Consider the following 57,671-nt stretch of genomic DNA (forward strand, 5'->3'; position numbering starts at 1 on the left):
TCTGAACCTTGCCCGCGGCCATGTGGTGGAGGTACCTGCACTGGTAGAGGCCATTAAAGAAGGCAAAGTAGCAGGCGCAGGGGTAGATGTGTTTCCTTACGAGCCAAAAACCAATAATGAAGAGTTTATTAATGAGTTAAGAGGCTTGCCGAACGTGATTTTAACCCCACATATCGGCGGCAGTACCGAAGAGGCACAGGAGAGCATAGGGCATTATGTACCTGAACGCCTGCTGGAATTTATGAACAACGGCAGCACCACGGGCAGTGTCAACTTCCCGGAACTGCAATTGCCACTGCTGAAAGACTCGCACCGTTTGTTGCATATCCACAAAAATGTACCGGGTATTCTGGCTAAAATCAATAATATTTTTGCCAAACATGCCATCAATATCAATGGCCAGTACCTGAAAACCAACGAAAAAATAGGTTACGTAATTATGGATATAGACAAAGGCTATACCGACGCATTTTTGCAGGAGATTAAAGATATTGAAGAGACGATACGGTTCAGGATGTTGTATTGAAGTTTTTATTGTTTACAAACAACCAAAAAGCCCCGAAAGAATATCTCTCAGGGCTTTTTGGTTAATATATGGCTTATGATTATCAGTCTTGCTTATCATAAAGCGGGTCGTATTTCAGGCCGTATTTGTCTAATACATCCTGCGGTACGCCTTTCCATTCGTTAGGGGTGTTACCCATATAACCGAGGTCATCAAAGCCCATACGGGTGGTATAGAAGCCGGTTACAGTCAGGTTTCTGATTTGTGAGAAAAACGAGGCACCCTGGCTAAACTCCGGTTTTACATCGTCCGGATACGCTATATCTTCTATAATCTCAATGCGTTGTGCAGGCGTAATCAGGGCAAAAGTTTTGCCAAAGCGCTTGCCGCTCTGGTTGTCCAGCCATTTTAAACCACCTCTGATAGGTGTCTGGTATTGCGGCATATCTTTTACAATAAACTCTATAAAAGCAGGAACGCCGGCTTGTGTGGCACTACCTGATTTACTATCGGCCGGAATAATAATATCTACTAATATGGCAATAGTGGCTAATTCTGACGCCGTCAGGAATTTATCAGCCATTATTTTTTTATCTCTCTCTATTTCTTCCGGAATACGTGCCGGAGTAGTCTTAAACGGTTTTGGTTCCGGTGGAGCCGCTACGAGGTCGGTGGTTGGTAAAACGGCCATTCCCAACGAGCTCAATGAAAGTGCTTTTAGTGTATCTCTACGTTTCATGTCTTGAAAATGGTTTTAGATGTTCTTTGCTTTTCTCTGTTCAATGATATAATCAGAAGTGCGCCATGAGCTCGCCAGGATGGTCCAGGTAACGTTCTTATCACCTTGCGATACAAACGGAGCAGCATCTACCACAAACAGATTTTTTACATCGTGTGCTTGCTGCCAGCCATTCAGAGCCGATTTCTTAGGGTCGTTACCCATACGAACCGTACCTACTTCGTGAATAATCTCACCCGGCTGAGCCAAACCATAATTATTGCTGGCATCAGGTTTTTTACCCAACGGAATACCACCCATGGCATGGATAATCTGCTCGAAAGTATCCTGCATGTGTTTGGCTTGTTTGATTTCGTTTTCGCTCCATTTGTAATGGTAACGTAAGGTTGGGATACCGTATTTATCAACACCGTTCGGGTCAATCTCACAATAGTTTGATTCTAACGGAATAGGCTCTCCACGGCCTGCCATACCAATATAAGCCCCATAAGTAAGGCGGATATCTTCTTTCAGACGTGAGCCGTAGCCACCCGCTTTTCTTTTGTTACCGTTTTTATCAGGGAAAAGCCCGTTTACACGCTCAATGCCACCACCAAAGCCAAAGCCAGGCATACCCATGCCGCCACCATATTCAATATGGTAACCACGCGGAAAATCCAGTTTGCTGTTATCTTCCCACCAAGGCGTAAATACGTGCATACCACCAACACCGTCTTCGTTGTAACGTTTACGGTCCATCAAAGCCGGAATAAATGCAGAACGGCTGGCCCCTGTTGAGTCGTTCAGGTATTTACCGATGATGCCGCTGTCGTTGGCTATTCCTCTCTGAAATCTCGACGATTTTGAGTTAAGCATAATACGTGCGGTTTCGCAGGTACTGGCAGCCAGAATAACTATTTTACCTTTTACTGAATACTCTTTTAAATCAAGTTTATTTACATAAGAAACGCCGGTAGAAAGACCAGTGTTAGGGTCTGTCAGCACTTCTCTTACCATGGCATTGTTGATTAGTGTCAGATTACCTGTTTTAGCAGCAGGGATACATAATACTGACGACGACGAGAAGTCGGCATAAGCCTGGCAGGCTCTGCCACACTGTGCACAATAGAAACAGGCACCACGAGAATCGTTGATAGGCTTGGTAAGCATGGCCATACGCGAAGGAATAACCGGAATACCAATACCTGTGGCCGCTTTCTTCAACATCAGCTCGTGCAGACGTGGTTTGGGCGGTGGTAAAAATATACCATCGGGTTCGTTACGGATACCTTCTTTAGTACCAAACAAACCGATTAATCTATCTACTTTATCATAATATGGTGCATAATCTTCATAGCTGGTCGGCCAGTCGTCGCCGATACCTGTCATAGAGCCTCTGCGGAAATCGTCCGGACCGAAACGCATGGAGATACGTCCCCAGTGATTGGTTCTGCCACCCAGCATTCTTGAGCGGAACCAGCGGAATTGCGTACCCGGCATAGCCGAGTATGGCTCGCCTTCAATATCCCAACCACCCCAGGCGGCATCAAAATCGCCGAACGGGCGGGTACGTGTACTGGCACCACGACGAGGGGATTCCCACGGATTCTTTAATTGCGTAATGTATTTAGGGTCTGCGGGATCAAAGTATCCACCCGCTTCAAGCAAGCAAACCTTTGCTCCGGCCTTAGTAAGCTGGTATGCCGCCATACCACCACCTGCACCTGAGCCCACAATAACAACATCGTAGACTTTCGGTTGCTCTTTAATTTCAAACAGGTTCATGTTTAATTGGTCGTAAATAGATATTAAGAGATATAATTTCGAGCTTTAAATGTAGTAATTTTTTTGATAAAAAATTCATTAAATAGCAAAGTATCAAACGCTGCAGGTTACAAGGCATAAGCGGGCAGTTGTTACCTAATTTATGATTCCGGGGAATAAATTTTTTACCCTGCGCGGTTCTTGCTCATTCTTTTGAACCACTTAACGATTTCAAACCAGATAACAGAAATAAAGCCCGTTAGCATGGCGAGCATCAGCTGATAAGCGTTAAGACTCTGAAACCCGAAAAACACTGTAACTGGCTTTAAATAAAGCATAAGTATGACCATGAAACTGGTAACAGAGACAATAAACAAAACCAGATTGTTTTTGTATCGAAGGGTGGTAAGGATAGAATAATAAAACGAACGGTTGATTAATGTCAGAAAAATATTTGCGGTTATTAAAACCGTAAAAACCATGGTTCGGGTCAGGGCTTCGCTGTATCCGTTCTGCACGGCATATACATAGGCAGACAGCGTGCCTAGAGTAATAACTAATCCCTGCAAAATACTGGTGGATAACTCTTTCCAGTTAAAAAACGTAACAGACATTGGTTTTGGCCTTTGCGTCATTGTGTTTTTTTCCATTGGCTCGTTCTCATATATAATTGAGCAGGTGGGCCCCATGATGATTTCAAGGAAAATAATATGAACCGGCGAAAAAATATTAGGATATACCCACCCCAACGCCAGTGGTATAAACACGGTAAGAATTATTGGAATATGTATGGATATAATATACTGGATAGCCTTTTTAAGATTGGCGTAAATCTTTCTGCCCATGGCCACGGCATCTACCATTTTTGATAAATCATCTTCCAGCAAAATCAAAGACGCCGCCTGTTTAGCTATTTCGGTTCCTTTTTTCCCCATTGATATACCAATATGTGCCGCTTTCAGAGCCGGGCCGTCATTTACGCCGTCGCCTGTCATGGCCACTATCTGGTTATTGGCTTTCAAGGCATTGATAATTTTAAGTTTAGCCTCCGGGAACATACGCGTAAAAACCGTGTTTTTCATTACACTGTTGTTCAGTTCATTAGCCGGCAGGGCCATCAGTTCGTCGCCGGTAATACTGGTTTCATATCCTTTCAAGCCAATTTGCCTGGCAATTGATGTCGTGGTTGCCGAGTTGTCTCCGGTAATTACTTTTACATCAATGCCGGCCTTATAAAAACCTTCCAAAACCTCTTTTATGTTAGGTTTTGGTGGGTCATAAAACGCCACAATGCCCTTGAAACTAAATTTAAAGTCTTGCTGCGCAGCCGGGAAAACATCACCGGCGTGTTCGGTTACGGCTACCCCCAGCAAACGGTAACCATCGGCGGCCAAAAGATTTATGGCTTCATTAATCTGTTTCGTTTCAACGTCAGTTAAGCCTGAAATGCTCATCAGGGCTTCGGGGGCGCCTTTGGCCGCTATCTTTCTTTTACCGGCCTTGTTTTCAAAAACGTGTGTCATCATGGGTGGTTTACCACTCAGAGGGTACTCATGTACCAGCCGATAATCCGGGCGTTCATCAATGGCCGACACCTCACCATAGGCATTATGCAGGGCTATTTCCATAGGGTCGAAAGGAACAGGCTCACTTGCCCACATGGCCGCAGCCATGAGTTCTTTTTCCTGTTTGTTCAAAACATCGCCCGCTTCAAATATTCTGTTTGCCGACAAAAGGTATAATTTTGCCAGGCTCATTCTGTTTTCGGTAAGCGTACCCGTCTTGTCGGTACAGATAACCGTGGCACTGCCCAGGGTTTCAACGGTTTTCATTTGTTTTACCACAATGCCCTCTTTCATTAAGCGCCAGGCGCCCAAAGCCATAAAAGTGGTAAATGCAACGGGTATTTCTTCAGGCAGAATGCTCATGGCCAGCGTGAGCGACTGCAACAGGCTATGAAGCACCTGTTGCGTATTTATAAAATTAATGGCCCATACAATTACAAAAACTACTGCCCCAAGCATTGCCATTTTTTTTACAAAATTGGCAATCTGGTTTTCTAATGGTGTTTTTTCTTCTTTTATGCCCTCCAGGCTACTGCCAATTTTACCCAGCCTGGTTTCGTTACCAATAGCGGTAACAGTTGCTACAGCCAGGCCCCCTGCTACCGTTGTGCCACTGTAAACAAAGTGATCTTCTGAGGTTTTATCTTTAAGCACTGCCATCGACTCACCCGTCAGTATAGATTCATTGACTGAAAAATCATTTGAATGAACAATAACTCCATCAGCGGTAATCAGCGTGCCTTCTTCTACCACCAGACTATCACCAACTACCAGAGCTTCGCTTTTTATCTCAACCATTTCGCCGTTTCTGATAACCTTGCAGTTGGGTTGCGACAACGCCTTCAGTTTCTCAAGTGCATTTTTACTTCTTGAATCCTGATATAAAGAAATGGAAATCTGAAATATAATAGCGCAGGTCATAAAGATCGCATCACCCACGTTACCGCTTATGAGATAAATAGAGGCTGCTACCAGTAAAAGAATGAGCATAGGCTCTTTAAAAATGCCCAGCAGGTTTTCTAAGAATGTGTTTTCTTTCTTATAGCTTAACTGGTTAATGCCATAGGCCTCTCTGGCTTTTAGCACTTGCTCATCAGTTAACCCTTGAATATTAAAATTATTTGCAGGCATAATCAGGTTAGTTTTCAATAGTTGGCAGGGGCACAGGCTAAAGTTACAGCTAGATTAATCGGATACCAAAATGAGGCTTTCTGAATCTGCTATATGAGCTTTGCCAAAAAAATAACGCAAACCATAAATAGACAAGACCGGCCAATTGCAATTGATACCAAATAAAAGCCTAATGTAACTAAAGTTGCTGAAAAATACTTGAAAAGTATCAATTGTTGCAGTAACAGGGCGCGCTAAATAAGCCCAAACATTATTGAAGAGGCCCTACTTTTATAAATACTTGATTATAAGATTTAATTACCCTTTAAGAAGCAAATTTTCTTTTGCGAAGCACAAATAAAAGAACACCAAACAAGGCTAATACGCCCAAAGGCAAACCAATATTTATAACCTGCCATTGGGTGCGTTCGTCGCGGGTGCGTAGTTTGTCAAGGGGGCGCAGTTTTACTTCTTTGCCACGTGCCTGAATCACCCCGTTTTCGTCAATCAGGTAGTCAATGGCGTTCATTACAAAATCTTTGTTACCAAAAATATGCCGGGTGGTTTTATCAAACCCTAAGGGCAAAGGATTACCGGTTTTAGGATTAATGTCGTTCACAATTAAATCGCCATCAGAGCAAACCAGCACTTTAGTAGGTGCACTTTCGGCCTTAAATGTTTTATAGTTGGGGTCTGACGGCAGCAGCCTGTTCTTGTAGAGCGACTCAAACCTGCCTTCCAGCAAATAAGCAATAACTTTTATGCCGGCGTTATAATCTTCCTGTTGGGTTTCGGTATGCGCTTCGTTGTAGGTAACCAATGCAGGGGCATTGAGTACTTTTGTGTAGGGGGTTGTCATCAACAAGGGGGTTTTGTGAATACCCGGCGAGCTAACTGTATCAATAGAGGCTACATAGCGACAGAAAATCAAATCAAGATTATTGGTTATGAGGCTTTTGCCAAAATTGTTAATAACCGGAAAATAACGGTAGGGTATGGGCTGAATATTTGGCTTGTCGCCTATGTTACCTACTACCATCGGAATAGCAGCCGAACTGGCGCCGTCTTTCACAATGTTGCTGTTGATACGCACACCATATTTAAAAAACAGGTCGGTCAGGTTCAATTCCAGTGGCTGGGCGTATGTACTTTCCAGACTTACCGAATCTACTTTAAGGCCATCAACAAAAAATAAGGCGCGCCCACCGCTCATTACAAACTGGTCTATTTTATACTTGGTGCTGTCGTCAATCGGAGAGTCAGGTTTGGGTAAAATCAGCGCATCAAGGCCATCAAAAGTTGGAGATAGCCTGGCATCAACAATGTAAATTTCGTAACGCTCCTGCAGCGAGGTAATCAAATCAGTAAAATTAACGGGCTGTAGTTTGGTAAATTCGGTCAGCAAACCTATTTTCTTCTTCTCTTTAAGTGTCAGTTTTCTGATAGCCGTTGCCAGTTCATATTCGACATTTTCGTACGACTGATTCAGTTTCTCTTGTGCTGTTCTGCCTTCGGTACCTTTTAACAACAAAACCGGCACCTCTTTACCCTCAAAAGTAACTACTGCATAAGGAAATATGATGTTTTCTACCTGACGCCCGCCTTTGGTATCAACCACGCGTGTGGGCTGCATGCCCCGCTTCATCAGTTCGGCGTAAAACTCTTCACGTTTTTTGGTGTCATTTTCTGCGTTGGGGTCTATGGCCCTGAACTCAATGTTTTTACCGCCATACACCTTGAATTCATCCAGCGTAGTATTTACAGCTCGCTTCAATCTTTCAAATCCTCCGGGCAGCTCGGTTCCTTCCAGATAAACTTTTATCAGTACTTCCTTATCCAGGTTTTCAAGCAGGCTTTTAGTGGCGTCAGAAATAGAATATCGTTTTTCTTCGGTGAGGTCAAGACGAAAAAAAACGAACGACGCCAGCACATTTAGTACGATGATTCCGCCGACAATAGAAAGGATTTTTATAAATTTACTTTTCATTAAGATTTTCTGACGACTCCGGTTCTTTTTAATATTTGCCCAAAATTAAGATATTCGTTCATCTAATTCCACATTAATAATGAAAACCGCTCAATATTGGATTGAAAAATATCAGATGCAGGCACACCCTGAAGGCGGTTACTTTGCCGAGAATTACCGTGCAGCCGAAACCATTCGACAAGATGCTCTTCCAAAACGTTTTGAAGGCGACAGAAATTTCAGCACCGGAATTTATTTTTTGCTTGAAGGCCACCAGTTCTCGGCTCTCCATCGCATAAAGTCAGACGAAATCTGGCATTTTTATTACGGCTCACCTCTTTATGTTTTCTATATTGATAATCAGGGTTTTGTAAAAACACTGAAACTGGGCAATAACCCCGAAAACGGCGAGGTATTTCAGGCCCTGGTACCTACCGGCGTTTGGTTTGGCAGCAAACCTGCGCAAGCTGACGGTTTTTCGCTGGTTGGCTGTACAGTAGCGCCCGGATTTGATTTTGCAGATTTTGAGCTCGGCGCCAGAGAAAAACTGGTATCTGAATACCCTGAACACGGTGAAATTATCAAGATGCTGACCCATCAATAAAAAAAGACCGAGGAATCGGAAACGATTTGCCTGATTCTTTACCTTTGCAGAAGTTTTAAATTTTGAATTATTAACGTATTGTTGAAATGTTACAACGCCCCCAATCTTTGTTATTGCTTCTTACAGCTATTTGTATGATTTTGTTTATGGCTACCCCGATATGGCATAAGGCAGGTACAGGAGAAGAAGCCATATTAAGCCCTTATTATCTGGCACATATGAAAGGCACCCTGGCAGCCGTTGCCAAACCAGTATATTATCTGGCCATATTGGCTGTTGTTTCGGCCGGGGTATCTATATTTACCATTTTTCAGTATAAGAACCGTGTACGGCAGATGCTTTTTGTGGCACTAAATTCGCTGATTGGTGCCGCTTTGCTGGGAGCAACGGTGTATCTTATACAATTTGAAGGCACTAAGTATTTTGCCCCTGAACAACAAGGTGAGTTTGGGATAGGCTTCTGGGCTGCGTTTGCGGCGCTGGTATTCAACTGGATAGCTAACCGGCTGATTCGCCGCGATGAAAAAATAGTAAGAGATGCCGATAGAATGAGGTAATCATCATCTTAGTCTTTATCAACGAAAAAATCCTGGCCTTCACAGATCAGGATTTTTTCGTTTGATATCGTCTTAAACACGCTTGCTGATGTTGCCGAACATCTGGGTGAGTGTTTCTTTCAGGTCATACTTCCAGGTCCATTCCGGATAATGCGTCTTGAATTTGGTAAGGTCAGAAATATACCAGATATGGTCGCCGCTGCGGTTATCTTCTGCGTAGCTGTAATTCATTTTATTACCTGTTATTTCTTCACACAAGGCTATTCCCTCTGTCATTGAACAGTTAGCAAAACGGCCACCACCGGCATTATAAACCTCACCCGGGCGAGGCGCATTATAAAAATGCCAGAACATATTCACGAGGTCCCAGCTATGAATGTTATCTCTTACCTGCTTGCCTTTGTAACCAAAAATGGTGTAGTGGTTTCCGGTAATGGCACACTTCATAAGATAAGCAAGAAAACCATGCAACTGTGCTCCTGAGTGATTAGGCCCCGTTAGACAGCCACCACGAAAAACGGCGGTTTTCATACCGAAATAACGGCCGTATTCCTGCACCATTACATCTGCCGCCACTTTTGACGCCCCAAAAACAGAGTGCTTTGAGTGGTCAATTGACATCAGCTCATCTATACCATTTTTATAATAAGGGTGTGCCTGGTCTATTTCCCAACGGGTTTCAAGCTCTACCAATGGCAGGTAGTTTGGCGTATCGCCATATACTTTATTGGTAGATGTAAAAATAAACACAGCATCCGGACAGTGCCTGCGGGTCATTTCCAACATTACAAGCGTTCCATTGGCATTTACTGTAAAGTCAGTAAATGGTTCACGCGCTGCCCAGTCGTGGCTGGGTTGGGCGGCTGTATGCACAACCAGCTTGATATCATGACCGTATTCGTTGAAAATCTTGCCGATTTGTTCTTCCGAGCGGATATCGGCATTATAATGTTTGTAGTTACTGAACTGCTCTTCCAGCCGGTTACGGTTCCAGTCTGTTGAGGCCTCCGAACCAAAAAAATAAGAGCGAAGATTATTATCTATCCCAATTACCAAGTCAAATTTTTCAGCAAAAAAAGCTACAGATTCGCTTCCTATTAAACCCGCCGAGCCGGTTACTAGCGCTATATTCATTTCAGAATTTTTAGTGTGAAGTTCAAAAAACAAAAATAGGCATTTTACAAAAGTACGAATTGCCAGAAGCCCCATACCAATTGTAAATGCCTATACTGTGAGCTAATAATTAAGCTCCGGTTTTCCCGTACAACTTCTCGCGAATCTCGTTGGCACGTTTCTCGAGGTCAGGGTTAGCCGTATATTTATTCTTTAACTGTCTTGCGGCCGAATCGGGGCTTACACCATAAACCCACTCATCACCCTTGCGGACATCCTTTTGCTCAATTCTGTTAGTCTTTTGATAATTGCATGAAGCCAACGAAACAGCAACAATTGCAAATGATAACACGCTCAACTTTCTCATGTTAATAATGATGGTATTTAAATTTGCACAAATTTAAGTTCATCCGGCCAAACTGCCAAAATAAATTGTCTTTTTTAAATGCCTTCGTTTCTTTTATTAGAAGTAATTGATAAATTTACACATGGCACCATCACAAGAAGAAAAACTGCAAAAAAGCCTTACACCTACGCTATTGTGGGGGTTAGGCGTTGGATACGTAATCTCTGGCATGTACTTTGGCTGGAATCTCGGCCTTGAAAAAGGCGGAACATTAGGCATGGCAGTTGCCACCTTCATAGTAATTATACTATATATTACTTTTTCTTTGAGCTATGCCGAACTGGCTTGTGCCATTCCCAAGGCTGGTGGGGCCTTCGACTACGCCAACAGGGCCCTGGGCAAAAAATGGGGATTCCTGGCCGGGATGTCTCAAAACATTGAATTTCTTTTTGCACCCCCTGCCATTGCGGTGGGTATAGGTTCTTACTTCCATGTTATATTTCCGCAGTTTTCAGTTACAGGCATTGCCATAACCGCGTATATTCTATTTACGTTACTGAATATACTCGGCACTAAACTGGCGTCTGCATTTGAGCTGGTTATTACCATACTGGCCGTATTGGGGCTGATAATATTCTGGGTTGTGGTTTTTCCGGATTTTGAGTTTAAAAACCTGCAGGTAAATGCTTTACCCAACGGCTGGTCGGGCAGTTTTGCGGCCTTGCCGTTTGCTATCTGGTTTTTTCTGGGTATTGAAGGCCTGGCCAATGTAGCAGAAGAATCGGTGAATCCGCAAAAAGACATCACCTGGGGTTTCGGTTCGGCCATGACCACCCTGGTTGTGCTATGCCTGCTTACTTTTCTGGCTGCTGTGGGCGTAAACGGCTGGGAAACCATCGTTTATAATACTGACGGAAGCGCTTCTGACTCGCCACTGCCAATGGCTATGAGCAAAGTAATTGGTAGCAACAGCGGTATTTATCAATTAATTGTAGGTATTGGTACCTGCGGACTGATTGCGTCTTTCCATGGCTTGGTTTTGGCTGCCGGACGCTCAACTTTTGAGTTTGGCCGGGTCGGGAACGCCCCCGGTTTTCTGGGCAGAGTAAATAACCGGTTCAAAACCCCTGCCAATGCATTATTGGTTAATATGGTGTTGGGTGTACTGGCACTGCTTACCAACTCTACGGCCGACATCATCATTCTTTCGGCATTTGGGGCTTTAACCATGTATATTTTCTCGGTGGTTTCTCTGCTGGTGCTGCGTAAAAAAGAGCCAGAATTAGCCAGACCATTCCGCGTACCATTGTATCCGGTTTCACCTCTCATCGCTTTGGTTATTGCTTCTATTGCCTTAATGGCCATGATTATTTATAACCCGATGCTGGCGCTTGTGTTTTTTGCGATTTTGATTGGGAGTTTTGTTTTGGCAGAGATAATTAAGAAGGTATAAAACAGAAATTACTTCCGGTTTTTTTTAATAGATGCAGACAGCGGATTCAAAAAATTTCCGTAGGCAATAAACAATAAAAGCGACACAAGTTTAAGGCTTGTAGTCGCTTTTGTTTTAAGGTTCTGCCAGATGCTGAACTATACTCGCAGGAATATTTTGTTACGATACATAAACCAAAGGAAACCCCATTTAACTGCAATAATGCCCCCTGCCAACACTACCTCATAATAATGCTCACCGGCTAAATCGGCCATCCATTGAAAAACCCCTTTTGAGGTATAGTACCAGTCAATGAATTTTCCCGACATATAAATCAGGATAGAGTTTACACCTATTATCATAAAGAAAAAGGCCCATCGGCGATACCCCAACACATCAATTATAAAATAAAACACAGCCAGCAAAAGCAGGCTGCAACCACCAACATAGAGCACGAAAGAGCTTGTCCAGAGATTTTTGTTGATAGGAAAGAATAAATCCCAGAAACCACCCACAATGAGACAAACAACCCCGGCCAACGCCAACGATGGCGCTTTTCTTTTAATATCAATAGTACTGTTTTTCAAAAAATTACCTGCAAAAATACCCAGTAAACCTGTGCCAATGGCCGGGAAGGCCGATACAAGCCCCTCGGGGTCATGAATGCCCCTGTGCAATCGCCCGGGAAGAATGGTTCTATCTACCCAAGAGGCAAAGTTTCCTTCCATTGATAAATCACCCATCGGGAAGCCCGGCGCTGAGGTAAATTTCAGCAACAGCCAGTAGCCTATCAATATACCCACAAACCAGACATACTGAAACCGCTGGCTGGCATATATGTAAATAATACAGGCAAACATATAGGCTATGCCTATGCGCCCTAAAACGCTCGGGAAACGCACTTCGGCCAATGGCTTAATATGTAAGCCGTTATTATAGATGATACCCAATACAACCAGAATAAGCCCTCTTTTGATTATCCTTCGAAGGAGTTTAGATTTGTCGGTTCCTTTTTCCAGCTCACGGCCTACAGAGTAAGGTGTAGAAACGCCAGACATGAACAGAAACAGTGGAAAGATGAGGTCATAGAACCGGAAGCCGTTCCACTCTACATGCGAAAGCTGGGTGGCTATCCAGATAGCCGCAGGGTGTTTGGTGGCCACCATTAATTCATGGAAAAAATCTTCTGCACCCATTATCCAGAACATATCAAAACCACGCAGTGCATCCAGGGAATAAAGTCGTTGTGAAGGCGTACTTTCACTCATTTTTTTAGGGCTTAGGTTTATTGCTTAAAAGTAAACATTTTCTTATATTCTAATACATTAAAAACTATAATTTTGACTACTGATTTCGGGTATTTAAAATGGTAGTAAGTAAAACTAAATCTGAAATATAAACATCTGAACAGGGTTTACACATAAAACCTGATAGCGGAACGTAACCCAATACTTTTTCTTCTAATAAATGTTATTCAACTGTATGCTAATAAGACTTGCTGCCACAGCCGATGCACCACGTTTACGTGAACTTTCAGAAACTACTTTTCGTGATACTTATACGGAGTATAATACTCCTGAAAATATGGAAAAGCATGTGGCTAAGAACTTCACCATAGAGCAGATAGAAAAGGAATTAAAAGACCCTGCTAATCAGTATGTGGTTTGCGAGGATGGTGATACGCTGACCGCATTTGTAAAGCTGGTGAGTAACCATGCAGCCAAAGGTTTAGAAGGAGAAAATGACATAGAAATAGAAAGAATATATGTGCGGAAAGCTTTACATGGCCAACAGCTAGGCCGAAAACTAATTGACTTCTGCACCGACTGGGCTAAAGAAAACGGTTTTAGTGTTATATGGCTGGGTGTTTGGGAGCATAACCATAATGCCATGCGCTTCTATGAAAAGATGGGATATGAACGCTTTGGAGAACACTCATTTGTATTGGGGGATGATAACCAGACCGATTATCTGATGAAGAAGTATATTTGAAATAGAAGACCTAAACGGAGCAATCGCTTAGGTCTTCTATACCCTACTCAGGTATCTCCATCCTGATGCGCCATTCTTTAGGCAGATAATTATTCACTCTGTCACCGATTACCTTCATAAAGCCGAGATTCAAACCCTGGTATTGAGCCAAAAGCCAACCTTTGGGTTGGCCAGAGAAGTCGATAGTCAGGTTTTCTTTTTTCAAAAACTTCAAGGCTTCCTCTTTCGATAGCTCAATGGCTGGTAAATTTTTGGCAATGGCAGTACTAAGAGCTAAATCATGACTTGGTATGAAGTCGTTACCCTTAAACTGGCCTATCTCTAAACCGGAAGAACGTTTCTGCAAAGCCCTGAAAACAACAGCATAATTACTGATGAGTGCTCCAGGTATGGCTACTATTTGTCCGTCCGGCTTTTCAAAATATTCAAAGGCAGCCGGTTCCTGTAGCCATTCTTTCAAAACATCAATTTTTTTCTGAGGTACCCGGTTCAGCTTTACTTTCCCGCTGCCCTCCAGTTTTTTCCCTCTGGTTTTTCTGAACACAGCCAGATAGAATCCTTCGCCTTTCACTTTATGAGGGAAGAACTGATACCCGTATTTCTTTTCCGAAATGCCCCATTCTGCAGGTATTTTTAGCTTAACAGATTCAAAATCGGCCACTTGGGTTAACCAATGGGCATTCTGCTCGTTTTCTTTTTCATTATAGGTGCAGGTTGAATAACACAAGATGCCCCCCGGTGCTACCAGCATGGCTGCTGCCTGTAGAATCCGTTTTTGTCTGGCACTACAAATCTGCACACTATTCTCCGACCATTCGTTCATAGCCTTGGGGTCTTTTCTGAATAGCCCTTCACCTGAACATGGCGCATCGGTTAGCACCACATCAAAGAAACCTTCCAGATCAATCATTTCCTCAGGATCATGGTTGCTTACCACATAATTCGGGAAGCCCCATTTTTCAAGGTTCTCTTTCAAAACCCCTACTCTGCTTTTGATTACTTCATTAGCAACTAACAGACTTTTATCATTGATTAAAGAAGCCAGTAATGTACTTTTACCACCCGGTGCGGCACATAGATCCATTACACGCAACGAATGGTTTAAATCGGTTGTTTGCTTCACCGCCTCAGCTACAAACATAGACGAGGCCTCCTGCACGTAATAGGCACCGGCATGGAAGGCAGGGTCTAGCGTAAAAACAGGCCTTTCGGGCAAGTAAGCAGCATCAGTAAGCCACTGAACTTTATCAGCAGATGCCACAGGCTCTGCTGTTTTCTTTCTATCATTCAACCTGATAGTAACGGGCGTGGGTTCTGAGAGGCTCTTTACAAATGCCTCATATTCGTCGCCCAAAATGGTCTGCATTTGCAGCGCAAAAGCTTCAGGTAATTCCATTATTTATTATTTACTAAAGTCTTGTTTGGTAAATCGCGCGCATCAATTCCTGAAAGACTTTACACTATTATTTACAAATCTACAAAAACCGTTTATCTAAAACAGCCTGTATTTCAAAACTCCTGATTAACAGCCGTTCTGCGTTTATATATTCACTTACTCTCATAAAAAATAAAACCCCTATCCGAAGAAAGGGGTCAATTTCAAAAACAACGAATCTAAATCGTGCGACAAATTAGATTTGTACACGTTTGAACGCTGTCACTTTCAAACCTTTTTGTGTATTTTCAAGTAATTGAGCAATGGTAACAGAGCTGTCTTTAACGAACTCCTGGTTCAACAAAGTGTTTTCTTTGTAGAATTTGCCAAGTTTACCCATCGCAATTTTCTCAAGCATTGCTTCTGGTTTACCTTCCTGCCGAGCTACTTCCATACCGATTTCAATTTCTTTCTGAACAACAGCCGGATCTACATCATCTTTATCAAGACCTACGGGTTTCATAGCTGCAATCTGCATGGCAATATCTTTACCAACTTCAGTTACGTCAGTTCCCTGAGTATTATCAAAAGCTACCAATACACCCAGTTTACCTGTTGAGTGGTTGTATGAAACCACCTGAGCAGATTCAAGGGTAGCGTAATCAGTAATCACTAATTTTTCTCCGATTTTACCTATTAATTCGGTGATGTTTTCTTCTACCGAACGGCCATCTGCCAAAGTAGTGCTCAATAGCGTTTCTTTGTCTTTAATATTGTTGGTAACACCAGCCTGAAGAATTTCTTCTGCCAATGTACGGAAAGCCTCAACTTTAGAAACAGGCTCGGTTTCGCAGGCAAGCGCCATGATGGTTGCACTTGAACCGTCTGCGCTAACGCTTGTTAAAACAATACCTTCTTTAGTTTCGTTGTCAGCGCGTTTAGCTGCTACTTTCTGACCAGCTTTACGAAGAATCTCAACGGCTTTATCGAAATCGCCTTCAGCTTCTGTTAAAGCTTTTTTGCAGTCCATCATACCAGCTCCTGTCATCTGACGGAGTTTATTTACATCTGCTGCTGTAATATTCATGATTTTATATAATATAAAGAGTTTCTAAAAAAGATTTATCAACAGTAAGCTATTGATTTTGTAAGAAAAAAGCCATAGTAGCTACTTTCGGGGTGCAAAATTATAAGTTTTTTCAGTAAAAACCAAAAATGCAAGAAATTAGCAAGGGAATTTATGGTAAGATAATACTATGGAACCATAATGAGCATATTTGTTAATTCAACTTCAAAATAGACCGTTAAAAAAAAATGGATTCACAGCCCCCCCGCTGATTTGAGTTTACTTAAAATATCCAAATATATTGCATAAAAAACGCCCTTATTAAATCATAAAACCTTTAATTAAATGAAAACAAAATTATTTCTTATTTTCGTTACAGTAGCTTGCTTCCTTTTAGGAGCATGCCAGAAGAAGCAGTACGCTTCTTTTCAACAAGGGCAAGTCGAAACCTTTACTCATTCCAGGACTCTTGTTAGCCCCCCAAAATCAACTACTCAAGAAAACAAGGCTTTTGAAACAAATCTGGCTACCGGAGAGATTATTACCAGTAATGTTGATAATCCTGCAGAAGCCTTTGAAGCCTCAACCAATATAGCTTCACCCGGTTTAATAAAAACAGAACCGGTAGAAGAATTGACATACAACCAAAAAGCTATTGACACAGAGTTTGAAAAACTAAACAAATTTGAAGAGTATTTAAATGCAAATAACGGTAAAACGCCCGAAGAGTTAAAAGAATCGGCTTTGGCAAATGAAATAAAGTTAGATGCTAATATAAATAATACTTTTAAAGGTGGTGAGCTGCCCGGAGGGGTTCCTGCTTTCTGGTGGGGATGCGTTTTTACTGTAGTTGGGGTTCTGCTAGTGTATATAATATCAGATAATGATAAGGAACAAACCAAAAAAGCAATAAATGGATGTTTGGTAGCTGCTGGTGTGGTGGCTCTTTACTATTTAATAGCTCTTCTTGTGGGCTTTAGTACGCTTTTCTAACAATAGGCATCAAGAGCATCTATAAGAGTCAATCGATTAGCTGATGAAAATTTATCAGCTAATCGATTGACTCTTGTAAATGAAAAACAATTAAATAAATTCATTGTCATTTCTGATTCAGAATACACTATTTCTTGTACATTAAAAGTTTGAAGATGCATTTGTAAGTATTAATTTCACAAATTCTATACAATCAATCAGAGATTTCTTTTTTCAAATTTTTGTAATGTTATGATTATATGAAATGTATAAATAAAAAAGTGTGTGTTTCTGCGATTTGGGTAATTGTCTTAACATTCTCAACAACCTATCTTTACTCACAAAAATCTTATAGAATAAAGGCTGATATTTCAATAAAAGACAAACATACTGAAAATACCTACGGATTGACCATTGGTAAAGTATATTACAGTATTGTTTCTAAAAAATTGGTTTACAAGTTATCATTCCCTAGTCAAGAAACTATTGTAATTAAAGATACCATTTTATACAAAATTGACAATAATGGAACAATCAAAAATGAGCAGAGAACTTTGCTGGTAAATGAATTTACCATTTTTCATCTTTCACTTTCCGGCAAGTTATCAGATTATGGTCTAAGCCAGGGAAATACTTCAAAAATTTACAAAGTACAAAAAGTTGAAAAAGACGCAAATGGCAGAGTAATTACGACCTGGGAAGTTGCCGAAAAAAAACTAATAAAACTTATGGGTAAGATAAAAATGGCAAATGTTGATAAAAAATTAGATGCCATTGCGTTTTATGATTTACAAGGCAAACTATTAAGTCAACAGTTCTTTAAAGATTATGACAATATAAATGGTGTAATTTTCCCAAAACAAATTACTCAAATTTCATACAACGCCGATGGGACTCAAAAAATACAGCAGACAACCTTTAAAAATATTGAAATTGACGAAAGTGGTGAAGATAATATTTATGACTACCCTCTGCCTGTTCCTGCTTTGCCCGGGTCTGGTAAAAGCCCAAAGTAAAGATGAAATAAATCTGCTTAGAGGGGTTATGCAACAACCACCTAAAAAAACCTATAAAGAGGCTACTGGCAATAAAAACGAGGTACAATATCTATTTTCAGGGCTGTTTTTGTTTTATAAAACCTTTTTTTCTTCTCAGGACATGACCTCTTGCACATTCACGCCGTCTTGCTCTGAGTACGGAATTTTGTCTGTCAAAAAATATGGCCTGGTAATGGGAGGTGTCAGAACGATGGACAGACTTACCCGTTGCAACGGATTAAGCCCGACCAAGTATGAAGTTGACATGAAGGCAAAGTTATTGATTGATAAACCCTAACCTGATGAAAAGACTATTATTATTTTTTTGGTTCTCTCTAAGATTCATACATATTTCTGCCCAAGACCTTTATAACTACGATAATTCAAAAAAATTTGCTGAATATCTCTCTAAATCCGGTCAATATGAATTAGCTACAAGAGAGTTTGAACGCCTGACTTTTATGCAACCGCAGAATGACTCGCTCAAAACTTCACTTTTAACTATGTACAGGCGCTCAGGCAAACTTGATGACGCTGTGGCCCGCGGAAGACAATTATACCCTGACCTTTCATTGATGACCGCACCTTCTGCCATTGAATATAGCAGAATTTTACTACTCAGGAACGACTTTAAAACGGCCGGAAACTTCTGGGCAATTAACAAAAGGCTTTCTCAGCCAGATAAAGTGATTCTGCAAGCTACGGCTGAGATTTTGAAGGACGATTATAAAGAAGCCAATGAGATACTGGCAACATTGAAAGACAACGACCACCAACTGGCCTATGATTATAAAACACTGGCGGCGCAGGCTGTTAAAGTTAAAACCAAAAGCCCGGCTTTGGCAGGTATCATGTCGGCGGTGGTGCCGGGTACAGGCCGTTTTTATGCCAAAGACTGGAAAGACGGCATCGTTTCTATGTTATTTGTAGGCACTATGGCTTTTCAGTCCATCCGCGGATTTAATAAAAGCGGTGTAAACAGTACTCGCGGTTGGATATACGGCACCGTTGGCCTGGGCTTTTACCTGGGTAATATTCATGGCTCGGTGGTTTCTGCTAAAAATTACAACAAAAAAAGCCGGCAGACCTTCAGAAATCGTATTGACAATCTATTCAACAGTTATTTCTGATTATTCTTTACCCTATCAATTATGCCGGTTCCAAAACCACATCAATTTATAGTCAGGCTTCTGGCAACTGTTTGTCTGACAATCCCAAACCTGCTCTGGGCTCAAAATCTGAAAGAAACGTTTGATTTTGCTAATCATCTCTATGAAAAGAGAGATTTTGACGGTGCAGCCAATACTTATAGAAGAGTTATTTTCTTTGATAAAAAAGAGGAGTTCAGAAAGCAATGTTATAAAAACATTGCCGATTGCCTCTATGCCACCCAAAACTTTGAAGAAGCCGCCGATTACTATGAGCTGGCTTTTTATCAGCAAAAAACTGATAGCCTGAAAGCAGAGATTCTGTTCCGGAAACTTTCTTGTTTTTTACTGACCAATAACTTTGAATATGCCGAAATAGAACTCTTTAGCTTACCTGAAAACCTCAGCGAATCACAAAAAAGACGAAAAACCTTTTATGCGGCTGTTCTTCATTTTTCAACAGACCGATACAAAGAGGCAAAAAAGGAATTTATAAGCCTGATTGATTCAACAGACCTGGAAGCGAAGCAGAAGATACATGAGTTGTTTGCAAAAAATGAGAAAATCAGTCGGCTCAACCCTAAAACAGCTCAGACCCTGAGTATGATTCTACCCGGATTAGGGCAGTTTTATGCCGGAGATGTAAAAAACGGTTTTAATTCTTTTTTGCTCACCGGAGGCATTATCACCTGGGGAGTACTTACGGCTATTAATAGCGCTGCACGGTTTGATGTTTTCATTACCATGGTTCCGTGGTTTCAGCGATACTACATGGGTGGTTACAATAAAGCTGCCATTATTGCAGAGAATCAGAAGAAAAAACGAAGAGCAAAAGTTTATAATCAGCTGCTCGATGTAGTTTCAAAGTAAATCTGTTTACATATAAAGATTTTACTGCATAAAAAAGCCCCTGAAAAGCCTTTATTAGCAGTTTCAGGGGTGTATATAACAATACCGGCAGCGGGCATTGCATCAAATTACTTGCTCACAACATACAACTCAACCACGTTTTTCTTAGAGTCGATGTCAATCCTTGTTGGATTCAACATGGCAGTTTTGTTGTTTTTAGATAATGTAATGTCATATACCTTTCTGTCATATTTCAATACCGACCCAGACAATGCATCAATACCCCAACCCAATAAATTGCCAAGATTCAAGACACTAACCACATTAAATTCTTTATCAAGCGTAATCAATCTGGTTTCGTAGCCATCAAGTTTGTATTCAACATCTGTATCGTTCAGGCTTCTTTTCATATTAACTGTACATGGCGTTTTGCATAGTTCAATGCCATCTTTGTAGATTGTTGCACCAGACGGTGTACTGTTAAAGGTAATTCTGTCTTTTGTGCCGGTAAAGATAGTTGCGCAACTTGTCATCATCAGGCCAGTAATGGCCAGTAAAAAAAATCTTTTCATAGTAATACTTAATAATTAAAATTTAGCTCCTACTCATTAGGCTTTTCGGAAAACGCCCCGTTTTTTATGATGGTTTCTGGTCTCCATTTTTGTATGTTTATGTAATATGAGGCTTTGGCTACCTATTAATACATAATATATACAATTTACCTTTAATGCTCATTAAGGTTTATATCACTAAACCATTACCAATAAGCAACATACAAGGAAGTTTCAATCTGGCCTCTACTTCCAGACAACCAAGAAACACATTACCCCTACAAAAATTGAATAATTATTTTAAGCAGGGTACCTTTCAGATATTATCTATTGATTAAGAATTTATTTTACCGAAAAGCCTGAAACAACCCATAAACAAATTGTAGGCTTTATGCAGGCAGCAAAGGTTGTATTATGCTGGGGTTACTTAAACCTCATAAATTTATGCAAGTATGCAAAAAACAAAACAAATTGGCAAGCCGTTACCTATAAAAATGACAATTAATCCCAGCCGTTATCATCCACTTAAAAATCTGAGATTATGAAAAAAATAATTGCCACAGCTATGCTGTGTTTTCTTTACTTTTTATCATTACACAATTTACAGGCACAGGAATTTTACAACGGGCCAAAAACCCTTAATGCCGGATTGTTTTTCGGATATGGAACTGGCGTGGGTGCATCTTTTGATGCCAGAGTGCACGAATATCTGAGTGTGGGAGCCATGGGGGCTTTTACGTCACAGAATTATATTGGAGGCACCAGAAGTTCTGTAAGTTTAAGTGCCCGTGGCGCGTTTCATGCTGGCAAGCTCATTAATCAGGCTATGCAAACAAATAATGAAGATTTTGACCCTTATGCCGGGATACTGGTTGGTTTAAGAGCTGAAAGCTATTTACAAAACCAGACAAAGGGCCTTGTAGGAATATTTGTGGGGGGCAGGTATTATTTTCAGAGCAAGCTGGGCATATATATGGAACTGGGTGCCCCTTATTCGTCAGTGGGTATAACTTATAAACTCTGAATCAGCAAAACCGCTGTACAACAGAAGAGGCGAGCTTTTACCCACCTCTTCTGTTATTTTTATAGCTCTCTGATACGAATAGATTTAAATGAAATCATATCGCCATGGTCTTGCAGGGCAATTTTGCCTTTTGCATGGGGCTTGGCGTATTCTGCGTCAGCAAATTTACTTTTGGCTACCATTGCTATCCAGTCGGTACTGCCGTACTCGTACTCTACCAATTTTTTGCCATTCAGCCAGTGCTCAACGTGGTTATCTTTCACAATAATCTTACCGGTGTTCCACTCGCCTGCAGGTTTTACTACCGTAAAATCGTTGGCTGGCTGCATATCATAATTGGCAGCTGTTTTCTGGGTGTCTTTCAACTTGGCCGGATACCCGCTGTCGTCAATTATCTGGTACTCAGGGCCAGACATATATGAGGCACTTGATTCAGGTTTTTCAATTACTTTATAAATAATACCGCTGTTACCCTTAGGAGCCACTTTGTATTCAAATTCTAACTCAAAGTTTTCATATTCTTTGTCAGTCACCAGGTCTCCGCTTTTGCCGTGGGTCATCAGTGTGCCGTTCATTACATGCCAGCCTTTAACGCCGGTGCCATGCCAGTTATGCCAGCCGGTGGTTGTTTTGCCATCAAATAGTTTTACCCATTTCCCTTTCTGTGCAGTTGCATTCATTACACAAAGTGCGAAGGCCGCAATCAGTATTTTTTTCATGTTCAATAATTAGGTTGATTAATAGATAAATATACTTACTAAAAAACAAATTTAAACTTTAAAAATTAATTTTCTTCTGTAAAAATAAAGCAGAATAACATACCATATCAGCAGATAAATCAGCGCACCTGCCAGCGAGGCATTTTTGGGCTCGCTAAATAAAGGAGCAATGTTGTAATCATAAAGCCATGATATTAAACCCGGGTAGTCATTGGCAGCCTTACCGTTTAGCGGAATCTTGATGGCATCAAGCGCCCTTGGAACTATACCCGAAAAGAAGAAAACAACCATTGGGTTTACGCCAAAAATCACAAAGGGCTTTGTCCAGAAATTCACCGCCATTACATCAACCACATAATATAGTATGGCCAGTGTTATTAAAGCCCAACCACTTGTATAAAAAACAAAAGAACTTGTCCATAAAGCCTTGTTGATAGGAAAAACCATATTCCACAATAAGCCAATGCCCACACCGGATAATCCCGCTAATAACAGATATAATGCTTTTTTCTCGCTCGTAAAGCGCGCTGTTGTTAGCATTTTTCCGGTTAAAACACCTGCTAGCCCGGTTGCAATGGCTGGTATGGTACTCAAAATCCCTTCCGGGTCCCAGGTTTTGGAAACACTCCATAAGTGCCCCGGCAGCAAGACGTTATCCAGCCAGGCAGCCAGATTAGTTCCTTTTTCAAAATTGGCTTCACCTATACCCGGCACAGGTACCAAACTCATTAATGCCCAGTAACCCAACAAACAAACCAAAGCAACGGCTATATGCACGGGGGTTTCGGTGGTAGCATACAAAACCGATACTATCAGATACACCAGAGCAATGCGCTGCAATACACCTGGTATGCGAACAGTGCTGAAATCTTCTGCCACAAAAGCCAGTATAATCATCAGCAAGAATAAAGCAGTGGCTACCACAAATTGCCTTTGCCTGTTATACTCGCCCAAAAGCGCTATGGTAATAATGGCGGTTAAGCCTAAACGAAACAGCATAAGCGATACCCCGGCCAGTTCACCAATATGTATTTTAGAATAGAAGTTAAGAAACAAACCTAAAAGAAATATCCTGAGCGTGCGGGTAATTATCCGCCCGAAAACAACGCCATCAAAGCGCTTAACCGGCATTGACAAAACCGTAGACACCCCCACTATAAACAGGAAAAACGGAAACACCAGGTCGGTAGGTGTGCATCCGTGCCATTCGGCATGTTCCAGAGGTGGATAGATGTGCCCCCAGTCGCCCGGGTTGTTCACAATAGTCATCAGCATAATAGTCATGCCCCTGAAAACGTCTAGTGACGTCAAGCGTTGTTTCATCTGTATGTTAGTAGGTTATCTTTAGCAATTTAGCGATTAAACAATACATACACCAATGTATTATTACATAAAACATTACACTATTAATTACTCTACTGACATACAGCCTTTAAATACTACTATGTTTTTCAATTACGCTATTTCAGTTTAACTAACTATGTATCTCAAACATAAAATTTCGTAGCTTTGGGCATTATCATGGTCATCTGCCCTGATAATGCCTTTTCTCTGCAAAGCATTAATAAATCTGAAATTATTTTATCATTTAAACCAACCTGCAAGGGTATAAAATATATGCAAATCGGAATTGTCGGCCTGGGTAAAATGGGCTATAATCTGGCTCTTAACTTACGAAATCATAACTACGACGTAGTTGCGCAGGATGTAAACACAGAATCGGTTAAAAAAATAGGAGAAGAAGGCGGCATAACCATTGCCTATACGCTTAAAGAGGTATGTGAGAAGCTGACAGGCCGAAGAGTGATATGGCTAATGGTACCGGCAGGAAACATAGTAGACAGCGTTATTGAAGAGTTACTGAATTACCTATCTCCTAACGACATCGTGATTGACGGCGGTAACTCTCACTTCAAAGAGTCGGTTCGTCGATATAATTATTTAAAATCAAAAAGCATAGAGTACCTTGATTGCGGCACCAGCGGTGGCACCAGCGGTGCCTTAAATGGAGCCTGCACCATGATTGGTGGCGACAAACAAACTTTTGAATACGTTGAAGCCGTGTTTAAAGATATTTCACTGGAAAACGGATACCTCTACACAGGTGCTTCCGGTAGCGGGCATTTTGTAAAAATGGTACATAATGGTATTGAATACGGTATGATGCAGGCCATTGCCGAAGGCTTTGAGGTTTTTGAGCGGTCGGAATACGATATTAATTTTGAAGCTGTTGCCAAGTTGTTCAACCACGGTTCGGTAGTACGAAGCTGGTTGATGGAGCTTACTGAAAACGCGTTCAGAAAAGACCCGCACCTGGATGCGATCAAGGGAATTATGCACTCGTCAGGTGAAGGCAAATGGACACTGGAAACCGCGCTTGATTTAGGCGTGCCTACACCTGTTATTGCTTTATCCTTACTAATGCGCTATCGGTCGCAGATAGAAGATACGTTCTCCGGAAAAGTAGTGGCAGCTCTGAGAAATGAATTTGGCGGACACGCCGTAGAAAAAGCGAACGGGTAAGTACTGAAAATGGCAAACACAGTAACAGAATATTTTATTGGCATTGATGTAGGCACTACCACTACCAAAGCCGTTGTATTTGACAGAGCCGGTAATGTGCTGAACCAATACAGCAGTGGCTATGGTATGACCCACCCAAAAGCTAACTGGAGCGAGCAAAACCCTGACGAAATCTATGAGGCATTCAGGGAGGCACTCCATGCAGTTGTAACGCCTGCTATTGCCGAAAAATGCATCATTTCTTTTTCGTCAGCCATGCATGGGCTAATTGCTGTTGACGAATCGGGTAAGCCACTCACCAATCTGATTCTGTGGGCTGATAACCGCGCCACCGATTTGGCTGTGCAATTAAAACCTACTGAAACCGGGCAAGAAATTTATCATAGAACGGGCATCCCTATACACCCGTTCTCGGTTTTCAGCAAGATATTGTGGCTGAAAGAAAACGAACCGGATGTTTACAGGCGTGCGCATCAGTTCATTGGTATAAAAGAATACCTGTGGTTCCGGCTGTTCGGCGATTACACCATTGATTATTCGCTGGCATCGGGCAGTGGATTATTCAACTTTAAAGAAATGGCCTGGGACTCCCTGGCTTTGTCAATACTTGGTATTTCTGTGGCTCAGCTTCCTATGTTGGTACCTACCACTTATATGCGGGAAAATGACACAAATCCATCACTTCCGTTAGTCAGCTATGTAATTGGTGCAGGAGATGGCCCACTGGCCAATCTTGGTTCTGGCGCTATGAAACCCGGCCAGATGGCTTTTACAATGGGTACCAGCGGTGCCGTAAGAATGTGCGTGCCACTGCCTTACACCGACCCCAAAATGCGTACTTTTAATTTTTACCTTTCAGAAAACCAGTATATCATAGGCGGCGCAACCAACAACGGGGGCATTGTGCTGCAATGGCTGGAAGAACAAATACTGATATCAAAAAATACCAAAGCCCAGTTAATAGCAGAAGCGCAAAAGCTGGAAACGGGCAGCGGAGACCTGTTGTTTTTGCCATATATTTTAGGAGAAAGAGCCCCGGTATGGAATGCCGAAGCTAAGGGCGTTTTCTTCGGCCTGAGCATTACGCATACACAGGCACATCTGGTAAGAGCCGTAATGGAAGGCCTGATACTGAATGTGTATTCTATTGGTAAAATACTGATGGAGCAGCAGCCTGTTAATGAAATATTTGCCAGCGGTGGATTTGCTAAAAGCGACTTCTGGCTTCAGCTGGTGGCTGATATTTTTCAGAAAAAAGTAGTTGTATGCGAGACCGTGGAGGGGTCGGCCTGGGGAGCTGCTTTGCTGGCCATGCAGGCTTTGGGAATTACAGAAGAAGCAGGGAGAACGGCTGAAGGAAAAGTGTTTTTGCCTGATGCCGAGGCGGGCGAAAAATACCACCGTATTCATGAGAAGTTTGAACGCCTGTATGATAAACTGAAAGATGAATTTTAACGTATTGCGAAGCGATGCTTCGCATTAGTTCCGCGGAGTGATACTCCGCGAGTCATTGAAGAGCAATTTGAAACTAGAATAATAAAAACTAACCCAATCAGAAATCCACTTAATTTCCTTTAAAAAACAGCTTGAAATTGTGGTACAATCCGGTTGTTCTGAAAGTAAAGTGTTTGTGTGAAATAAAATTAACAACGAAGCTCATACCCATACCAAAGAAGTGAGAAATAAGCGCTCCAAAATCAATACTTTTACCAAAAACAAGCTGTTCTTTTTCAAAAATGGTATATTCTCTTAAAATGTGCAGGCAATAGTAAGCTCCTTTAACGGTTATAATACCCGAAATAAGAGAGACTAACAGAAACTTGATGCCCTCGCGAAAAGAGTTTTTAGAATGCCTTTGATTAAAAGCAAAAATTTTGGTGAGAAAAAAACCGATGATAAAAGCTATAACATAACCAAGGGCAATTGATAGCTGAAACGAAAACCCAAAGAAGTTCTGTGTAATAGAACTTACAATTAATTGTACCATTACACCAGAGCATGCAATAAAAAAATACGAAATCAGCTCTTTATATTTTGCCAGTTTGCCTTCTAACTTTACCACCTGAATTTATTTTACTATTCGATTAAATTATTGTAATAATAATAGAACGCCAAAAGTAATAAAAATTTATGAGGTAGGCATATTAAATATTGTAGGCGGTTGGCCCACAATATGAATATTAGTATCTCCAGCTTTTTAGGTCTGCACCTTTAGGCGCTGTTTTCTTTACTTCTTCTGCCCACTTGGGTATAAACATGCGGTGGTAACGTAATCTTGAAATATAATTGGGCTGTGTGTGGTCGCCATTCCAGCAATGCTCGGCTCTGTCGCCGTAATCCACTTCTCCGTCATAGGCGGGGTTAGATACCCCCTTCAACATTTCTTCGGCCAGATACACGGCATTGTTGAGATAGTAATTATCCATATCGCCACAATAAATATGGATTCTACCCTTCCATTTTTCACCGTTTTTTGCCCAGTCACGCTTCATAATATAAGCAAGGTCATAGTTTTCTTTCCAGTAATTGGCCACCTCTTTATCTATCACTCCGGTTTGTTTATCCCATATTCTTTTGGGGTAACCATCTTTGCCAATAGGAGAATACACGGCTTCCCAGATATCAAACTGCTGGCCGCTTCTGGTTTTGCTCCCTAATGCCAGCTCCCGCATGTTCATTTCGGCTACCGTGGCTGATATTTGCCCCAGATAATCACGGTGGCCGGGTCTGGGCAGTTTTTTAAACTGGCTGTCGTACCAATACGCATTCTTATCTTCATAAATATTTACGGTTGTAAAGGCTCTGAAATCAATCGGGTCCGGGCATGCCGCATAACAGCCATTGTACTGGTCAGGATACTTGACCTGTACTGCCAGGGCCTCCCAGCCACCCGTTGAGCCACCATAAGTGAATCTTGCCCAACCCTCACCAATACCTCTGAACCGTTTTTCAATTTCCGGAATCAACTCATAGGTAATAGCATCGCCATAAGGCCCGATGTTTTCTGAATTAACCGCGTACGAATCATCGTAAAACGGACAAGCGTGTTGTATCTCGATAGCTATTACCCGCGGAAAATCCTTTCCTGTCCACATTGTATAGAAATCGTAGGCTTCCTGCTGCACTATTTTATTGTAGCCGTATATCTTGAAACGGGCGTTATAATCATTCGGAAGATTGGCATCGGGAGGAGTGGTGCGGAAACCATCAAAATCTTCAGGAAAATGCCCATGAAAAATAGCCAGCGGATATTTCACGTCAGGGTGTTCATCAAAGCCTTCAGGCAACAAAATATGCGCGCCCAAATACATAGGCCTGCCCCAGAACTCGGTCAGCATTTTACTCTGTATCTTAATATGTTTGATGTACTTAGTATCTTTAGGCTCTTCAACCGGAGGTATTATCTGGTCCAGATTTAACTTCACAATGGTGGCTCCTTTAGGGTCAAATCTTACTTTAACGGGTTTTGAGTACAGGTTTCCCGGTGCCAGATTCCATTGCTGGCCTTCGCCCCTATCCATTGGCATTTTTACGGTATGGCCGTCTTTCCGGTGAAAGGTCTCGTACTTATGTAACAAAACCTGTACGTAATATTCACCTGCCGGCACCTCTTTCAGGTATCTTTTCGGATACCCGAAACTGTTATTGTTGTTTACTATTCTCGCCTGAGAGGCATTCCAGTTTTCTACATCAATGCCAAATACCAGTTGCGTATTCAGGGCATCGGTAATATCAAAACGGGGTTCCCGGTTCGGGTTTGTTGAGAGCATTACCAACAGTCTTCCGTCTAGCAGGCCTTGCTGGCCGAAGGCGGTTACAGAAAACTGCGTTTGCGCAAACCCTGCTACCGACAAAAGCAGAAGGGCGAACAATAGACTTTTTTTCATGAATGTTTAGTTTAGTAGTTTATGGGTTTATCAATGATGTTGCTTGCCATACTTCTTCAGGGCTGTTTCTACATCCAGTTTTGCAGCTCTTATTAATCCATTGCCTGCTTTTTCTCCGGCGGCTATGTCAATATTATGAATATCGTAGGCTTTGCCTCCCAGGTCAACCATTATTACATCAAAAGTAAAAGCAGTTTCAGTATTGGCTATAAACCAGTGAATGTTGTTCTTCTCGTCTGAAACAGACGAACTGCTGCCCACACCGGCCGTTTTTTCAATGGTAGGTTTTATAAGCAGGTATTTATCTTCTTCTGCTACTTTGTCATAGTGTTTCAGTGCAAATTCACCTTTTAAAACCAAATGCGCCGACGACATATTTGAATGCCCATGCGGAATAATAGCACGGCCTTTTTTCATACCAAAAATCTTCCTGATAAAAACTGTCTTTTCAGGCAGCCCATCCAGTTTCGGAAACTTAACCATTCTGGTATTTACACCCAGGTCGGGGTAATCAAACCCATGCGTCAGGGTTTCAAAATCAATAAACTTTAACAGCTCGGATAATTCTATCTGATTAAAGAGCTCTTCAACCTGCTGCTGCCACAAAACCGGTGGAATCTTTTGCAACTTCAGGTCATTACAAATCTCTGTCAATTGTTTTGCCCAGTGCGTGGCAACAGGCCTGACCGAACTTGCAAAAGCCTGAGAAGTAAATAAACTCTCTAATAAAAAATAATTAAGAGTTGTACCCAGCATTGTTTTTCCGAACTCCCGTCGGTTTTGCAATTCCATACTATTATTTAGGTTTTGGGGTATATTGGTTGGCCCTTTCGTTTCTTTCAGCCAGTGTTACGGTTTCCAGAATCCTCTTCTTTCTGGTTTCTTCCTGTTTTGCATTCAGCAGCCATTCAAGTATGCCTCTTTTTACCGACCGGGGAAAAGCCTCAAAATAGGCCTTTGCAGTAGGATTATTATCTAATGCCTGTTGTAAATCTGGCGGATTAATCAGGTTCTCCACATCATCAAGGGCTGTCCAGTAACCATTTTCCTTGGCGAAATCAATTATTTTTGTGCCAGGTGCTGCCATTAACCCATCGGCAATCAAATTTTCAACCTTTGCCTTGTTTACTCTGCTCCAGTTGCTTTTTGGATTTCGCCTGGCAAAAAACTGATAATAAAAATCATCATTACCACTTTTTATTGAACTATCTACCCACCCAAAGCACAGCGCTTCATCTACGGCTTCATCATAAATGACACTTGGCACACCGCTTTGCTTTTTGTATAGCTTTAGCCAGATGCTCGTGTGCTTATCGTGGTTATCTGAAAGCCATTGTCTCCAGGCCTTTCTGTTCTCAAATGCCATTGCATTAGCCAAATCATTACCAGCCATAATAAATTCAATACAATAATTAAAAACCGTAATTTAAGAGATTGCAAGCAGTAAGGGCGCACTTCAAGCAACAGCAAAACCACAGACGGCACGCATTTAACAAATATAATAGCAGGCCATGTAAATAGAAAGTATCGTGCAGGTAATTTAAACGGAAGATTTTAAGAGTGGCGAGTGTGCAAAAATTGATAAATGCCTGTTAAAAAATCAGAGGTACCTTTTCCGGGTACCTCTGGTAGTTTAAGCTGCTACTGTGGGCTCTTTTATGGCCAGTTGACCACAGGCTGCGTCAATATCTTTCCCGCGGCTTCGGCGTACATTTACTATTACGCCTTTATCTTCCAGAAATCTTGCAAATTTACCGAGTTTGTCTTCTGTAGTATTTACAAAGTCTGCTTCTGCAATGGGGTTATATTCTATGATATTCACTTTTGCAGGTACTTTCTTGGTAAACTCCCACAATTCTTTAGCATCCTGCAGGCTATCGTTGAAATCATTAAAAACGATGTACTCGAACGTTATCCGGTTACCTGTCTTTTTATAGAAATAATTCAAGGCAGTAGCCAGGTTTTTCAACGAATTGGTTTCGTTAATGGGCATAATCTCGTTACGCTTTACATCATTGGCGGCGTGCAACGACAAAGCCAGATTAAACTTCACGCCATCATCACCCAGTTTCTGAATCATCTTGGCTATACCTGCAGTACTGACGGTAATACGTTTCGGCGACCACCCCAAGCCATCAGGAGATGTAATTCTGTCTATCGATTCAATCATACTGGCATAATTCAACAAGGGTTCACCCATACCCATATATACTATATTGGTAAGCGGAGCCTGATAGTGTTCTTCTGCTTGTTGTTTTATTAATACTACCTGGTCATAAATCTCGGCGGCATCAAGATTACGCTTGCGGGGCATATAACCGGTTGCACAAAACTTACAGGTGAGCGAACACCCAACCTGCGACGACACACAGGCGGTCATACGGTCATCCGCCGGAATCAAGACCCCTTCAACCAGATTACCATCAAACAATCTGAAGCCCGACTTAATGGTTTTATCGTTCGAAACCTGTTTTCTTAAAACCGATACCGGTCTTATTTCAAAATTCTCTTTCAGTAAATCGCGGGTTTTTAATGAAAGGTTTGTCATTTCATCAAAACTTCTTGCCGATTTTTTCCAGAGCCATTCTAATATCTGCTTGGTCCGAAACCCCTGCTCTCCATGACCCGAAAGCCAGGTTTTCAGTTGGTCGGCAGAAAGCTTTCTTATATCTTGTTTTTCCATATTTTCTTCAACTATTTTGCAAAGTTCTGAAATTATCGGGGGTTTTACCAAAATATGCTGAATTATCATAATTCATACCCCGATTGAAGTAAACAATAATGTGCTAACAGAAGTTTGGTAATTGAAAGAATTAAACAAAAATGAAAAGATTTTCAAACAAGGTTGTCTGGATTACGGGGGCTTCTTCCGGCATCGGCGAAGCCACCGCTTATGAATTTGCCAAAGAAGGCGCAAGACTGGTTCTATCGGCAAGGCGCCTGGATGAGCTTCTCAGGGTTAAACAAAACACAGGCCTGCCTTATGCCGATGTGCTGGTTTTACCAATTGATGTGGAGCGCCAGGATGAGTTTCCGGAAAAAGTACAGGCTGTTATCAGGCATTTCGGCAGGATTGATGTGTTGTTCAACAATGCCGGGATATCACAACGAAGTTCAGTAGCTGAAAGCAGCATGGAAGTGTACCGTAAAATTATGGATATCAATTTCTTTGGTGTGGTAGCGCTAACGAAAGCGGTTTTGCCTGTAATGGTAGAACAGAAATCGGGCCATATTGCCGTAACAAGCAGTATATCTGGCAAGTTGGGTACGCCTATGCGCTCAGGCTATTGCGCTACCAAGCACGCCCTGCATGGATTTTTTGATTCTTTGCGTGCCGAGGTCTGGAAAGAGAAAATAAATGTAACCATTATTTGCCCGGGTTATATACATACAGATATATCAATCAATGCCATAGCAGGTGATGGTGGGAAACATGGTAAAATGGATAAAAATCAGGAAACGGGAGTATCGCCGGAAGCATGTGCAAGCGAGATTGTAAATGCCATTGCCAAAGGCAAAGAAGAGGTGTACATCGGGCGTAAAGAAGTAATGGGTGTGTACCTGAAAAGGTTCTTCCCGGGTATTCTTTCAAAAATTGTCAGAAACCAAATGCCCAAATAATATTCGGCAAAAATTACAATTGATAAAATTTTAAACAAAGGCTCCAAAACTGGAGCCTTTGTCTTTTCCAGGAATAATACAACACTATTTGGCCTATTGTCCATTTATTTGTAAAAAAAATTAAAAATTTACTTTTTTTTAATTTCACTTGACATTTTAACAAAAAAACTTACTAATTTAACGCCTCAATAGGTGGCCTAACCCATGTATTGCATTTACTAAACTAAAAAAACAAACTAAACAAACTGTATGAGGAAACTTCTACTTGCCAGCATAATGCTGGTATTGGGTAGCTATGCTTATGCCCAAAATGTCAATGTAACTGGAAAAGTTACGGCTGATGATGGCTCCGTTCTACCAGGAGTGAGTGTCGTAGTAAAAGGCACTAATCAAGGTGTTCAAACAGATGCAAGTGGTATCTACAAAATTTCTGCAAAGAAAGGCGCCTCTCTATTATTCAGTTTTATTGGCTTTGAATCGCAAACCATTGCAATTGGTAACTCATCTACTATTGATGTAACACTTAAAGCCGATGCGGCTCAGCTGAACGAAGTAGTTGTAACAGCTCAGGGTATTCGTAAAAACCTGAGAGAGGTTGGTTACGCTTATTCAAAAGTTAGTACAGAAGACGTAACGGTGGGTCGTTCTCCGCAGTTAGCTCAGGCACTTTCTGGTAAAGTAACCGGTTTGGCGGTCTACAACGTTAACAATAGCGTTGACCCACAGGTGAAAGTGGTATTACGTGGTTTCCGCTCATTGACGGGTAACAACGAAGCCCTTATTGTTCTTGATGGTATTCAGACCACCTCTACTGTGCTTGCGCTAATTAACCCTAATGATATCGAAAACATCTCGATTCTTAAAGGTGGCCAGGCCGCAACTCTTTATGGTTCTGCCGGTATCAACGGTGCTTTGGTAATTACCACTAAAAAAGGTACAAAAGGTAAACTTAAAGTAAATTACTCTAATAGTACAAACGTTGAGCAAATCAGCTTTTTACCTGAGTTTCAGGATAAATATGGTTCTGGTTCTCACTACTACCCTTCTTATGGCTCGGCAGGTTACAGCAGCGACCCCCTTGTGCGTATGAAAGGCAACTGGCGTTCTTTTGAAAACCAACAATTCGGTGACCCTTTTGATGGTTCACTTCGCCAGTTAGGCCGTTCGGCATCAGATGGTACCACAAACATTTTACCATACGCAGCTGTAAAAAATGCGCGTTACAAAGCATTTGACACTGGCGTATCAATGAACAACCAGATTGGTTTTACCGGTGGTGACGAAAACGGCACCTACTATATGTCGTTAGAAAATCAGAAAATTCAGGGCATTGTACCTGGCGATAAAAGTGAAAGAACAGGTGCCAGGGTTGCCTCATCAAGAGACTACAACAAACTAAATGTTGGTTTCAATGCAAGTTATACACAGGCAAAATATGACAGAACAAACTCAGACTTCTATAACGACGTAATCAACCAGCCTGCCAACCTTCCACTACAGGATTATCGCGACTGGCAAAACAACAAATTTGCTAATCCGAATGCCTTTTTTAACGATTACTACAACAACCCTTACTTTAACGCAGATAACCAACGTAGGGTTTATAAAGATGCAAACATTTCAGGAACGCTTAGCTTAACTTATAAAGTTACCCCTTGGGCAACATTAAGCAACCGCCTGGGTGCTATGAATAACTCACGTACACAGAAAAGTACTACAGGTAAGTTCTTGTATTCAGACTACGCTAAAACCAAGGCTTTTATTGCTGAACCTTTCTATCGTGATGGTGACGGTACTGGTGTTTATCGTGCCGTTACTGACATATTAGGTGGGGTTACAGATTACACCAAAACTGAAAACGTAATCAATAATGAATTTCAGTTGACGTTAGAAAAAGACTTCGGCCCGTTTGCTAATAAATTAATTTTAGGTAATAGTGTTTATCAAAAGTATATCAAAGAAGTACAGGTTGGTTCAAGCTCAATTGTGGTACCTGGTGTTTACAACGTTTCGAACCGTCAGGGTGAGTTAACAGGTTTTGAAAACACTTACATGAACCGTCGCGTAGGCTACTATGCTGACTTATCAAGCAACTTCAAAAACTGGCTGATTCTGAACGGTACTTTCAGGTATGATCAGACATCGCTATTCTATAAACCGGGTCGCCCTAAAAACCTTTGGTCGTACCCTTATTATGGCGTTGCGCTATCATTTATCCCTACCGATGCGTTCCCATCGCTTAAAAGCAATGTGTTGAACTACGCCAAATTACGTGTCAATTACAACAAAAACGCAAATGACAATATTGACGTTTATGGCCTTGACCTGACATATCCAAATGGCGCTAACTTCCCATTTGGTAATACGGTAGGTTTAACTGTAGGCAATACTTTGCCTGATGTAAACTTAAAGCCGGAATCGGTAACTTCAGGAGAGATCGGCGGTGAATTCCAGTTGTTCAACAACCGCGTTAATATTGACGTTTCAGCTTATACCCAGAAATCTGTTGGCCAGGTAATTACTGTAAAAGTACCAAACTCTACCGGCTTCCCGAACTTATTGATTAATGTGGGTGAAACTAAAAACTTCGGTTATGAAGGTGAGTTTAAATACCTTATCTCAAAAGGCACAAAATTCTCATGGGATGCCAGTGTAAGGTATTCTTACAATGATAACAAGGTATTGGAATTGTATCCTGGTATAAACGAGTTCGTTCTTGCTGATGGCTTCTCGTATGCAAATACAAACGTAATAAAAGGTTCTCGCTTCCCGATGCTGAAAACTGATGGGTATCAATATGCCCCTGATGGGTCTGGCTATCGTTTGGTTAGTGCAACTACCGGGTATCCGTTGCGTCAGACAACCCTTACCCCAAGAGGTGGCACATTGCCGCGTCATATTGTTGGTCTTGGCTCAAGATTGAATTATGGCAACTTTACATTTACGTTTAACTTCGAATATCGTGGAGGCAACTATATGTTTAGCGACCTAGGACGTCAGATGACCTTTACCGGTTCTGGTAAATGGACAGAAAACAGAACTGACCAGATTTTCCCGAACTCTGCTTACTTAGATGATAAAGGTAAAGTAGTACCTAACACTACCGTTAAGGTACGTGAACCTGAGTACGCTCTTTGGGTTGACCAATACCGGAATATTGCAGAGAACTTCGTAGCTCCGGCCTGGTTCATTAAACTGCGTGATATCAACCTTTCTTACAGCGTTCCGCAAAGTTTCCTTACCAAAACAAAAATATTCTCTGGTGCGAGCATAGCTCTGTACGGTCGTAACCTGTTTACTATAGTAGACAAATTGAACTACTACACAGACCCTGAGTATAGCAGAAGTACAGGAAACGGCTTAGGTCTTAACAGTACTGGCCAAACCCCTCCTGTGCGCCAGTACGGTGTAAACGTTAACCTTACATTTTAATCAACATTATCATTGACTAAACATGAAATTAAAATCATTTATTATATCAGCTCTGGTTGTTTTGGTTGGTAGTAGCTGTAAGGAGTCTTACTTCGACATTAACACTAACCCTAACTCCCTACCTACTGCTTCGCCAAACTACGTATTTACCAATGCCCTGAACGTTTCGGCCAATAACATTGCCGGCAATACAAACACAGGAGGTTCAAGCGAAATTGGCTTTTATTGGGCCGGACAATGGACACAAGGTAACGGGTACATCATTAATACCGCCCAGTTTGCCTATAACTTTACCAATGGAGATTTTAACTATTGGGATGGCTATTATGATAACCTTCAGGATTACGAATATGTAATTAAAAATGCTGATGCCAATAATCAAGCCTTCTTAAAAGGACCAGCTAAAGTAATGAAAGCTATGTTGTTTCAACAACTGGTTGATATGTATGGCAATGTGCCTTATACTGATGCATTGAAGGGAACGGCTTCTTTGGCTCCGAAATTTGATGATCAGAAAACAGTATATGAAAACCTGATTAAGTTGTTGGATGAAGCCATCGGAGACCTGAAAGCCAATGCTTTTGCAAGTGCATTTTCTGGTTCTGACATTGTATTCAAAGGAAACAATACTAAATGGATTCAGTTTGCTAACTCTTTGAAATTGCGTATACTGATTCGCCAAACAAAAATTTCGGGAAGAGATTCTTATATTAAACCTGAAATCAACAAAATTGTCAGCGAAGGTACAGGCTTTATTACCGGTGAAGATGTAGGCCTGGGTGGTTCATCGTTCTTCCTTGCCACTGCCGGAAAATTAAACCCTGTGTATGACCGTTGGGGATATGACGCAAATGGTGCTAAAAGAGCATTGAATAACTATCCTCGCCCAACACAATTCCTAATTAACAGCCTTAAAGCAGCGGGTGATACCCTTCGTATGAAGAGAATTGCTTATGCTAACAGTGGCGAAAACGGCAGCGCACCAGGTACAAGCATTTTGAAAGAAGTAGCGGCAAACTATTCAGGCACACCATTTGGTGTTAGTTCAGGTTACCTACCTGCCAATACTGTATCTTTAGGACCAAGCCTAATTGTAAAAGGTGAATACAACAGACCTTATATTTTGATGACTGCTTCTGAAGTTCAGTTTTTATTGGCAGAAGCAAAACAGCGATATGCCGATGTTACGCTTCCAAAAACCGCTAAAGAGTATTTTGAAGAAGGTATCAAACAATCTTTCCGTGTTTTGGGGGCTAGCACTTCAGGTGCCGAAGCTTACAAAGGAAGTGGCATTGTAAACTATGACTGGGATGCTTCAACAGATAAACTAGCGGCCATTGCTATTCAGAAATGGATTTCGTTTGTAAACTTTAACGGTCTTGAAGCGTGGGCTGAATACAGAAGAACTAATCTTCCGGTTACGCCTCAAACTATCCAATTACCCGGTGAAACCAAACGTCCGCTTCGTTTCTTCTATCCGGGCACTGAATTGGGTTCTAACGGTGAAAATGTAAAAGCACAAGGTACGATAGATGTATTCACGACCAGAATTTTCTGGGATGTAGACTAACAACCTGGTACCGATAAAAAAAAGACAACAGGCGTACCTGTTGTCTTTTTTTTATACCTCAACAAATACAAATTATTAAGAAAAGCGGTTTAGCATAGCAAAATATATCTGTTTGTCTGCTAAACTTCAGGTTGCCCTTCGTCGAAAAATAAATCAGAAAAATCGTTACAAGAAATTAATTCATCTAAAAAGATATTTAAATTTTTTTAAAAAGTATCTCAAATTTCAAAAAAACACTATACCTTAGTACCAAAGTACAAACGTATTGTATAATTAATTAGCTAAACAAACTAACGAACTGTATGAAGAAACTTCTACTGGCCTGCTTTATGCTGGCTTGGGCGAGTTTTACATTTGCCCAAGATGTGACCGTAACCGGAAAGGTTACCGCTGATGACGGCTCCGCACTACCCGGAGTAAGCGTTATTCTGAAAGGAACAACAAAAGGTACACAAACCAATGCCGACGGTAATTATTCAATTGCTGCAACAAAAGGCTCCTCTCTCCTATTTAGTTTTATAGGCTTTGAATCACAAACAATTGCAGTTGGCAATATGTCTGTTATCAATGTTACATTAAAGAGCGACGCCGCGCAATTGAATGAAGTTGTGGTAACTGCATTGGGTATCTCTCGTGAAAAAAAATCACTTACCTACACGGCTCAAAGCATTAGTTCAGACAAACTAACGGTTTCTCGTGATGCCAACGTGGGTAATGCCCTTGCCGGTAAAATTGCCGGTGTGCAGGTATTGGGTCAGTCGGGCGCCAAATTTGGTTCACCAAATATCCGTATACGTGGTGTAAACTCTCTTACAGGCGGAGACCCCCTTTATGTGGTAGATGGTACGCCGGTAGGTAGCATTGCCGATGTAAACATGGACGATGTTGAAAACCTGACTGTATTGAAAGGGCCATCGGCTACTGCTCTGTATGGTAACCGTGCATCTGGCGGGGTAATTGTAATTACAACCAAACGTGCCAAATCAGGTGAGACCACCTTTACTATCAACCATAGTACTACTATGGATCGGGTGGGTCTGCTACCAAAATATCAGAACGAATACGGTGGTGGTTACTCTCAGGATTGGGAAACATTTAACTATAACCCTGCTATTCACCCTGCTGCCTGGGCTTCTTACAACGGACAAAAAATCCTTGACTACTCGGCTGATGAAAGCTGGGGGCCACGCCTTGACGGCTCACCTCACCGCTCAGCGTTTTCTTGGCAGCCTGGCCCTGAATTTGGCAAGCTGACACCATTTGAGGCTTCTCCAAACAACGTAAGAGATTTCTTTGAGAAACCTTTCAGCCACAATACAAACCTTGCGTTTGCTAAAGGTGGCGATAATTTCCAAAGCCGCGTTTCATATACTCATCTTGACAACAACGGTATTATACCTAACAGCAAGCAGTTGAGAGATTATATCAGCGCCAAGAACACTTTTAACATTACAAAGAAATTTTCAGCAACGCTTGATATTACCTACTCTGCTACACGTGCCAAAAACGTACCTGCAGATAACTACGGTTCGTCAGGTGGTACAACAGGAAGCATGGGCTTGCCTACTGGTGTGCCGGTAGCAGCGGTTGGCTATAACCAGACTGTGGGTTCATTTAACCAGTGGTTCCAACGCCAGTTGAAAATAGAAGACCTCAGAAATTACAAAAATCCTGACGGAACTTACAGAAGCTGGAATATTGGTGGCCCGCTTGACCCAAAACCAAAATACTGGGACAGCCCTTATACGCAGATGTATGAAAGTACTAACCTGAACAATAACGACCGTATCTATGGTAGCTTTGGGTTGAGATATAAAATCTTCGATTTCCTTACTGCTTCTGTAACTACTCGCAGAGACTGGAGAAATTACTACGGAGAAGGCCGTATTGCAACAGGAACCCTGAACGCAGGTGGATTGGGTGCCTATGCTAACTATACAACTACCGGCTATGAAAACAACCATGAAGCCTTGTTGGCACTTGACAAAACACTAGGCAAGATATCATTGGTTGGAACTGCCGGTGGCAACATCAGATATTCAAGAACAACTGTGCTTTCGCAAGCTACCTCGGGTGGCCTTACGTCTCCGGGCTTCTATAACATAGCGGCTTCAAAAGACCGTCCTTCTGTTGGCAACAGTTTAATTGAAAGACAAGTAAACAGTTTGTTTGGTAGTGCAAGTATCGGTTATGACAATACCTACTTCTTAGAAGGAACTATTCGTAACGACTGGTCGTCAACGCTACCGGTTGCGCACAATTCTTACACCTATCCATCGGTAGGTGCCAGTGTTGTAGTTTCAGAGCTGATTCCGAAAAACAGCATTTTGTCATTTGCTAAAATCAGAGGTAGCTATGCACAGGTAGGTACCGACGTTGACCCGTACAGAATTTATCAGACCTATTCAATTGGTAATGCGTTCGGCTCAAACCCGACTTTGTATTTGCCAACACAACTACCAAATGCCGACCTTAAACCAGGCCTTTCATCAGCCTATGAGGGTGGTATTGACCTGAAATTCCTGAATAATCGTATCAGCGTTGAGTTTACAGCTTATAAAAACCAGAACAAAAATCAGATTCTTGCATTGTCTGTACCACCAGCCAGTGGTTACAGTTCAACACTTATCAATGCCGGTATGATTGAAACCAAAGGTTTTGAATTACACATAGGGGCTACTCCTATCAGAACCACCGGCGGATTTACCTGGGATGTGGATATTAACTTAGACCGCAGTACATCAAAAATTGTTGAATTGCAGGAAGGTCTTACTAATTATCAGTTAGGTGGCCCAACCTGGAGAACCTTAACTGTAAATGCCCGTGTAGGTGAACAATGGGGTATTTTACAAGGCAAAGGATATGTAACTAATGACAAAGGCGAAAAAGTGGTAGGAGCCGATGGCCATTACTTAGTGCAGGACAACAAATTGCTTGGTTCGGTACTGCCTAAGTTCAAAGGTGGTTTGTTGAACGTATTTACCTACAAAAATTTATCGCTAAGAGCTAATATCGACTTCATTGTGGGAGGAAAATTCTTCTCTACAACCCGTATGTTTAACGCTTATGCTGGTCTTGCTGCCGAAACGGCCGGCCTGAACGAATTGGGTAAACCAAAACGTGACCCGGTTTCAGCAGGTGGTGGTATTTTGTTGCCCGGCGTTACTGCTGACGGCAAACCTAATACTGTTCGTGTTGAAACGCAGGAGTTTTATGAAGACAAAATGTTTGGATTTAACGAAGCATGGATTTATGACCAGACTTACGTAAAACTAAGAGAGGTTTCGTTGGGATACAACATTCCTAAAGGATTTTTGAATGGTAAAGCATTTAAATCAGCCAGAGTTTCATTGATTGTTCGTAACCCTGTGTTGATTTACAGCGCCGCTGGTGGTGGTATTGATATCTCGGAAGCTGAACTTTACTGGACAGAAGGTGGACAGTTGCCTCCGGTACGTTCATACGGTATCAACCTTAATTTAGGATTCTAATCTCAGAAAATCAGTATAAAAGTCATATTTCATACTGTTAAAAAAATATTGACACATGAAAAAAACATTTGCATATAAATCATTAGCTGTTGCAGTTGCCTTGTCAATTGCCACTACTTCCTGCGATCCGGGTGATTTTGGCGATATGAATGTCAGCCCGAATAACCCTTCAACTCCTAATACTGCCGGTTTTTTTACTTCGGCATTACGCAATTTTGGTACCATGACTACCGAAATGGTTCCTTCATTGTATACCCAACATTTTGGTGATGTTACTTACATTGAGGATTCTCGTTATAAAACCATTAATTTTAACTTCAGTGGTTATTATACAGGCCCACTAATTGCGTATCAGACCATTATTGATTTGAACACCAACGCAGATACCAAAACTACGGCAGCTGCCAACGGCTCAAATAATAACCAGATTGCTATCGCTCGTATTGCAAAAGCCTATACTTACATGTGGATGACCGACCGTTGGGGAGATATTCCTTACTCACAGGCATTAAAGGGTAAAGCAAACTTCAGCCCTGCTTATGATACGCAGCAGTCAATCTACACTGATTTGTTTAACGAATTAAAACAAGCGCAGGCACAGTTTGATGGTGGAGCAACCGTAAAAGGTGATATTATCCTGAGTGGAAACGCTACTCGTTGGAAGAAATTTGCCAATACCTTGCGTATGATTATGGCATTGCGTCTTTCGAAAGTTGACCCAACTAAAGGTAAGGCCGAATTTGCCGCAGCCATGGCAGATGGCCCACTGGCATCAAATGCTGACAACGTGAAGTACGGGTATCTTTCAGAGGCAAACAATGAGCACCCATTGTATAATAACTATATCACAACAAACCGTAAAGATTTTGCTGTGAGCAATACTTTTATCAATTATCTGGTAAAAACTAAAGACCCGCGTATAACTGCTATGGCAGACCCCAACATTGAGCAAAAATACGTCGGTGTGCCTTATGGTGTGTTTCCTCCTACCTGGAAAGCACAGGATGTATCGCTGGCTGCCAGCGCCATTCGTCAGCAAAATTCAACTGCAAACATAGTAACTTATGCCCAGGTATTGTTCTCTCAGGCAGAAGCTGCCAAATTAGGATGGATATCTGGTGATCCTAAAGCGTATTATGAAAGTGCCATCAAGGCTTCAATGGAACAATGGTTAGGCGCTGCTGCTACAGCAACGGCTGTTAGTGATTTCTTGCAACAACCAGATGTAGCCTATGATGACAGCAAAGCTTTGCAACAGATAGCTACGCAAAAATGGGTTGCCTTGTTCTATCAGGGCAATGAGGCCTGGGCAGAATGGCGCCGTACAGGATACCCGGCACTGACACCACCGGCAAATGCTCTGAACCCAAGTAAACAGATACCTCACAGAATGGCGTACCCTGTAACAGAACAGACACTTAACAAGGTTAATTACGACAAAGCCATTGCCAGCCAGGGTGCTGACACCCAGGATACCCGTGTATGGTGGGACAAAAAATAAGCATAATTACCGAAACACATATATCGCAAAGAGGCAGTCATTCGGCTGCCTTTTTTGTTTTTTTTGGGGGTGATTTAGAAAAAATCAGGAGGAGGCACTTTATATAAAAAAACCAATTACCCATTAAGTAAGTTAAAAATTAACCCACAAATCTGAAGAGTTGGAGAAATTTATTAAAGATAACAAGACGAACTTCAAAGAAGATGCTTCTGTATCTGCATTGATTGAATACTACAATACTTTGTAACAAAAAAGGGCTCTAAAGCCCTTTTCGTTTTTTAAGCCAATATTTGCTTGGCATATATATCTGTTAGTACTTCTACTACTTTATCTATTTCTTCAGGGGTATTATATTTACCAAACGAAAACCGTACGTTCCCTCTATCGGGGTGTACATTTAATGCCCCCAGCACATGAGAGCCTACGTCTGTTCCACTTGAACAGGCACTCCCGCCTGAACATGAAATCTGGGCGATGTCCAGATTAAATAAAAGCATATCGTTATCCTCGCTCGGCGGGAAACTCACATTCAGAACCGTATAAAGGCTGTTTTCAACATCGGCAGAATTTCCATTAAATGTAACGCCTGGTATATTTGCTTTTAATTTATCAATCATACGGGCTTTAAGGCCTTTCAGATAAGTCTGGTGCTCTTCCATGTCACGGTATGCAATCTCTAATGCTTTAGCCATGCCAACAATGCCATAAACGTTTTCGGTTCCTCCTCTCATGTTACGCTCCTGAGAACCCCCATGAATAAACGGGTGTATCTTATTATTGACATTGATATACAAAAAGCCTACCCCTTTAGGACCATGAAACTTATGTGCTGCGCCTACAATAAAATCTACTGGCAGGTCTTGCAGGTCATGCTTATAATGGCCCATGGTCTGAACAGTATCTGAATGAAAGACCGCTTCATATTGTTTACAGATTTCGCCCACTTTTTTCAAATCTATCAGGTTACCGATTTCATTATTACCGTGCATTAACGAAACCAGCGACCGGGGTTTGGTTTGTAACAATTCTTGCAGATGCGCCAAATCAACCCTGCCTATGTCGTCTAATTTTACAAAGCTAAGCTCTATAACACCTTGCTTGGCCAGATACTCTAATGTATGTAAAACAGCATGATGTTCAGTTCTTGATGTAATTGCGTGCTTTAGCTGATACGTATCTATGCTGCAGGTAATGGCTGTATTGTCTGCTTCTGTGCCGCCAGAGGTAAAGAATATCTCAGATGGCGAAGCGTTTAACAACGAGGCAATAGTTTTACGTGCTTTTTCAATGGCCGAGCGCACCTGCCTGCCATGTGCATGTATAGATGAAGGATTCCCGAAGTTTTCGGTCATTAACGGAAGCATGGCTTGCAGAACGTCGTCATCTAGACGGGTGGTTGCTGCATTATCGAGATAGATGCGAGGCATAATTTATTTGGTTTCTGCAAAATTAATACTTGTTTTTATATTGTACAACCCACAGATATTATAGACTAAGCAAATTTTATTTGGCAAAGCCAGTTATCAGGCTACTACAACTCTACGCTGGCATTCCTTTTAAAGGCAGCTCCGAAGTCAATCATCGATTCGGTTTTTAATACACCGTCAATATTATCTATTTTATCATATAAAACAAGGCGCATGTGCTCGCTAGACTTAGCCACAATACGAATATATAAGGTGTACTGCCCGGTAATATAATAACACTCAGTAACTTCAGGTATCTTCCGTAACTCTTCAATAATTTGTTTAGAGTCTGAGTCTTCTTTCAGAATAATGCCTGTAAAGGCGCTCCACTCATAACCTAACTTGCGCTCGTCTAAAATAATTCCGGCGCCTTTCAGAATGCCTGCCTTTTTCATACGGGCAACGCGCTGATGCACCATTGTGTTAGAAATATTCAAATTTTTGGCTATTTCAGAATAGGGTTTCCTGCCATCTTTTTCAAGATGAATAAGAATCTGCTTATCAAAATCATCTAAAAAGTTCATATAATTAACAAGTCATATTTACTTAATATTTGCCATATTTAATATTTTTCACTTTCATATTATGTATAATTAGTAAATATAACTTATATATTGATTAAATAAAGTCATTTTAACATTTTTATGCGAGAATCCATAAAAAGGTCTTAAATATATATTACTATGATGACAGATACTTTCTTAAGCGACCAACTGATTGAACTGGAAGAGCGTTATGGCGCACATAACTACCACCCCCTACCGGTAGTGCTGGAAAAAGGTGAAGGAGTGTACTTGTGGGACATAGAAGGAAAACGTTACTATGATTTCCTGTCGGCCTATTCGGCAGTTAACCAGGGGCATTGTCATCCACGCATCATAAATGCATTAATTGAGCAATCGCAGAAACTGACGCTTACGTCGCGCGCATTTTATAATTCAATTTTGGGCCGTTTTGAAGAATACATAACCAATTATTTTGGTTATGACCGCGTACTACCTATGAATACCGGCGTAGAAGCTGTTGAAACAGCCATGAAGTTGTGCAGAAAATGGGGGTATCAGGTAAAGGGTATTCCAGAAAACAAAGCTAAAATAATATTTGCGGGTGGCAATTTTCATGGAAGAACGTTATCAGTAATTTCAGCATCTACTGACCCGACAGCACGTAAAGATTTCGGCCCCTATATGAGCGGCATTGAAATAGTGCCTTATAACAATATTGAAGCATTAGAGGAAGCGCTGATAAACGACCCCTACATAGCCGGTTTTATTGTAGAACCCATGCAGGGTGAGGCTGGCGTAGTAGTGCCGGATGACCAATATTTGCCGGAGGCCTTCAGGCTTTGCAAAGCAAGCCGGGTACTCTTTATTGCCGACGAAATTCAGACTGGTATTGCACGCACAGGCAAAATGCTGGCGACAGACCATTATCATATAAGGCCTGATATGGTAATTCTGGGTAAAGCGCTCTCTGGTGGTGTGCTGCCTGTTTCGGCTGTATTGGCTGATGATGAGATTATGCTGACATTGAAACCCGGAGAACATGGCTCTACCTATGGAGGGAATCCTTTGGCATGCGCCGTGGCCATGGAAGCATTAAAGGTTGTGAAAGAAGAAAACCTGGCAGGTAATGCCGATTACCTTGGACGGATTTTTCGCCATGAAATGCAAAAGCTGGTTGAAGAAACCGGTATTGTAACAGAAGTACGAGGAAAGGGTTTGCTGAATGCCATTCTGATAGACACCACTGAGGAGTCTGACCTTGCCTGGGACATATGTCTTGAGCTGAAAAACAACGGATTGCTAGCGAAACCTACGCATGGTAATAAGATAAGGCTTGCGCCGCCTTTGGTAATGACTGAATCTCAATTATGGGATTGCATAGAAATTATCTCAGACACCATCAGAAGGTTTGACTGATACCAGGTAATACAGGCGGGCGTACAATTATTAGTATTCCCACTTTTGAGGTAAGCCCATTTGCCTGGCATAGTAGGCCGGAGCATAAGTATGCACCCTTTGTAAAAGTTTATTTATTTCCTGCTCAAACTCTACGTAGTAATCTTCGTGAAGTTTGGGCATTTTTTTTAATATAAAATCAGTACGCCTGGCTATGTACAGCGCCAGGGTATCTGTTTTGGTACTATATTTCTCAAGCATTTTAAACTGATTCTCAAAAAAGGTATTCAGGAGATAAAGCGTAAGTTCTATTTCGCCATATTTATCTTTGGTAACCTTTACATGGGTTGTAATCTTACTATTGAGCTCTCTAATGTCTTTCAGCATCCAGCTTGCAATACTCTGACTCATTTTTGAGACCAGCTGAATAGCCTTTTTTATTTCCTCGCGCCGGTCGTCCAGAAACGATTCGTTTTCCAGTAATTGATACTGTAATTGCTGAGCCAGTAAATTGTTTTTGCCAATGAGCCTTAAAAGCATCTTATCTTTTTCTTTGGCGGGCAAGTCTAAAATAGCTTTTTCGAGCTCCTTATGTAATTTAGCCATAGAATAACAAACCGTATTACTGATATAAAACTTAAAGGCCCCTGAAAAGTTCAGAGGCCTTTGGTAAAGCAAGGTATTCAATAAGAATATTATCTTGTGCTTTTTATTTCAACCACAAAAATCAGCGGTGAGTATGGTGGTATTTTGTAACCACCGTTGGTATTATCAGCCACACCCTGGGTTCCATATCCTAGAGCAGAAGGGAAAACCAACACGGCTTTTTCACCAACCTTTAATTTTAGCAAACCTTCTTCAAAGCCTTTAACCACACTGTTACTACCTAAATACACGTCTATCTGGCCTTTGTCAAATTCTTTTATACTGCTTGCCAGATAGCCATTATAAACAACACCGGCTGTCTGGCCTGAAGCTAACTGTGTACCCGTTGTCTGAGACAACTTTAATACACGCAGGCCTGATTCTGTTTTCTCTCTTGAAACTACCGTAACATTTCCCATACCGGTTGCTATGTAGTCTTCAATCTGTTTGTCTTCAGAACGATTTTTTACAATCTCCAGATCTACCACAAGAACAGATTTGCCAGGTACATTATTATAATTCTGTGAACCATAAGCAAGATAAGAAGGTATCAGGAAAGTACCTCTTTCTCCTGATTTAAGTTTGCTGATAGCATCCGAAATTCCCTGCAATCCGATTGTACCCCCAAAAATGACAGTAGCGGGTTTATTTGTTGAGCGTAAAGAACTGTCAATCTTGGTACCATCTAACAAAGACATTACGTAATGAAGTACAACTTCATCGCCTACCTTAATAGAATCACCAGAAGCATTAGTCTTGGTAATCTGATAATACATTCCATTATCTGCCTTTTTCATGTTCAGATTTTTGGAATTGATATACGTCAACATTTCCTGTTCATTCTTCTTGACGGTTTCTTCCAAATCGTTCTTCAAAAAGTCTGAACAAGAGCTCACAAGAGCGGTACAACCAACAAGTAATCCGAGTACTATCTTTCTCATTACATTTAATTTATTTATTTCACATCGATAATTTCCATTTCAAAAATTAACGGACTGTACGGAGGAATAACACCCCCTGCACCCTGCTCGCCATAAGCCAGATTAGATGGGATAAAGAAAATGCTTTTTTCGCCTTTTTTCATCATCATCAGTGCTTGTTCCCAGCCTGGTATTACCATTCCCTGGCCTACAGTCAGTTCAAGAGGATCCTTACCCACAGAAGAATCGAACACTTTACCGGTAATAAGTTTACCTGTGTATTCTACCTTGACGGATTTACCTGCCGTAATGGTTGCACCAGTGCCCTCTTTCACAACGACCCTGTACATACCATATTGTGTTTTGGTGGCATTAGGAAAATTCTTTTTAGCGTATTCGTCCATGATTTTCACTTCATCATTCTTTTTGGCCTGTTGCGCTTTCTCAAAATCTTCCATGGTTTGTACCTTTTTCACCTTCACCAGAAACTGCATATCCGAACCTTTTGCTACACCGGCAGGCATAGGTTGTTGCGCTCTTATAAACAAGGAGTCTGAACTGACGAAAATGGTTGCACTGTCTCCCTCAGAAATATGAAAAAGACTGTTTTCGAACGATCCCTTAAAGGCGCCTTTCTGCAAACGCATCATTATAGGCTCGCCACGTTTATAAGTATTGGTAAACACTGTATCGTTTGGCGCTTTTACTATCAGGTCAAAAGTAACGATATCGCCCTCTTTGGCTTTTTTACCGTTGCCTAGTTCGTGTATCTGGTATTTAGAGCCGTCGGCATCCTGAGTTACTTTAAACTGGTCACAAGAAAAAAGCAAACTTGCCGCTAAAACCAGGCCAGAAGAAGTTTTCAAAAATTTTGTCATGAAATTTATTTATTAGTAAGATATTACAATTGTATTTGGCTAGCTATTGTTAAGCAGCTGGGTTTTATGTAAGGGCAACAAAAGCAGAAATTTTTCAAGCGTTTTTGAAAGGCTTTCATGAGAACGGCCACCAGCTGCATTTTTATGCCCGCCACCGCTGAAATAATTCCTGGCAAACTCGCTCACCGAGAAATCTTTCACCGACCGGAACGAAATACGAATCATGTCGTCGCGCTCTACAAACATGGCTGTCATCTGTACGTCTTTTATAGATAGTCCGTAATTAACAATACCCTCGGTGTCGCCATTTTTTGAACCAAATCTGGCAAGTTCTTCTTTAGAAATACTCATATATGAAACCCGGTATTCTGGCAGATGCACCAGCTTTTCGCTCAGCGCAAAGCCAAGAAACTGAATCCGTTCTAATGAGTTATTATCAAATATCTTCCGGTGGATATCATTGGTACGTACACCAATTTCGATTAGTTCTCCGGCTACCCTGTGCAAATCTTTTGTGGTACTGTCAAACCTGAAAGACCCCGTATCTGTTACCAGCCCGGCATATAAGCATTCAGCAGCAGGAATATCAATCAGGGCTTTATCGCCCAGCAACTCAATCAGCAGATAGATTAACTGGCAGGTAGCTGCGGCTTTTTCGTTCCAGAATATAAAATCGGCAAAGTTTTCAGGCTGTTGATGGTGGTCTATCAAAACCTTTTTGGCAGAGGCGCTTCTCACATACTCTTCCATAGCCTTGATACGCCCCAAAGCCGAAAAATCAAGACAGAAAATAACCTCTGCAGCAGCAATTAATGCCTTGGCGGTTTCCTGTTTTTCACTCTCAAAGTTAATAACTCCTTTCTCGCCCGGCATCCATTGTAAAAACTCGGGGTAATCGGTAGGGGTAATTACATTTACTGAATGATTTTTTTTCTTTAAATAGGAAGCCAAGCCCAACGATGACCCGAGTGCATCGGCATCGGGGTTCTGGTGAGTAGTAATAACGATTCTTTTGGGCGAAGCCAATAAAAGGTTAAAGTCCTGTAATTTCTGAACTGAATCTGTGAAAAACTCTTGCATAACGCAACAAAGGTACAAAGTAAAGCCGGGAAAACAAACACGCCTAAAACGAATACAAACCCCCTGTTAAATATATGTAAAGCCATAAATTTACAGTTTTTTAACATTTTAAAGGTTAAAAGTAACACGGGTTTGGCAATTGATATAAAAAAATGAAATAAACCCGGCAGGATTCATATTTTCTCTTATGTTTGCAGGTAGTTTATTTTAACCTGTTATATATGAAAAACCTACTGTTAATCCTGTGCCTGTCAGTATCTTATCTGTCTTTTAGCCAACAGGAATCTACTGAACAATGGCGCCCTGCTTTTCATTTTTCTCCGGCCAGAAACTGGACCAACGACCCTAATGGACTGGTATATCACGACGGCGAATGGCATATATTTTATCAGCATAACCCTTTTGAAAACAAATGGGGGCACATGAGCTGGGGGCACGCCGTAAGCAAAGACCTGATGCACTGGCAGCACCTGCCTGTGGCCATACCGGAAGATTCGGTCTGGATTTTTTCGGGCGGAGCCGTAGTAGACCCAAACAACACCAGTGGTTTTGGCGCCAATAGCATGGTAGCTATCTATACTGCCGACTATCACGGCAAAAAAGAGAACCAACACCTGGCCTACTCTACCGACAAAGGCAGAACCTGGACCAAATATCAGAAAAACCCCATTATTCCCGTACCGCTACCGAACGGAAAGGTAATGAAGGATTTCCGCGACCCGAATATGTTTTGGCACGAGCCAACCAAACAATGGATACTGGTAGTTGTGTTACCTACAGAGTTCAAGGCTCATATTTATGGTTCAAAAAACCTGACCGACTGGACTTTTCTGAGCGAATTTGGCGGACAGGGGGATGTTAGAAAAATATGGGAGTGCCCCTCATTAATTGAACTGCCCATTGAAGGAGAAAAAGCATCGCGATGGGTTCTAATGCTATCGTCAAGCAGCCCGCATCAGGATTTTGTGGGAATGCAGTATTTTGTGGGGGATTTTGACGGCAAAAAATTTACTAATGATAACCCGGCAGATACAAAGCTGTATGTTGAGTACGGAAAAGACTTTTATGCGGCTATTCCGTTTACTCATGCGCCTAAAAAAAGCATGCTGGGCTGGATGGCCAGTTGGCAATATACCGATGCCCTGCCTACTTTTCCGTGGAAAGGGCAAATGAGTTTGCCCAGAGAAATTTCACTGAAAAGAACCAAAGATGGTTTAAGGTTATTGCAAAAACCGACAGAAGAGGTTTTAAAAGCTAAAAACTGGAAAGGCACCGTACAAATGGAAGACTTAATTGTAGACGGTGACAAAAGCCAGATAAGAAAAAACATGACAGATTCTTACATGATTGAGATAGAGTTTGAACTGAATGGCGCCCGTGAAGTTGGTGTAAAAGTGCTGAAAAAACAGGGTACCAGCCAGGAAACAGTGGTGGGGTATCAGGCAGACAGCGAACAGCTTTATATTAACCGCATTAATTCGGGTAAAATCATTAGCCCGAACTTTGCTTCTCTGGATGCCAGCCCTATGAAAACTGAAAGAGGAATGGCGAAACTTCAGATATTTGTAGATAAAATGTCGGTAGAGGTATTTGGTAATGATGGTGAGGCGGCTGTAACAAGCCTGGTTTTTCCGGAGGCACAAAGTTTAGAGTGGCAGTTGTTCAGTAATGGCGGCAAGGCAAAAGTAACTAAACTAAAAGTTTGGGAATGGCAAAAATAACTACTGCCAATAGCCTTAGTTTAATTGATGCCGGAGGTTTATATTTGCAAATCCGGATACCAACCTAACGACACTAACCTGATTATGGACAGTTTTTCGCGACGAGACATTCTTAAAACCTTTGGCCTTACTGCCGGCGGTTTATCATTTTTAAATGCTGAATCATTTGCCGGAACAATTGAGGACGAACCCATCGTTATTCCTGATGACGACAGGTATATAACGCTCGACAAACCTGTAACAGCTATTGTACTGGGCGCCGGCAACCGTGGTAATGTTTATGGCCGGTTTGCGCTGGCTTTCCCGAACGAACTGGATATGGTTGGTGTGGCAGAGCCGATACCTTTCAGAAACGATAAATTTGCCAAAGCCCATAATATAGAAGACAAACACCGTTTTAATACCTGGGAAGACGTTTTCAAGGTGCCAAAATTTGCTGATGCCATTATCATTTCTACCCCCGACGACCTCCATTATGGCCCGGCCATGAAAGCACTGGAAATGGGCTACGATGTACTGCTGGAAAAGCCTATTTCTCCTTCATATCAGGAGTGCCTTGACATATTGGCAATGGCCAAAAAAACCAAAAGAACAATAGCCGTTTGCCATGTATTGCGATATACGCCGTATTTCAGAAAACTGAAAGAAATAGCACAGAGCGGCCAGTTTGGCAAACTGATTAGCGTGAACCATCTGGAGGGTATTGAATACCAGCACATGGCGCACTCTTATGTACGGGGTAACTGGCACGTAGCTAAAGACACTAACCCGATTATTCTGGCCAAGTCATGCCACGACCTCGATATTTTACGATGGGTAATCGGCAAACCTTGCAAAAGTGTTGCGGCACATGGTTCATTAACCTGGTTTAAAAAAGAAAATGCGCCTGAGGGCAGCACCGAACGCTGCACAGATGGCTGCAAAGTAGAAAAAGAATGTCCTTTTTCGGCTATTAATATTTATCATAAGCAACGCCTGCGTATCAGGGTGCTGGATGTAACCGATGATTTGACCAAACAGGGCGATGAGATTATGGAAAAACTGAAAACGTCTCCTTATGGCCGATGTGTATATAGAATGATCAACGACCAACCCGACCACTATACCACCACCATGGAGTTTGAAGGCGGCACCACCGTTAGTTTTGCTATGGAGGCTTTTACTTCGTTTGAGGCGCGTAAAACAAGGTTGATGTTCTCGCATGGAGAAGTATGGGGCGATATGGACGAGATTCAGACTTATGATTTCAGAACGAAACAGAACACAAAATGGCGGGCAAGCGAATTGCCCGAATATAAAAGCCAGGCATCTGGCCATGCCGGTGGAGACTATGGCCTGGCCCGGAACTTTGTGCAGGCAGTGGCCCAGAAAAAACCTGAGTTGCTGACCTCAACCATTGAGGCATCTATTGAAAGCCACGTGATGGGCTTTATGGCCGAGAAAAGCAGATTAAGTAAACAGATGGTAGATGTAAAAATTTAATTTATGATGCGTAAACTATTAATTATTGCTCTTTTGGCACTGGGTGCCTGCAAAAATAAAAAGGCAGATTTGGGAGATTTTGATTTACAGAGTTTCAAAACCGACCGCGGGGGTTGTGAAGACAAAAGAGTAAAACTGATTGAGCCTCTGAAAGACCTGCGGCCAAAAATTCTGGGACTGACAGAAAACCAGATTGTTGATAATTTTGGGCGGTATGATTACCAGATTCTGAGCCGCCGGAACGAGAAAGTATTTGTGTATTTTTTAGAAAAAGGCCCACAATGCGAACAAATCCAGAACCCGACCAACTCGCGCTCGATGCTATTGTATTTCAATGCAGCCAGTCTGGTAAAAGAGGTATCGTTTCAGAATGGAGGGGTTATTGATACGTATAAGTGATGTACATGAAGGATGTTTTCTAAGGATACAGGGCCGCGTTAAGTGTTCACATATTTTTTTTTGAAAACACTTTGTTTTTAAAAAATACTCAATACTTTTGTACCCAGAATTTAAACACGAACAATGACTCAACGCAATATTATAGCTAACATCTGGTGGTGGCGTTCTTCCGACAAAGGATGAACAGCGTAGCTATGTATTGACTCAACGATATAATACCCGGCGGCTTACAGTTCATCCTGTAAGCCGCCTTTTTTGTGTCATTATTGCACCGAAATTGTTCAGAAACATGCAGCAGAAATTTAATTCAGAAATAAGTTACTGGCTTTTTGTGCCGATATTCTGTTTGTTCTCAGCACTGATAACCACGGCTATAATTGATAAAGCCTGGCCGATGCTGATGATCATGGTATGCGTAACAGCATTCATGGTTAACCTTTTGGCTCGTACCTGTTATGTAATAGAAAACCGTAAGCTGACTATTATCTGCGGATTTCTTTTTAAGCAGGAAATTGACATAGAGAATATCCTGAAAATTGAAAAAACCAATAGCCCGATTAGCTCTCCGGCCTTATCAGTCAAACACCGGATTGAGATTACTTTCGGTAAATATGACACGGTTATTATTTCACCAGAAAGACGAGCCGAATTTATTGAAGCACTGACATTGATTAATAAAAATATTAGCACAAACCTCTGACTCTCATGCAAAAGTTTGGTATTACTACCCGATACAAACGCCTACTGGCCGATATGTTGACCCCGGTTGGGATTTTCCAAAGAATCCGTAATCACTTTCCGCATTCGGTTATTCTTGAAAGTGCCGACTACCACGCCATGCACAACAGTTTCAGCTACATAGCCTGCGACGAGGTGGCGAGTTTCCAACTGGATAACGATATAGTAACACAGGCATTTCCTGACGGAACCACGGCTCAGTTTCCGCTTCATAACAGAAAAGAAGCCGTTGGCGTATTGCAAGCCTTTGCGGCTCAGTTCGAAATGCCCAAAACCGATTTCTCATTTATCACTAACGGTTTATTCGGCCACATTACCTACGACTCGGTTGAATATTTTGAAGACATAGAAATACAGGCCAAAAGCCCTGAAAATGCCATTCCGCAGATTCTATATAGAGTTTACCGATATGTAATTGCCATCAATCATTTCAAAGATGAGCTCTATATATTTGAGCATACCTATACACCAGACGGCCAGGAACCCAAGCCGCTGTCAGACGGGCTTGAAACGCTTGAGTTTTTTGTAAAGAATCCTAAAGTAACTACTTCGCAATTCAAAGCCGATTCAGCAGAAGAAACCAATATCAATGATGATGACATGCGTGAAATCATCAAAAAATGTATTGGTCACTGTCTGCGTGGTGATGTTTTCCAGATTGTGCCTTCCAGACGTTTTTCGAGAAAATTTGAGGGCGATGATTTCAACGTTTACAGGGCGCTTCGTTCCATTAATCCTTCTCCTTACCTGTTCTATTTTGATGGTGGAGATTATCATATTTTCGGCAGCTCACCGGAGAAACAGATATTTATTAAGGACGGACAAGCCGAAATACACCCGATTGCGGGTACTTTCAGAAGAACAGGTGATGATGAAAGTGATGCCGAACTGGCGCGTCAATTGCACGCCGACCCCAAAGAATCAGCCGAACACGTGATGCTGGTTGATTTGGCCCGCAATGATTTATCGCGCAGTTCAGATTCTGTAAAAGTAGATATTTTTAAAGAAGTGCAGTTCTACAGCCATGTAATACACCTGGTATCTAAAGTAACCGGAAAAATGCACACAGGCACCAACCCGCTGCAGTTGGTAGCCGATACTTTCCCGGCCGGAACTTTGTCTGGTGCGCCTAAACACAACGCCATGACCATCATCAACCGTTTTGAGCCTACCAACCGCAGCATTTATGGAGGGGCCATCGGCTTCATGGATTTCAAAGGCAATTTTAACCATGCCATAGCCATCCGGACTTTCCTCAGCAAAAACAATACGCTTTTCTATCAGGCAGGTATGGGTGTAGTGGCTAAGTCAGACGTAGAACTGGAAATGAAAGAAATTCACCTGAAACTGGCCGCTTTAAGAAAAGCCATTGAAATGGCAGGGGAAATATGATTTTTTGAAAATTGGAGAAAGAATAGATTTGTTGAAAGTGAATTAAAAAATCATTCACTCAATCGCACAATCACTAAATCACTCATTAAAAATAGTATATAATGAAAATTCTGGTTCTTGATAATTACGATTCGTTTGTGTACAATCTGGTCTATATCCTGAAAGATTTAGGCGGAAATGTAGACGTTTTCAGAAACGACAAAATAGCTCTGGAAGAAGTAGCTCAATATGACAAGATTCTTCTTTCGCCAGGCCCCGGTATACCAGAAGAAGCCGGAATCATGATTGACCTCATTAAAGAATATGCGCCCAAGAAAAGCATTTTCGGGGTTTGCCTGGGGCATCAGGCAATTGGTGAGGCCTTTGGCGCCAAGCTACATAACATGGGCGATGTATTGCACGGAGTAACTACTCCGTGCCTGATAACCGACAAAGATGAACTGCTCTTTAGGGGTGTGCCTGAAAAAATAGAAGTTTGCCGTTATCACTCCTGGACAGTGGTACCCGAAACCATGCCTGCAGAACTGAAAGTAACTGCTATTGATGAAAAAGGATTTGTAATGGCTGAAGCCCATACAAAGTACGATGTGAGAGGGGTGCAGTTCCATCCGGAGGCATACCTGACACAGCACGGAGTGAAAATGGTTGAAAACTGGTTAAAAAATTAATTTGCCTCAGCATGAAACAATATTTACAGGTTTTGCTTCAAAACCATACACTTTCAAGCGAAGAAGCCAAAGAAGCACTATTGAGAATCGGTCGCGGAGAAAGCAACTCATCGCAAATTGCTGCTTTTCTGATGGGTATTCAGATGCGCGGGGTTACAGTTGAAGAGCTGGAGGGGTTTCAGCAGGCTATGCTGGAACTGGCTGTGCCCATTGACCTGACTGACTTTGACCCGATGGATGTTTGCGGCACCGGAGGTGACGGAAAAGACACTTTCAATATTTCTACTACCTCTGCCTTTGTAGTGGCCGGGGCAGGGCAGCCCATTGCCAAGCATGGAAATCATGGGGTTTCATCGGCCGTTGGTTCAAGCACCGTACTGGAATATCTGGGGGTAAAATTTACTAACGACGAAGGTTTCCTGAAACGCAAGCTGGAAACCGCAGGTATCTGCTATATGCATGCGCCGTTGTTTCATCCGGCTATGAAATACGTAGCGCCCATCCGTAAAGAATTAGGCCTGAAAACCTTCTTCAATATGCTGGGGCCATTGCTAAACCCCGCCAAAGTACAAAAGCAGCTGACGGGCGTATATGACATGAAAGTATTTGACCTCTACACGCAATTGTTTAACCGTTCAGCAGCACAATTTGGTATTATTTATGACCTGGGCGGCTACGATGAGATTTCGTTCACGAACGATTTCAACATTGGCACCAGGCATGGGGTGGTAGTGCATTCTCCTACCCATTTTAGTTTTGACCTGACCGAGCAATCTGCATTGCATGGTGGTAATACGCTGGAAGAATCCGCAGGTATTCTCATCAATATTCTTGAAAACAAAGGTACTGCTGCTCAAACCAATGTGGTTTTGGCTAACGCCGGTGTAGCTTTGAGCGTAGCCAGAGGTATATCTATTGCCGAAGGAATAGAGCAGGCCAAAGAATCGCTGGCCAGCAAAAAAGCCCTGAACGCCCTACGAAAACTAATAGAAGACTAACCAACAAAACCACAAGATGACCATCTTAGACAAAATAGTTGCACGCAAAGCCATTGAGGTAACAGAAGCCAAAGCCCGTATTTCAATAGAAGCATTAAGCAAAGAGACTTTATTTTCTCGTAAAACCAATTCTTTGAAAGCCGCACTTCTGGCCGATGGCTCATCTGGTATTATTGCCGAGCATAAACGAAAATCTCCATCCAAAGGCATTATTAACGACCAGCTTTCGGTTGCTTCTGTTACGCAGGGCTACGCAGCGGCCGGAGCCGCGGGACTGTCAGTACTTACCGACGCCGACTTTTTTGGTGGTGCAAAAGAAGATTTATTACAAGCACGAGAGGCCAATCTGTCTACCCCTATTCTAAGAAAGGATTTTATAATAGATACCTACCAGTTATACGAAGCTAAGGCCTGGGGAGCAGACGTAATTCTGCTGATTGCAGCCTGCCTGAGCCCTGAACAGATACAGCAGCTTAGCGCCACGGCACATGAACTGGGGCTGGAAGTATTGCTGGAAATACACGATGAAGAAGAACTGAACAGAAGCCCGCTTGGCAACGTTGATATTATAGGAGTTAATAACCGAAACCTGAAAAACTTTGCTGAAAACAATGTAAACGCTTCTTTGGGGCTGACAGATAAAATACCAGACGGAATTGTGAAAATTTCAGAAAGTTGTATCAGCCAGCCGGATACAATCCGTTTGTTACGGTCGGCCGGATATAAGGGATTTCTGATTGGTGAAACCTTCATGAAGGATGAAAATCCGGGAGCAAAACTCGCTGATTTTATTGCTGAAATCTAATAAAATGTGTTAATTTTGACATCTTTTACAGGTTTTACTGAGTTCATGCTTTTGTCCTGAGTATGAGTAAAATTAATTTTCCTTTAGGGCATGGAAATATCTTTATGAAACTGAAAGTATGTGGCATGCGCGATGCCGGA

At 41.8% G+C, this 57,671-nt stretch carries 51 protein-coding genes (2 of these 51 cut by a window edge); 28 read left to right on the forward strand and 23 right to left on the reverse strand.

From position 1 onward, the window contains the following. A protein-coding gene (gene serA, locus MB380_RS20520) for a phosphoglycerate dehydrogenase (protein WP_253531115.1) crosses the window boundary here: on the forward strand, positions 1–526 show its 3' portion. Its footprint begins 1,364 nt before the window's first position; the window shows 526 of its 1,890 coding nt (coding positions 1,365–1,890); its start codon lies beyond the left edge, outside the window; it ends in the stop codon at positions 524–526. 82 nt (positions 527–608) lie between these two features. On the opposite strand, the gene MB380_RS20525 is transcribed toward serA, so the two are convergent. The 4 genes from MB380_RS20525 to gldG all read right to left on the reverse strand — a co-directional run bounded on the left by MB380_RS20525 (position 609) and on the right by gldG (position 7,649). Beyond that, on the reverse strand, positions 609–1,244 hold the full coding sequence (locus MB380_RS20525) for a gluconate 2-dehydrogenase subunit 3 family protein (RefSeq protein WP_253531117.1): 636 nt from the start codon (positions 1,242–1,244) through the stop codon (positions 609–611). A gap of 15 nt (positions 1,245–1,259) precedes the next feature. Further along, positions 1,260–3,008, reverse strand: a complete 1,749-nt coding sequence (locus tag MB380_RS20530) for a GMC oxidoreductase (protein WP_253531125.1) — start codon at positions 3,006–3,008, stop codon at positions 1,260–1,262. A gap of 164 nt (positions 3,009–3,172) precedes the next feature. After that, entirely contained in the window at positions 3,173–5,683 is a 2,511-nt protein-coding gene (locus MB380_RS20535) for a cation-translocating P-type ATPase (RefSeq protein ID WP_253531139.1), read from the reverse strand. A 304-nt stretch (positions 5,684–5,987) separates the two neighbouring features. After that, entirely contained in the window at positions 5,988–7,649 is a 1,662-nt protein-coding gene (gldG, locus tag MB380_RS20540) for a gliding motility-associated ABC transporter substrate-binding protein GldG (protein ID WP_253531142.1), read from the reverse strand. Positions 7,650–7,728: 79 nt separating this feature from the next. Between gldG and MB380_RS20545 the strand changes: the two genes are divergently transcribed. Then, positions 7,729–8,232: a cupin domain-containing protein gene (locus tag MB380_RS20545; protein ID WP_253531145.1), complete on the forward strand. Its 504-nt coding sequence runs from the start codon at positions 7,729–7,731 to the stop codon at positions 8,230–8,232. A gap of 86 nt (positions 8,233–8,318) precedes the next feature. Then, the gene (locus MB380_RS20550; RefSeq protein WP_253531148.1) at positions 8,319–8,789 is read left to right on the forward strand and encodes a DUF4293 domain-containing protein; all 471 of its coding nucleotides are present in this window, start codon (positions 8,319–8,321) and stop codon (positions 8,787–8,789) included. Positions 8,790–8,861: 72 nt separating this feature from the next. Here MB380_RS20550 and MB380_RS20555 read toward each other — a convergent pair whose 3' ends face one another. Beyond that, positions 8,862–9,923 (reverse strand): NAD-dependent epimerase/dehydratase family protein, encoded by a 1,062-nt coding sequence (locus MB380_RS20555; protein WP_253531151.1) that lies wholly within the window; start codon positions 9,921–9,923, stop codon positions 8,862–8,864. 109 nt (positions 9,924–10,032) lie between these two features. Beyond that, positions 10,033–10,269, reverse strand: a complete 237-nt coding sequence (locus MB380_RS20560; RefSeq protein WP_101724673.1) for a hypothetical protein — start codon at positions 10,267–10,269, stop codon at positions 10,033–10,035. Between the two features lie 121 nt (positions 10,270–10,390). On the opposite strand from MB380_RS20560, the gene eat reads away from it, so the two are divergent. After that, positions 10,391–11,701 (forward strand): ethanolamine permease, encoded by a 1,311-nt coding sequence (gene eat / locus MB380_RS20565; RefSeq protein WP_253531153.1) that lies wholly within the window; start codon positions 10,391–10,393, stop codon positions 11,699–11,701. Between the two features lie 137 nt (positions 11,702–11,838). On the opposite strand, the gene MB380_RS20570 is transcribed toward eat, so the two are convergent. Further along, on the reverse strand, positions 11,839–12,948 hold the full coding sequence (locus MB380_RS20570) for an acyltransferase family protein (protein WP_253531156.1): 1,110 nt from the start codon (positions 12,946–12,948) through the stop codon (positions 11,839–11,841). Positions 12,949–13,162: 214 nt separating this feature from the next. Here MB380_RS20570 and MB380_RS20575 point away from each other — a divergent pair, with 214 nt between their 5' ends. Further along, positions 13,163–13,672: a GNAT family N-acetyltransferase gene (locus MB380_RS20575; protein WP_253531159.1), complete on the forward strand. Its 510-nt coding sequence runs from the start codon at positions 13,163–13,165 to the stop codon at positions 13,670–13,672. A gap of 43 nt (positions 13,673–13,715) precedes the next feature. On the opposite strand, the gene MB380_RS20580 is transcribed toward MB380_RS20575, so the two are convergent. Both MB380_RS20580 and tsf read right to left on the reverse strand, forming a co-directional pair. After that, positions 13,716–15,068 (reverse strand): RsmB/NOP family class I SAM-dependent RNA methyltransferase, encoded by a 1,353-nt coding sequence (locus MB380_RS20580; protein WP_253531162.1) that lies wholly within the window; start codon positions 15,066–15,068, stop codon positions 13,716–13,718. A gap of 235 nt (positions 15,069–15,303) precedes the next feature. Beyond that, positions 15,304–16,134, reverse strand: coding sequence for a translation elongation factor Ts (gene tsf / locus MB380_RS20585; RefSeq protein WP_253531165.1), 831 nt, complete (start codon positions 16,132–16,134; stop codon positions 15,304–15,306). A 324-nt stretch (positions 16,135–16,458) separates the two neighbouring features. Here tsf and MB380_RS20590 point away from each other — a divergent pair, with 324 nt between their 5' ends. The 5 genes from MB380_RS20590 (at position 16,459) to MB380_RS20610 (ending at position 20,140) form a co-directional block, all read left to right on the forward strand. Next, the gene (locus MB380_RS20590; protein ID WP_253531168.1) at positions 16,459–17,106 is read left to right on the forward strand and encodes a hypothetical protein; all 648 of its coding nucleotides are present in this window, start codon (positions 16,459–16,461) and stop codon (positions 17,104–17,106) included. A 239-nt stretch (positions 17,107–17,345) separates the two neighbouring features. Then, a complete protein-coding gene (locus MB380_RS20595; protein WP_253531171.1) occupies positions 17,346–18,101 on the forward strand; it encodes an outer membrane lipoprotein-sorting protein in 756 nt (251 codons plus the stop codon). Then, positions 18,046–18,420 carry a membrane protein insertion efficiency factor YidD gene (gene yidD, locus MB380_RS20600; RefSeq protein WP_253531174.1) on the forward strand — a complete coding sequence of 125 codons (375 nt, stop codon included), beginning with the start codon at positions 18,046–18,048 and terminating at the stop codon, positions 18,418–18,420. Before MB380_RS20595 ends, yidD begins: the two co-directional genes overlap by 56 nt. Positions 18,421–18,424: 4 nt before the next feature. Then, the gene (locus tag MB380_RS20605) at positions 18,425–19,252 is read left to right on the forward strand and encodes a M48 family metallopeptidase (protein ID WP_253531177.1); all 828 of its coding nucleotides are present in this window, start codon (positions 18,425–18,427) and stop codon (positions 19,250–19,252) included. Between the two features lie 21 nt (positions 19,253–19,273). Then, positions 19,274–20,140, forward strand: a complete 867-nt coding sequence (locus MB380_RS20610; RefSeq protein WP_253531180.1) for a tol-pal system YbgF family protein — start codon at positions 19,274–19,276, stop codon at positions 20,138–20,140. Positions 20,141–20,247: 107 nt separating this feature from the next. Here the strand turns inward: MB380_RS20610 and MB380_RS20615 are convergent, their stop codons facing one another. Beyond that, entirely contained in the window at positions 20,248–20,691 is a 444-nt protein-coding gene (locus tag MB380_RS20615; RefSeq protein WP_101724684.1) for a PEGA domain-containing protein, read from the reverse strand. Between the two features lie 520 nt (positions 20,692–21,211). On the opposite strand from MB380_RS20615, the gene MB380_RS20620 reads away from it, so the two are divergent. Beyond that, on the forward strand, positions 21,212–21,694 hold the full coding sequence (locus MB380_RS20620; protein WP_253531183.1) for a hypothetical protein: 483 nt from the start codon (positions 21,212–21,214) through the stop codon (positions 21,692–21,694). A 59-nt stretch (positions 21,695–21,753) separates the two neighbouring features. Here the strand turns inward: MB380_RS20620 and MB380_RS20625 are convergent, their stop codons facing one another. Then, positions 21,754–22,413: a DUF1080 domain-containing protein gene (locus MB380_RS20625; protein ID WP_253531186.1), complete on the reverse strand. Its 660-nt coding sequence runs from the start codon at positions 22,411–22,413 to the stop codon at positions 21,754–21,756. A 51-nt stretch (positions 22,414–22,464) separates the two neighbouring features. Next, positions 22,465–23,736: an acyltransferase family protein gene (locus MB380_RS20630; protein WP_253531189.1), complete on the reverse strand. Its 1,272-nt coding sequence runs from the start codon at positions 23,734–23,736 to the stop codon at positions 22,465–22,467. A gap of 294 nt (positions 23,737–24,030) precedes the next feature. On the opposite strand from MB380_RS20630, the gene gnd reads away from it, so the two are divergent. Further along, positions 24,031–24,936, forward strand: coding sequence for a phosphogluconate dehydrogenase (NAD(+)-dependent, decarboxylating) (gene gnd / locus MB380_RS20635; protein WP_253531192.1), 906 nt, complete (start codon positions 24,031–24,033; stop codon positions 24,934–24,936). A 9-nt stretch (positions 24,937–24,945) separates the two neighbouring features. Continuing rightward, positions 24,946–26,391 (forward strand): gluconokinase, encoded by a 1,446-nt coding sequence (locus MB380_RS20640; protein WP_253531195.1) that lies wholly within the window; start codon positions 24,946–24,948, stop codon positions 26,389–26,391. A 109-nt stretch (positions 26,392–26,500) separates the two neighbouring features. Here MB380_RS20640 and MB380_RS20645 read toward each other — a convergent pair whose 3' ends face one another. The 5 genes from MB380_RS20645 to rlmN form a co-directional block, all read right to left on the reverse strand. Next, positions 26,501–26,998, reverse strand: coding sequence for a GtrA family protein (locus MB380_RS20645; RefSeq protein ID WP_253531198.1), 498 nt, complete (start codon positions 26,996–26,998; stop codon positions 26,501–26,503). 118 nt (positions 26,999–27,116) lie between these two features. Then, positions 27,117–28,823, reverse strand: coding sequence for a hypothetical protein (locus tag MB380_RS20650; RefSeq protein ID WP_253531207.1), 1,707 nt, complete (start codon positions 28,821–28,823; stop codon positions 27,117–27,119). A gap of 30 nt (positions 28,824–28,853) precedes the next feature. Continuing rightward, positions 28,854–29,615: a hypothetical protein gene (locus tag MB380_RS20655; RefSeq protein ID WP_253531209.1), complete on the reverse strand. Its 762-nt coding sequence runs from the start codon at positions 29,613–29,615 to the stop codon at positions 28,854–28,856. Between the two features lie 4 nt (positions 29,616–29,619). Beyond that, positions 29,620–30,216, reverse strand: a complete 597-nt coding sequence (locus MB380_RS20660; protein ID WP_253531211.1) for a YdeI family protein — start codon at positions 30,214–30,216, stop codon at positions 29,620–29,622. Between the two features lie 240 nt (positions 30,217–30,456). Then, positions 30,457–31,506, reverse strand: a complete 1,050-nt coding sequence (gene rlmN, locus MB380_RS20665; protein ID WP_253531214.1) for a 23S rRNA (adenine(2503)-C(2))-methyltransferase RlmN — start codon at positions 31,504–31,506, stop codon at positions 30,457–30,459. Between the two features lie 140 nt (positions 31,507–31,646). Here rlmN and MB380_RS20670 point away from each other — a divergent pair, with 140 nt between their 5' ends. The 5 genes from MB380_RS20670 (at position 31,647) to MB380_RS20690 (ending at position 42,438) form a co-directional block, all read left to right on the forward strand. Beyond that, entirely contained in the window at positions 31,647–32,444 is a 798-nt protein-coding gene (locus MB380_RS20670; protein ID WP_253531217.1) for an SDR family oxidoreductase, read from the forward strand. 249 nt (positions 32,445–32,693) lie between these two features. Next, positions 32,694–35,876 (forward strand): SusC/RagA family TonB-linked outer membrane protein, encoded by a 3,183-nt coding sequence (locus MB380_RS20675; RefSeq protein WP_253531220.1) that lies wholly within the window; start codon positions 32,694–32,696, stop codon positions 35,874–35,876. 22 nt (positions 35,877–35,898) lie between these two features. Continuing rightward, the gene (locus tag MB380_RS20680) at positions 35,899–37,446 is read left to right on the forward strand and encodes a SusD/RagB family nutrient-binding outer membrane lipoprotein (protein WP_253531223.1); all 1,548 of its coding nucleotides are present in this window, start codon (positions 35,899–35,901) and stop codon (positions 37,444–37,446) included. A 302-nt stretch (positions 37,447–37,748) separates the two neighbouring features. Continuing rightward, positions 37,749–40,937: a SusC/RagA family TonB-linked outer membrane protein gene (locus tag MB380_RS20685; protein WP_253531226.1), complete on the forward strand. Its 3,189-nt coding sequence runs from the start codon at positions 37,749–37,751 to the stop codon at positions 40,935–40,937. 55 nt (positions 40,938–40,992) lie between these two features. Then, positions 40,993–42,438 (forward strand): SusD/RagB family nutrient-binding outer membrane lipoprotein, encoded by a 1,446-nt coding sequence (locus MB380_RS20690; protein ID WP_253531229.1) that lies wholly within the window; start codon positions 40,993–40,995, stop codon positions 42,436–42,438. A 278-nt stretch (positions 42,439–42,716) separates the two neighbouring features. Here MB380_RS20690 and MB380_RS20695 read toward each other — a convergent pair whose 3' ends face one another. Further along, on the reverse strand, positions 42,717–43,865 hold the full coding sequence (locus MB380_RS20695) for a cysteine desulfurase family protein (RefSeq protein WP_253531233.1): 1,149 nt from the start codon (positions 43,863–43,865) through the stop codon (positions 42,717–42,719). Positions 43,866–43,969: 104 nt separating this feature from the next. After that, on the reverse strand, positions 43,970–44,428 hold the full coding sequence (locus MB380_RS20700) for an Lrp/AsnC family transcriptional regulator (RefSeq protein ID WP_101724702.1): 459 nt from the start codon (positions 44,426–44,428) through the stop codon (positions 43,970–43,972). 159 nt (positions 44,429–44,587) lie between these two features. On the opposite strand from MB380_RS20700, the gene rocD reads away from it, so the two are divergent. Then, entirely contained in the window at positions 44,588–45,826 is a 1,239-nt protein-coding gene (rocD, locus tag MB380_RS20705) for an ornithine--oxo-acid transaminase (protein ID WP_305882494.1), read from the forward strand. A 30-nt stretch (positions 45,827–45,856) separates the two neighbouring features. On the opposite strand, the gene MB380_RS20710 is transcribed toward rocD, so the two are convergent. The 4 genes from MB380_RS20710 to MB380_RS20725 form a co-directional block, all read right to left on the reverse strand. Then, positions 45,857–46,411, reverse strand: coding sequence for a hypothetical protein (locus MB380_RS20710; protein WP_253531236.1), 555 nt, complete (start codon positions 46,409–46,411; stop codon positions 45,857–45,859). Positions 46,412–46,500: 89 nt separating this feature from the next. Further along, entirely contained in the window at positions 46,501–47,391 is an 891-nt protein-coding gene (locus tag MB380_RS20715) for an FKBP-type peptidyl-prolyl cis-trans isomerase (RefSeq protein ID WP_253531237.1), read from the reverse strand. Positions 47,392–47,405: 14 nt separating this feature from the next. Then, on the reverse strand, positions 47,406–48,248 hold the full coding sequence (locus tag MB380_RS20720) for an FKBP-type peptidyl-prolyl cis-trans isomerase (protein WP_101724705.1): 843 nt from the start codon (positions 48,246–48,248) through the stop codon (positions 47,406–47,408). Between the two features lie 39 nt (positions 48,249–48,287). Next, positions 48,288–49,328, reverse strand: coding sequence for a bifunctional oligoribonuclease/PAP phosphatase NrnA (locus MB380_RS20725; protein WP_253531239.1), 1,041 nt, complete (start codon positions 49,326–49,328; stop codon positions 48,288–48,290). A 221-nt stretch (positions 49,329–49,549) separates the two neighbouring features. On the opposite strand from MB380_RS20725, the gene MB380_RS20730 reads away from it, so the two are divergent. The 9 genes from MB380_RS20730 to MB380_RS20770 all read left to right on the forward strand — a co-directional run. Continuing rightward, positions 49,550–51,049, forward strand: coding sequence for a glycoside hydrolase family 32 protein (locus MB380_RS20730; protein WP_253531241.1), 1,500 nt, complete (start codon positions 49,550–49,552; stop codon positions 51,047–51,049). Positions 51,050–51,076: 27 nt separating this feature from the next. Then, the gene (locus tag MB380_RS20735) at positions 51,077–52,531 is read left to right on the forward strand and encodes a Gfo/Idh/MocA family protein (protein ID WP_253531244.1); all 1,455 of its coding nucleotides are present in this window, start codon (positions 51,077–51,079) and stop codon (positions 52,529–52,531) included. A 3-nt stretch (positions 52,532–52,534) separates the two neighbouring features. Further along, the gene (locus MB380_RS20740; RefSeq protein ID WP_229236182.1) at positions 52,535–52,930 is read left to right on the forward strand and encodes a hypothetical protein; all 396 of its coding nucleotides are present in this window, start codon (positions 52,535–52,537) and stop codon (positions 52,928–52,930) included. A gap of 289 nt (positions 52,931–53,219) precedes the next feature. Then, positions 53,220–53,630 (forward strand): PH domain-containing protein, encoded by a 411-nt coding sequence (locus MB380_RS20745; RefSeq protein ID WP_253531247.1) that lies wholly within the window; start codon positions 53,220–53,222, stop codon positions 53,628–53,630. 5 nt (positions 53,631–53,635) lie between these two features. Continuing rightward, positions 53,636–55,060, forward strand: coding sequence for an anthranilate synthase component I family protein (locus MB380_RS20750; protein ID WP_253531250.1), 1,425 nt, complete (start codon positions 53,636–53,638; stop codon positions 55,058–55,060). 101 nt (positions 55,061–55,161) lie between these two features. Further along, positions 55,162–55,728, forward strand: coding sequence for an aminodeoxychorismate/anthranilate synthase component II (locus MB380_RS20755; protein ID WP_101724710.1), 567 nt, complete (start codon positions 55,162–55,164; stop codon positions 55,726–55,728). An 11-nt stretch (positions 55,729–55,739) separates the two neighbouring features. After that, positions 55,740–56,726, forward strand: coding sequence for an anthranilate phosphoribosyltransferase (gene trpD / locus MB380_RS20760; RefSeq protein ID WP_253531253.1), 987 nt, complete (start codon positions 55,740–55,742; stop codon positions 56,724–56,726). A gap of 16 nt (positions 56,727–56,742) precedes the next feature. Then, entirely contained in the window at positions 56,743–57,531 is a 789-nt protein-coding gene (trpC, locus tag MB380_RS20765; protein ID WP_253531265.1) for an indole-3-glycerol phosphate synthase TrpC, read from the forward strand. Positions 57,532–57,635: 104 nt separating this feature from the next. Then, positions 57,636–57,671: the 5' portion of a phosphoribosylanthranilate isomerase gene (locus MB380_RS20770; protein ID WP_253535640.1), read on the forward strand. 603 nt of this gene lie beyond the right edge of the window; 36 of the gene's 639 nt are visible here — the first part of the coding sequence; it begins with the start codon at positions 57,636–57,638; the stop codon falls past the right edge of the window.

Origin of the sequence: Emticicia sp. 21SJ11W-3 (assembly GCF_024138715.1) — a bacterium.
GTDB lineage: Bacteria > Bacteroidota > Bacteroidia > Cytophagales > Spirosomataceae > Emticicia > Emticicia fluvialis.

Coding starts and splice junctions, on each gene's coding strand:
- MB380_RS20725 (WP_253531239.1), bottom strand. CDS start 49,328: ATGCAAGAGTTTTTCACAGATTCAGTTCAGAAATTACAGGACTTTAAC.
- MB380_RS20755 (WP_101724710.1), top strand. CDS start 55,162: ATGAAAATTCTGGTTCTTGATAATTACGATTCGTTTGTGTACAATCTG.
- gldG (WP_253531142.1), bottom strand. CDS start 7,649: ATGAAAAGTAAATTTATAAAAATCCTTTCTATTGTCGGCGGAATCATC.
- MB380_RS20695 (WP_253531233.1), bottom strand. CDS start 43,865: ATGCCTCGCATCTATCTCGATAATGCAGCAACCACCCGTCTAGATGAC.
- MB380_RS20735 (WP_253531244.1), top strand. CDS start 51,077: ATGCCGGAGGTTTATATTTGCAAATCCGGATACCAACCTAACGACACT.
- MB380_RS20610 (WP_253531180.1), top strand. CDS start 19,274: ATGCCGGTTCCAAAACCACATCAATTTATAGTCAGGCTTCTGGCAACT.
- MB380_RS20590 (WP_253531168.1), top strand. CDS start 16,459: ATGAAAACAAAATTATTTCTTATTTTCGTTACAGTAGCTTGCTTCCTT.
- MB380_RS20660 (WP_253531211.1), bottom strand. CDS start 30,216: ATGGCTGGTAATGATTTGGCTAATGCAATGGCATTTGAGAACAGAAAG.
- MB380_RS20750 (WP_253531250.1), top strand. CDS start 53,636: ATGCAAAAGTTTGGTATTACTACCCGATACAAACGCCTACTGGCCGAT.
- MB380_RS20575 (WP_253531159.1), top strand. CDS start 13,163: ATGCTAATAAGACTTGCTGCCACAGCCGATGCACCACGTTTACGTGAA.
- MB380_RS20570 (WP_253531156.1), bottom strand. CDS start 12,948: ATGAGTGAAAGTACGCCTTCACAACGACTTTATTCCCTGGATGCACTG.
- MB380_RS20745 (WP_253531247.1), top strand. CDS start 53,220: ATGCAGCAGAAATTTAATTCAGAAATAAGTTACTGGCTTTTTGTGCCG.
- MB380_RS20595 (WP_253531171.1), top strand. CDS start 17,346: ATGAAATGTATAAATAAAAAAGTGTGTGTTTCTGCGATTTGGGTAATT.
- MB380_RS20670 (WP_253531217.1), top strand. CDS start 31,647: ATGAAAAGATTTTCAAACAAGGTTGTCTGGATTACGGGGGCTTCTTCC.
- MB380_RS20720 (WP_101724705.1), bottom strand. CDS start 48,248: ATGACAAAATTTTTGAAAACTTCTTCTGGCCTGGTTTTAGCGGCAAGT.
- MB380_RS20655 (WP_253531209.1), bottom strand. CDS start 29,615: ATGGAATTGCAAAACCGACGGGAGTTCGGAAAAACAATGCTGGGTACA.
- MB380_RS20615 (WP_101724684.1), bottom strand. CDS start 20,691: ATGAAAAGATTTTTTTTACTGGCCATTACTGGCCTGATGATGACAAGT.
- MB380_RS20730 (WP_253531241.1), top strand. CDS start 49,550: ATGAAAAACCTACTGTTAATCCTGTGCCTGTCAGTATCTTATCTGTCT.
- tsf (WP_253531165.1), bottom strand. CDS start 16,134: ATGAATATTACAGCAGCAGATGTAAATAAACTCCGTCAGATGACAGGA.
- MB380_RS20530 (WP_253531125.1), bottom strand. CDS start 3,008: ATGAACCTGTTTGAAATTAAAGAGCAACCGAAAGTCTACGATGTTGTT.
- trpD (WP_253531253.1), top strand. CDS start 55,740: ATGAAACAATATTTACAGGTTTTGCTTCAAAACCATACACTTTCAAGC.
- MB380_RS20700 (WP_101724702.1), bottom strand. CDS start 44,428: ATGAACTTTTTAGATGATTTTGATAAGCAGATTCTTATTCATCTTGAA.
- MB380_RS20625 (WP_253531186.1), bottom strand. CDS start 22,413: ATGAAAAAAATACTGATTGCGGCCTTCGCACTTTGTGTAATGAATGCA.
- trpC (WP_253531265.1), top strand. CDS start 56,743: ATGACCATCTTAGACAAAATAGTTGCACGCAAAGCCATTGAGGTAACA.
- MB380_RS20640 (WP_253531195.1), top strand. CDS start 24,946: ATGGCAAACACAGTAACAGAATATTTTATTGGCATTGATGTAGGCACT.
- MB380_RS20740 (WP_229236182.1), top strand. CDS start 52,535: ATGATGCGTAAACTATTAATTATTGCTCTTTTGGCACTGGGTGCCTGC.
- MB380_RS20550 (WP_253531148.1), top strand. CDS start 8,319: ATGTTACAACGCCCCCAATCTTTGTTATTGCTTCTTACAGCTATTTGT.
- MB380_RS20715 (WP_253531237.1), bottom strand. CDS start 47,391: ATGAGAAAGATAGTACTCGGATTACTTGTTGGTTGTACCGCTCTTGTG.
- MB380_RS20620 (WP_253531183.1), top strand. CDS start 21,212: ATGAAAAAAATAATTGCCACAGCTATGCTGTGTTTTCTTTACTTTTTA.
- MB380_RS20690 (WP_253531229.1), top strand. CDS start 40,993: ATGAAAAAAACATTTGCATATAAATCATTAGCTGTTGCAGTTGCCTTG.
- MB380_RS20680 (WP_253531223.1), top strand. CDS start 35,899: ATGAAATTAAAATCATTTATTATATCAGCTCTGGTTGTTTTGGTTGGT.
- eat (WP_253531153.1), top strand. CDS start 10,391: ATGGCACCATCACAAGAAGAAAAACTGCAAAAAAGCCTTACACCTACG.
- MB380_RS20545 (WP_253531145.1), top strand. CDS start 7,729: ATGAAAACCGCTCAATATTGGATTGAAAAATATCAGATGCAGGCACAC.
- MB380_RS20560 (WP_101724673.1), bottom strand. CDS start 10,269: ATGAGAAAGTTGAGCGTGTTATCATTTGCAATTGTTGCTGTTTCGTTG.
- MB380_RS20710 (WP_253531236.1), bottom strand. CDS start 46,411: ATGGCTAAATTACATAAGGAGCTCGAAAAAGCTATTTTAGACTTGCCC.
- MB380_RS20555 (WP_253531151.1), bottom strand. CDS start 9,923: ATGAATATAGCGCTAGTAACCGGCTCGGCGGGTTTAATAGGAAGCGAA.
- gnd (WP_253531192.1), top strand. CDS start 24,031: ATGCAAATCGGAATTGTCGGCCTGGGTAAAATGGGCTATAATCTGGCT.
- MB380_RS20630 (WP_253531189.1), bottom strand. CDS start 23,736: ATGAAACAACGCTTGACGTCACTAGACGTTTTCAGGGGCATGACTATT.
- rocD (WP_305882494.1), top strand. CDS start 44,588: ATGATGACAGATACTTTCTTAAGCGACCAACTGATTGAACTGGAAGAG.
- MB380_RS20685 (WP_253531226.1), top strand. CDS start 37,749: ATGAAGAAACTTCTACTGGCCTGCTTTATGCTGGCTTGGGCGAGTTTT.
- MB380_RS20675 (WP_253531220.1), top strand. CDS start 32,694: ATGAGGAAACTTCTACTTGCCAGCATAATGCTGGTATTGGGTAGCTAT.
- MB380_RS20650 (WP_253531207.1), bottom strand. CDS start 28,823: ATGAAAAAAAGTCTATTGTTCGCCCTTCTGCTTTTGTCGGTAGCAGGG.
- MB380_RS20580 (WP_253531162.1), bottom strand. CDS start 15,068: ATGGAATTACCTGAAGCTTTTGCGCTGCAAATGCAGACCATTTTGGGC.
- MB380_RS20605 (WP_253531177.1), top strand. CDS start 18,425: ATGAAAAGACTATTATTATTTTTTTGGTTCTCTCTAAGATTCATACAT.
- MB380_RS20525 (WP_253531117.1), bottom strand. CDS start 1,244: ATGAAACGTAGAGATACACTAAAAGCACTTTCATTGAGCTCGTTGGGA.
- yidD (WP_253531174.1), top strand. CDS start 18,046: ATGACTACCCTCTGCCTGTTCCTGCTTTGCCCGGGTCTGGTAAAAGCC.
- MB380_RS20535 (WP_253531139.1), bottom strand. CDS start 5,683: ATGCCTGCAAATAATTTTAATATTCAAGGGTTAACTGATGAGCAAGTG.
- rlmN (WP_253531214.1), bottom strand. CDS start 31,506: ATGGAAAAACAAGATATAAGAAAGCTTTCTGCCGACCAACTGAAAACC.